Source organism: Nocardia pneumoniae NBRC 100136, from assembly GCF_000308755.1.
In the GTDB taxonomy this organism is placed as follows: domain Bacteria; phylum Actinomycetota; class Actinomycetes; order Mycobacteriales; family Mycobacteriaceae; genus Nocardia; species Nocardia pneumoniae.
Genome location: NZ_BAGF01000056.1, coordinates 1 through 57,014, shown reverse-complemented (window position 1 = coordinate 57,014; position 57,014 = coordinate 1). Strand labels below are relative to the sequence as shown.

Genomic DNA, 57,014 nt, shown 5'->3' with positions numbered 1-57,014 from the left:
GCGGCAACCTCGCCCGGACCGTCGCGGCATTCCCGGATCGGGAAGCGCTGGTGGACCTTCCGTCCGGACGCCGCTGGACCTACCGCGAACTCGGTGCCGCGGTCGACGCCCTGGCCTGCGGCCTCGCCGATCGCGGCATCGGCAAGGGGGACCGGGTCGGCATCTGGGCGCCGAACTGCGCGGAATGGTTTCTCGTCCAGTTCGCCACGGCGCGCATCGGCGCGATCCTGGTCAACATCAATCCGGCCTACCGCACCAGTGAACTGGAGTACGTGCTCCGTCAGGCGGGCGTGCGGATGCTGGTCGCGGCCGAGCGGTTCAAATCCTCCGACTACGTCGCTATGATCGAGCACGTCCGGCCGAACTGCGCGGCGCTGGAACAGGTTCTCGTACTGGGCACACCCGAGTGGGACGCGCTGTCGCGCACGGTGATCTACGCCGACCGGCTCACCGCGCTCGCCGCGCTGCTGTCGACCGACGATCCGATCAACATCCAGTACACCTCGGGCACAACGGGATTCCCGAAGGGTGCCACGCTCAGCCACCACAACATCCTGAACAACGGCTATTTCGTCGGCGAGCTGTGCGGCTACACCGAACAGGACCGCATCTGCGTCCCGGTGCCGTTCTATCACTGCTTCGGCATGGTGATGGGCAACCTCGCGAGCACGAGTCACGGTGCGGCCATCGTCATTCCGGCGCCCTCCTTCGATCCGAAGGCGACGCTGGCCGCGGTCGATGCCGAGCGCTGCACCTCGTTGTACGGCGTGCCGACGATGTTCATCGACATGCTGACCGAACTGGATTCGGCCACCCCGGATCTGTCCACCCTGCGCACCGGCATCATGGCCGGTTCGCCGTGCCCGGTCGAAGTGATGAAGCGGGTGATCGACCGGATGGGCATGCGCGAGGTGTGCATCTGCTACGGCATGACGGAGACCTCCCCGGTCTCGACCCAGACCCGCCGGGACGACAGCATCGACCGGCGCACCGCCACGGTCGGCCGGGTCGGCCCGCACCTGGAAGTCAAGATAGTCGACCCCGCAACCGGTCTCACGGTGCCGCGCGGCGAACCCGGCGAGCTGTGCACCCGTGGCTACTCGGTGATGCTCGGCTATTGGGACGACCCGGACAAAACCGCCGAGGCGATAGACGCCGCCCGCTGGATGCACACCGGCGACATCGGCGTGATGGACGACGACGGATACCTTTCCATCACCGGACGGATCAAGGACATGGTCATCCGCGGCGGCGAGAACATCTATCCCCGGGAGATCGAGGAATTCCTCTACACCCACCCCGACATTCTCGATGCCCAGGTGATCGGCGTGCCGGACCCGAAGTACGGCGAGGAGTTGATGGCGTGGGTCCGGATGCGCGAAGGCGCAACACCGTTGGACGCGTCGGCGCTGCGCGAGTTCTGCACCGGCAAGCTGGCGCACTTCAAGATCCCGCGCTATGTGCACGTCGTCGAGGAGTTCCCGATGACGGTCACCGGCAAGATCCGCAAGGCCGAAATGCGCGAAATCGCCAAGACACTCCTCGCGTCAACAGCGGAACAGAGGTCGGAGTAGATACGCGACAACTGATCTCGTATGTACATGGGTAACTCACCGGGTACCCCCAGAACCCGAGCGGGACCCAACGCAGGACCTGAACGCAAATCAGGTGTCACCTGACTAGTACGGCCTGAAGACCCGGAGAGGCGGGGGAGCGAGGCGGGGGAGCGAGGCGGGACAGCCTGAAGACTCGGAGAGGCGGAACAGCTAGTGTCTCGGGCGTGACTACAGCGCCCGAGACTTCCAGTGCAGAGTCCAACACCGTGGTCCCTCCCACGCCGCCGCCTTCCGTCGCCGCGGCCGGAGCCAGCGTGAACCGCCGCATCGCCGAGGAACTCGGGGTGCGCGAGACCCAGGTCCGCGCCGCCGTCGAGCTCCTCGACGCGGGCTCGACGGTGCCGTTCATCGCGCGCTACCGCAAGGAGGTCACCGGCGGTCTGGACGACGCCCAGCTGCGCCAGCTCGATGAGCGCCTGCACTACCTGCGCGAACTCGACGAGCGCCGGGCCGCGATCATCGAATCGATCCGCGGCCAGGGCAAACTCGACGACGCGCTGCACCAGCAGATCATGCTCGCCGAGACCAAGGCCCGGCTCGAGGACATCTACCTGCCGTACAAGCCGAAGCGGCGCACCAAGGCGCAGATCGCGCGCGAGGCGGGGCACGAGCCGGTGGCCGATGCGCTGATCAACGACCCGAACACCGATCCGGCGCAGTACAGCACCGAGCAGCTGGACGGAGCACGCGCCATCCTGGTCGAGCGCTTCGCCGAGGACGCCGACCTGGTCGGCGAGCTGCGCGAGCTGATGTGGAACCGCGGGCAGGTCACCTCGACCGTGCGTGCGGGCAAGGAGGAGTCGGGCGCGAAGTTCGCCGACTACTTCGATTTCAGCGAGCCGTTCGACAAGCTGCCCTCCCATCGCATCCTGGCGCTGTTGCGCGGCGAGAAGGAGGAGGTGCTCACCCTGCACCTGGAGCCGGACACCGAGGAGCCGGAGCCGGGCCAGCGCACCGTCTACGAGGGCCGCATCGCCGCCCGCTTCGGCATCGCCGACCGCGGCCGCCCCGCCGACTCCTGGCTGTTGGACACCGTGCGCTGGGCTTGGCGCACCAAACTGCAGGTGAGCCTGGGCATCGACACCAGGATGCGGCTGCGCCAGGCCGCCGAGAAGGACGCGGTCGACGTGTTCGCCGCGAATCTGCGCGATCTGCTGCTCGCCGCGCCCGCGGGCACCCGCACGACCATGGGCCTCGACCCCGGCTACCGCACCGGCGTGAAGGTCGCGGTGGTCGACGCCACCGGCAAGGTGGTCGCCACCGAGGTGATCTACCCGCACAAGCCGCAGGGCCAGACCGAGAAGTCGCTCGCGGTGCTGGGCGCGCTGGTGGCCAGGTTCGGCGTCGAGCTCATCGCGATCGGCAACGGCACCGCGTCACGGGAGACCGACGCCCTTGCCGCCGAACTGATCTCGCGCATCCCGGAGAACAAGCCGACCAAGATCGTGGTGTCCGAGGCGGGCGCTTCGGTGTACTCCGCCTCGGCCTATGCCTCCCAGGAGCTGCCCGATCTGGACGTCTCGCTGCGCGGCGCGGTGTCGATCGCGCGGCGGCTGCAGGACCCGCTGGCCGAGCTGGTGAAGATCGACCCGAAGTCCATCGGCGTCGGCCAGTACCAGCACGACGTGTCGGAATCGCTGCTGGCGCGCTCGCTGGGCGCGGTCGTCGAGGACGCGGTGAACGCGGTCGGCGTCGACGTGAACACGGCCTCGGTGCCGCTGCTGTCGCGGGTATCCGGCATCGCCGGGTCGGTCGCGGAAAGCATTGTCGCGCACCGGGACCAGAACGGCCCGTTCCGCAGCAGGACCGCGCTGCTCGACGTGCCGCGCCTTGGTCCGAAGGCGTTCGAGCAGTGCGCGGGCTTCCTGCGCATCCGCGGGGGCGACGACCCGTTGGACACCTCCGCGGTGCATCCGGAGGCGTACCCGGTGGTGCGGCGCATCCTCGAATCCACCGGCCGCGGCATCGCGGAGGTCATCGGCAACACCTCGGTGCTGCGCGCGCTGCGCGCCGATGACTTCACCGACGAGCGGTTCGGTGTCCCGACCGTCACCGACATCATCGCGGAGCTGGAGAAGCCGGGCCGCGACCCGCGTCCGGAGTTCAAGACCGCGGAGTTCGCCGCAGGCGTGGAGAAGGTCGCCGACCTGAAGCCGGGCATGGTGCTCGAGGGCGTGGTGACGAACGTGGCCGCGTTCGGCGCGTTCGTCGATGTGGGCGTGCATCAGGACGGGCTGGTGCACGTCTCGGCGATGTCGCACAACTTCGTCAAAGACCCGCGCGAGGTGGTCAAGTCCGGCGACGTGGTCAAGGTGAAGGTGCTCGAGGTGGACGTGGCGCGCCAGCGCATCGGTCTGTCCCTGCGTCTCGACGACGAGCCCGGCGTGCCAGGGAAGGGCGGCGACAAGCAGCGTGGCCAGGGCGGCCGATCAGGCGGCGAGCAGCGGCAGCGGCAGAATGGCCAGAACAGGCAGCAGGGCCAAGGCCGTAACCAGGGACAGGGGCGCGGAGGAAACCAGCGTCGCAACGCGCCCCCGCCGAGCGGTGCGATGGCGGACGCGTTGCGCAGGGCGGGCTTCGGCCAGTAGTCCGGTGCACGGGAGGGAGTAGACGGGCATGCGACGGTGGCTCCACGAGGACGTGATCGCCCAGGGGCGGCTGCCGTTGCTGTGCTTCCTCCTCGGGTTCATCGTCGGCTTCCTGTTCATCCGGCTCAGCGTCCGGCTGATCCGGGCGCGGGTGCGCTGGTGGCCCGGTAACCTGCGCGCCGGGGACACCCACATCCATCACATGGTGTTCGGGGTGATCCTGGTGCTCGTGTCCGGCATCGGCATGGTCACGCTGTACCAGGACGCGGACACGGCGACGGCCAGCGGGCTCGCCGCGGCCTTCGGCGTCGGCGCCGCGCTGGTCCTCGACGAGTTCGCGCTGATCTTCTACCTGCGCGACGTGTATTGGGAGGAGCAGGGGCGCACGTCGGTCGACGCGGTTTTCGTCGCGCTGGCCGTGACCGGGCTGCTGCTGCTCGGCTTCCACCCGCTGTGGTTGCTGGACATCAACGACTTCCGGCGCGATCCGAGCATCGAGGTGCGCGTCTTCGTCGTCGTGTTCGCGGCGGTGAACTTGGCGCTGGCCGCGATCGTCATCGCCAAAGGCAAGATCTGGACCGGGCTGTTCGGCATGTTCTTCCTGCCGCTGCTGGTCGTCGGCGCCCTGCGGCTCAGCCGTCCGGGCGCGCCGTGGGCGCGCTGGCGTTACGCCGATCGCAGGCGGCTGATGTACCGGGCCATCGTCCGCGAACGGCGATATCGCCGTCCGGTGATCCGGGCCAAGATCTTCGTCCAAGACCTGGTCGCGGGGAAACCGGACGTCGACCATGTCCGCACGGCGGCGGAGGCGGAACTCACCCGCACGGTGGTTCCCGCGCCACCGGCGCCGCACCGCCACCACTCGCTCTGGCATGCCGACCACAACGCGCTGAAGTCGCCCGGACCACCGCCCGCACAGGACGCGATCTCCGGCGAACACGATCACTGACCGCGCACCGGCCCCTACGTGCGGCCGCGCCACTAGAGTGAAGGGATAACCCAACGCGCTCGGCTCGGGCCGATTTCTTCCGCGCCGCGCTGGTCTGGCACAATGCTCAGGTTGCCCTGGGTGATTGTCGACCCGGCGCACCCCCTAATTCGGAGCATGAACCGGCCGAGCACACGCAGTGCCGCCAGGGTCCTCTGTTCGCGCGAAACCAGAAGGATGGAAATGAACACCCTTGACTTCGTCGACGAAAAGTCGCTGCGCAGCGACGTCCCCGAGTTCCGGCCGGGCGACACGCTCAACGTGCATGTGAAGGTCATCGAAGGCTCGAAGGAGCGCATCCAGGTCTTCAAGGGCGTCGTGATCCGCCGCCAGGGTGGTGGCATCCGCGAGACCTTCACGGTCCGCAAGGTGTCGTTCGGTGTCGGCGTGGAGCGCACCTTCCCGGTGCACAGCCCGAACATCGACCACATCGATGTCGTTACCCGCGGTGACGTCCGCCGCGCCAAGCTCTACTACCTGCGTGAGCTGCGCGGTAAGGCCGCCAAGATCAAGGAAAAGCGCTGAGTTAGCTTTTCGGCACAACGGATTTTGCTCAGCCCGGCATCGAACGTCCGTCTCGATGCCGGGCTAATCTGTTCGGCGTGGCAGACGAAAGTGGGTCGGTGTCGGTGTCCGAATCGGGCGACGAGGGTAAGCGGGGAGTTCGCGCCAGGCGCGGGCAGAAGAAGCAGCAGCGGCCGTTCTGGCAGGAATTGCCGATCCTCATCGTGATCGCCGCGGTGATCGCCGCGCTGATGGTCACCTTCGTCGGCAGGCCGTACGTGATCCCGTCGGAGTCGATGGAGACCACGCTGCACGGGTGCGCCGGATGCACCGGTGACCGCATCTACGTGCAGAAGCTCAGCTACTACTGGGGCGATCCGCAGCCGGGTGACGTGGTCGTGTTCGTCGGGCCGCCCTCGTGGAACACCCACTACAAGTCGATCCGGTCGGACAATCCGGCCATTCGTGGCGTGCAGAACTTCTTCTCCTTCTTCGGCCTGGTGCCGCCGGACGAGAACGACCTGGTGAAGCGGGTGATCGCGGTCGGTGGCCAGACCGTGCAGTGCTGCGACCCGCAGGGACGGGTCATCGTGGACGGCAAGCCGTTGGACGAGCCGTACGCGCGCTACCTCTCCCCGTACGTGCCCGGCCAGCCGTACGGCGCCGGCGGTGGCCGGGAATTCAAGCCCGTGAAGGTGCCCGAGGGACATCTGTGGGTGATGGGCGACAACCGCAACCAGTCCGCCGACTCCCGCGCGCACATCAACGATGACCTGGACGGCACCATTCCGGTGGAGAACGTCCGCGGCAAGGCGGTGTTCAAGATCTGGCCGCCCGGGCGGATCGGACCGGTGCGTTCGGAGAATCCCCAGACGAACTGATCGTCCGGCGCGCAGGATAATTGGATCGTGGGGCAGGGTCGAGTGCCAGTGGGTAACGGTTGGCCGCCGCGCGTGGTCATGCGCAGGGCCGGGGGATTGCGCACGCTGGAGGCCGCGTTGATCCGCAGTGGTCTCGGGCCGGTAGCCGGGGTGGACGAGGCAGGGCGCGGTCCGTGCGCGGGGCCGCTCGTGGTGGCCGCCTGCCTGCTCGCCCCGAAGGCCTATGACAAGCTGGCCGGTCTCGATGATTCCAAGAAGCTCACCGAGGCCACCCGCGAGGAGCTGTACCCGGTGATCACCCGCCTGGCGCTGGCCTACAAAGTGGTCGTCATCCCGGCCTGGGAGATCGACTCGATCGGCATCCACGTGGCGAATATCGAAGGAATGCGCCGCGCCGTCGCCGGGTTGGGCCGGGAGCCGGGCTATGTGCTCACCGACGGGTTCCGGGTGCCCGGCATCCCGGTGCCTTCACTGCCGGTGATCGGTGGCGACGGGTCGGCGGCCTGCATCGCGGCGGCCAGCATCCTGGCGAAGGTCACTCGGGACCGCATAATGGTCGAGCTGGACGAGCGATTCCCCGGCTACGGGTTCGCGGCACACAAGGGGTACAACACCCCCGAGCACACGGCGGCGCTGCACCGCCTCGGCCCGAGCAGCGAACACCGCCGCTCATGGCGCAATGTGCGCCTGGCCGCCGGGCTGCGGTCGGTCGCGGTCGACACCGAAGAGGCGGACGCCGTCCTGGCGGGCGAGCTCGACGAGACGCTGTCCGAGCAGTTTCAGAACGCGCGTACGGCTGGCCGAGTGGCTACCGACGCCGCGCATGCGCGATGATGTCATCACACGACGCGATGCGGCGAGAAGGAGGACGTCCCACCCGATGAGTGCCGAGGACCTCGAGAAGTACGAGACCGAGATGGAGCTCTCGCTGTATCGCGAGTACAAGGACATCGTCGGTCAGTTTTCGTACGTGGTGGAGACCGAGCGCCGCTTCTACCTGGCCAACTCCGTGGAGCTGCGGCCGCAGAACGCCGATGGCGAGGTGTACTTCGAAGTGCGGATGAGCGACGCGTGGGTGTGGGACATGTATCGCCCCGCCCGCTTCGTCAAGCACGTCCGGGTCATCACCTTCAAGGACGTCAACATCGAGGAGCTGGAGAAACCGGACCTGCGGCTGCCCGAGTGAGCGGCCGGATAGTTCTGCACAGCCGCGCGGTTATCAACAGGTTCTCCGAATGCCCAGGTCGGCGACGCTGACCTGATTCGGGCCGGGCGCACGCTGGCCGGGTGACAGATAGACAGGCGCTCGGCGCGCACGGGGAGCAATTGGCGGCGGCGTTTCTGCGCGCCGCGGGGATGGAGATCCTCGCCAGGAATTGGCGGTGCCGGTACGGCGAGCTGGATCTGATCGCCCGAGACGGAGAGGTGACCGCTTTCGTCGAGGTCAAGACCCGCTCGGGGCTCGGCTACGGCACCCCGGCCGAGTCGGTCACCTTCCTCAAGCAACAGCGAATCCGGCGCTTGGCCCTGCTGTGGCTGGCCGAGCAGGACGGGCCGTGGCGGCGCATTCGATTCGACGTCGTGTCGGTGCTGGTGGCACGCGGACGTCCACCGGTGATCGATCATCTCGAGGCGGTGTTCTGAATGGCGCTGGGCCGGGCGCATTCCATCGCGGTCACCGGCGTGGACGGGCTGCTCGTCGAGATCGAGGCCGATATCGGTCAGGGCCTGCCGTCGGTGCACCTGGTCGGCCTGCCCGACGCCGCGTTGCAGGAATCCCGCGACCGGGTGCGCTCCGCGGTGGCCAACTCAGGGGAGAAATGGCCGGACGGCCGGGTGGTCCTCGCGCTGTCTCCCGCGACGTTGCCCAAGCTCGGCAGCGTCTACGACTTGGCGCTGGCCGTCGCGGTGCTGGACGCGTCCGACGCGGTCCCCTCCGAGCGCCTCGCGAAGACGGTGCTGCTCGGTGAACTAGCGCTGGACGGGCGGGTGCGGCGGGTGCGCGGAGTGCTGCCCGCCGTGCTAGCGGCCCGCAACGCGGGCTGGTCGACCGTCGTGGTGCCCGCGGTGACCATGGCCGAGGCCGGACTCGTGGAGGGTATCCAGGTCTTCGGCGCCAGCAGCCTGCGCGGGGTGGTGGCCTGGCTGCGCGGGGAGGGCGCGCTCGCCGAACCGGATGGCGACCTGCCCGATGCGGTGCGCCAGGGCGGTGATCTCAGCGAGGTGGTGGGGCAGGACGAAGCGCGCTGGGCGCTGGAGGTGGCCGCGGCGGGCGGGCACCACCTGCTGCTCACCGGCCCGCCGGGAATCGGCAAAACGATGCTGGCGCAACGTCTTCCGGGCCTGCTGCCGCCGCTCACGGAGACCGAGGCGCTGGAGGTGACCGCGATCCATTCGATGGCGGGCACGCTCGCCGGCGACCACCCGCTGGTGACCGTGCCACCGTTCGTCGCCCCACACCATTCGACGTCGGTGACCGCGATGATCGGTGGCGGCTCGGGGATCGCGCGGCCCGGCGCGGTCAGCCGGGCCCACCGCGGTGTGCTGTTCCTCGACGAGTGCGCCGAACTCGGCACGAAGGTGCTCGAGGCGATGCGAACGCCCTTGGAGGAAGGAGAAGTACGCATCGCCCGGCGCGACGGTGTGGCACGGTATCCCGCCCGATTCCAGCTGGTGCTGGCGGCGAATCCGTGCCCGTGCGCCCCGGCGCGCGACGTCGACTGCATTTGCGCACCGCTGGCTCGCCGCCGCTATCTCGGGAAGCTGTCGGGGCCGCTGATGGACCGAATCGACATCTGGGTGCGGATGCACGGCCAGTCGGGCGCCGCCTTCAGTACCGATGCTGCCGAGAGCAGCGAGGTGGTTCGCGCTCGTGTCGCCGTCGCCCGGCGCGCGGCGGCCGAGCGCTGGCGCGAATACGGGTGGCTGACCAATGCGGAAGTCCCAGGTCACGTTCTGCGGCAGAAGTTCCGCCTCCCCCGGGAAGCCCTCGCGCCCGTCGAGGGTGCCATGCGTCTCGGCCGCATGTCCGCGCGCGGCGCGGACCGCGCCATCCGGATCGCATGGACCATCTGCGACCTGCGTGGGGGAGAAGTGCCCTCGGCGCAGGATGTGCTCGCCGCGCTGAACTTCCGCCAGCGAGGCGCGCAATGAGTGCGGCGCCGCCGCGGGACGGCGGCGCCGCCGAGGTGAGTGGCGTGCCCGCGGCCCCCTCGGGCCCGGCATCCGGCGATCCCGATGCGCGGCGTTCGGCCTGGGTGTACCTGTCGCGAGTGGTGCAGGGCCCGTGCGCGCCGCTGTCGGCGCTGATCGACGCGATCGGAGTGATGGAGGCGGCGCGTGCCGTGCGGGAGTGCGCGCTGCCCGAGCCGTTGCGCGGACCGACGGAGCAGCGGCGCGACATCGACATCGCGGCGCGGGATCTCGAGCTGATCGACCGGATCGGCGGACGAGTGGTGACGCCGGACGACCCGGAGTGGCCCGCCTGGCGCATGCTCGGTCTCACGCAGCTCGAACCGGGCCGCGACCGCGACGGGGCTGTACCGCTCGTCCTGTGGGCCCGCGGCCCCCGATCCCTGCTCGAGTCCAGCGAACGCGCCGTGGCGGTGGTCGGCGCGCGGTGCAGCACCGGCTACGGCAACCGGGTGACCAGCGAGATCGCGGGCGATCTCGCCGCGCAGGGATGGACCATCGTGTCCGGTGCCGCGTTCGGGATCGACAGCATGGCGCACCGCGCGGCATTGGCGGTGGACGGCTCGACCATCGCCGTGCTGGCCTGCGGCATCGACCGGCCGTATCCGGCCCAGCACGAGCGCCTGCTGGCCGATATCGCCGAATCGGGCCTGGTGGTCAGCGAATACCCGCCCGGAGTCACCGCGCACAAGCACCAATTCCTCGCCCGCAATCGCCTGATCGCCGCCCTCGCCGATGGCGTACTGGTCGTGGAGGCGGGGTTGCGCAGTGGTGCCCGCAACACCGTCAAGTGGGCTCGCCGCCTCGGCCGCCCCGCCTTGGCCGTACCCGGCCCGGTGACGTCGGCGGCTTCGGTCGGTTGTCATCGAATGATTCGGGACGGTGAAGCCCTCCTGGTCACCCGTGCCGAGGAAGTCGTCGACGAGGCGGGTCCGCTCCAGCTGTCCTTTCCGGGAGCGACAGCCGACACTCCGGAGGACCGTCTCACCGGGGACGAGGCCCTGGTCTTCGCGGCGCTGCCGAGGATCGGTTCCCGGTTGCCGCTCGAGCTGTCCCAGCAGTGCGGCCTGTCGCTTCCCGTGGTCCGCGCGATCCTCCCGGCCCTCGAATTGGCGGGTCTGGTGGCGGCCGACGACAGCGGTTGGCACCGAACGGCCCGCCGCAGATGAGCGGGCCGACTGCGGGATCCGAACCGGTCGCACGTCGGCACGCCCTCGCTGGCCCTGCCGGAGCACGAGCCGCGGCCCATCGTCCCGGTCGTTGCTGCACGATTCCGACGACGAGGTCGCGCGCAGTGCATGGCGTCCGCAATTGCCGCCGCTTTCGGTCATGGACCGGTGCGGCGGCGAGGCGAGAAGGGCCGAGCGACTGATGCGAGGAGGATGGGCGCAGTGCAGGCAATGACTCCATGGTGCGACGGGAATCGACGGGGCGCCGATGTGGTCATCGCGGCGTCGTGCGGAACTACGGGCTTGTGCACGGTGCGGCGGACTGTTGTCCCCCACGCAATGGTGGCGGAGCTGCGTGGTGAGGAGTGGCGGCGGTCGGTGCGGGATCAGGCGGACACGGTGCAGCCGTCCCGTGGTCGTGGGCGAAGTTCGTCAGGTGGGGGTGAAGGCGAGGAGTGCACCTGTGGGGTGGATATCGCCCATGCGGGGCCGTTCGGCGCGGGGACTTGCCAACCCGGGCCGGGGTCGCGACGGTGGGGGAATGGAGCAACTGCCCGAGGATCTGGAAGCGCTGTTGGCGGAGTACGGCAGGCATCTGCGGCTCGGACGGAATCGCTCGGAGCATACGGTGCGGGCGTATCTGGGGGATGCGCGTTCGCTGCTGGACCATCTGTATATGCGGTCGGCCGATTCGGCTATCCGTGAGCTGGATCTGCTGCTGTTGCGGTCGTGGTTGGCGCGGCAGGCGGCCGCGGGCGCCGCCCGGACGACATTGGCGCGGCGGGCGTCGTCGGCGCGTACCTTCACCGCGTGGCTCACCAGCACCGGGCGACTGTCCGTCGATCCGGGACTGCGGTTGGGGTCACCCAAGGCGCATCGCGTACTCCCGGCCGTCCTCGGACCGCAGCAGGCGATCGGCGCCATGGACGCGGCGCGATCGGGCGCCGCCCAGCGCGACCCGATGGCGTTGCGGGATCGGGCGATCGTGGAATTGCTCTACGCCACCGGCATCCGGGTGAGCGAGCTGTGCGGGCTGGACATCGAGGATGTCGATCGCGAACGGCGCGTGGTGCGCGTACTCGGCAAGGGCAACAAGGAGCGATCGGCGCCGTTCGGCGCGCCCGCCGACGAGGCCGTCGGCGATTGGCTGCGCTATGGACGCCCCGCCTTCGCCACCGCCGAGTCCGGGCGCGCGCTGCTGCTCGGCCGCCGCGGCAAGCGCCTCGATCAGCGCCAGGCCAGAAGCGTGGTGCACGAGGTGGTGTCGGCCATCCCCGGCGCCCCCGATATGGGTCCGCACGGTCTGCGGCACACCGCCGCGACCCATCTCCTCGAGGGTGGCGCCGACCTGCGTGTGGTCCAGGAACTGCTCGGCCACGCCAGCATGGCGACCACACAGCTCTACACCCACGTCTCCATCGACCGCCTGAGGAAGGCACACGACCAAGCCCACCCGCGCGCCTGAGATAGGCGATCGGCCAGCCGCGGTCTCACGGGCTGACGTAGTAGTGCATCCACGCTTCTTCCCCCTGCGCTGTGTGCCAGCCGCCGGTCGCGCTATGAACGCGTCGCCAACCGCTTCGCTCGTACATCGCGATCGCCGCCGCACTGCCGGATTCGACGGTGAGCGCAGCCCGCTGCCCCCAGCTCGCTGCGATTCGCACTGCCGCCGTCAGCAAATGGGAACCGACTCCCGCCCGTCGGGCGGACGGTACGACATACAGCCGGATCACCCACGCCACGGCGGGCGTGCCGAGCAATTCACGCACGGTCATCGGTGTGTCCCCGCCTGCCCCGAGACCGACGTGTCCAACCACTTTCCCGGCATGTTCGGCGACATGAGCCGCGATGAGCTTGGCTGGGGACAGCCAGCCCAGCGGATCGGCAGGCCAGATGTCCGGGTACCGGTCGACGTCGTGTACTTGCCGGAGAGCCGCGGCGCAGTCCCGCATATCGGCGTCGGTTCGTGGCCGGATGATCATGTTCATCTGACTATGCTGGCCCCGCCGATCCTGACTCTTCATCGGCTAGGGAAAATTCCGACCATCAGTCTGCTTTGGTGTCGCGGAGGCAGGGTCCAGTATCCGTTTCCCTACAAGATCGCGCCGAAGTAGTTGAATTCCGGTGTGATCGGTGTCAGAAGGGCGCACCCTGGAAGATGCGAATCAGTGCCCCGCACTCCATGACGTACTCCGAGTGGGAAACAGGCGATGTCTACGTCGAGCGGACCACAGGCCCTGCATCGCGGACTGTACTCACTGGCAGGCCAGCCCGCGCGGCCCCGGTCGGGCGCGGAGTCGACGCTATCCCAGCCGATGGGGCGGGGAACATGGCGTGAGATTCCCCTGAACGGTGACACGCCCAGCGTGACAATAGGTCGGTCGAACGCGGCCGACATCACCGTGACAGCCGACGCGACCGTTTCTCGTCTGCACGCCATCATCGAACGAGTCTGCGACTGCTGGGTCATCATCGATGACGGCCTGTCGAAGAACGGGACTTTCATCAATGGCGAGCGTGTCGGCGGACGCAGGAAACTCAGCTCCGGCGACCGGATTCGGGTGGGCCGGTCACTACTCGTTTTCCGGGACGGCACCTCCTCCGAAGAGGAGATGACGCTCGCGCTTTCCGCGCTGCCCACCCGGAATTCGCTGACCGATGCCCAATATCAGGTTCTGGAGGCGCTCTGCCGCCCGTACGACGCGCGGAACGCGTATTCGTACCCCGCATCGAACCGTCAGATCGCGCACGATTTGTGCCTGACCGTCTCCACGGTCAAGACGCACATGCGGGCACTGTTCGACAAATTCCGCATCCCGGCCTTGCCGCCGAATCAGAAGCGCTCGTTCTTGGTCGAACGCGCGATCGAAAGCGGCGTGATAGTCGAGCACGAGCGGTGATCATTCCGGCCGGACGAGCTCCGATGCGGTGCCCGGCTAGATCGGGTCGAACCCCGCTCCGGCGCCGCCGCGCGCGTTCGCGTCGTTCATGATAGCGGTGATGTTCGCGCCGACCTCCGGACCGAGGCACGGCACGCTCAAGTATCCGTTGACCATGCCGACGAGGGTCGTGCCCACCACGACCGGTGCGCCCGAATCACCCGGAACCACGCACATCTGGGTCCAGGTCAAGGAGCCGCCGCCGAACACGTCGCCGTAGGTCAGCCCGCAGGTCCGGCCGGTGCCCCGGCCTTCCTTACAGGCGATGTCCGGGAATTGCGCAGGTCCGCCGACCTCGGTGATCGTCGTGCTGCCCACATGGTTCACGGGCGTGACTTTGCCCGGATCGAACACGATCACGGCGTAGTCCAGCTCCTCGTTGGTGTAGGCGAAGGTGCCGAGGGCGCCGGCGTTACGGTTGGCTTCGGCCACGACCGCGGATTCGGCCGCACCGCAGTGCGCGGCGGTGAACCCGACCAGGCGGCCTCCGGCGTCGCGCCCGATCGTGGTGAGTGTGCAGATGTTCTGGTCCGCGACGATGATGCCGGAGCCGCCGCCCAGTACGGCCGGTCCCTGGGCGTGTGCGGTGACTGACGACGCCCCGAATAGCGCGGCGGCCGCGGCAAGTGCCGCGGCAGCGCCCACGAGTTTCCTGAACATTGTCATCCGATAATTGAACCGCATTTATCCGTGTGCCATGGATAAATGCTCATATACATCCCGGGCCGGGCACGCCGGGGGCCGGTATCGTGATCCGGCCCCGCGACGCGGAGCCCGGCTGGAGTTGTTTCGTCACCAGACGAGACGCCACACGGTTACGACGCGGTCTGCGTCGCGACACGTGACGATCTCGTCCTCAGTGCCGTCTGTCGAGTGCGATTAAACGGCGCACACGAACACGGCGACCGCGTTGATGACCGGCGGAAGGAGCAGCAATGGGGCACAGAAAATGCCCAGAGGCCAGATCAGACCCAACGTAGCGGGCTCGACCTGGGCCGGAACCGCGGAATTATCCGCCACGGGCACAGGGGATACGTCCGGGGCCGCGGAAGCAAATCCGGAACCGAGGGCGATGACCGGTGCGACCGCTACTGCCGCTGCCGTTGCGCGCATTTTGTTCGTGATCATGATGTCTCCTGCGACTGATTGATTCACAAGCCCTCGTCTACTGAAGGCCGGCAGAATGCGTACACACCACCAACTCTGCTCGGAGGGCGCGCAGGAGACCATCAGCCCCCGGGTCGGAATAATTCATCCCGGGTGAAGCCAGGACGCGGCCCCGGCGCTACGGATCACCCGTTCGTCGCGGCGGCGGGTTCGGGCTGCGCGGCCGATTCCGCACGTCGGGCCCGTAGCAGGGCCGCGCCGAGCGCGGCGGCGGCGATGCTGAATCCAGCGCTGATCCACGCGCCGGTCGACATGGCGGCGGTGAAGGCGTCCTTGGCGGGCTCGATGTAGCCGAGCTGGAATGCCGCGCCGATGGATTCGCGCGCCGCGTCAGGGGCGTCCGCGGGCATGTTCGAGGTGAACACTCCGGCCAGCACGCTGCCCAGGATCGCGATGCTGATCGCCATACCGACCTGCTGCAACGTGTCGTTCATCGCGGAGCCGACACCGGCGTGTTCGAGGGGGATGGCGCTCATGATGGCCGCGTACGCGGCCGGTCCCGCCAAACCGCCGCCGATGCCCATCACCAGCATGCTGGCCAGGACCCCCGGGTAGCCGCTCGCCACGGCCAGGATGCCGAACGCCGCGCCCATGACGAGCAGGCCGGAGACGATGAGCGTCTTGTTGCTCAGAGTCTTTCCGAGGGTCGCGCCGAGTCCGTTGCAGACGGCCGCGGCCACGGCGTAGGGCAGCAGCGCCAGACCGGCCTTCATGGGCCCGTAGCCGAGCACGAATTGCAGGTATTGGGTCAGCATCAGCATGACCGCACCCATGCCGAAGACCATCAGGAGCAGAGTGAAGCAGGTGCCGGTGAAGTCCCGGCTGCGGAACATCGCCAATGGCAGCATCGGATGCGCCGACCGGCTCTCCCACCCGACGAACGCGAGGGCCGTCACGGCGGCCAGCACGATCATGCCGATGTTCCACTCCCGCTCGATGATCACGTAGACCGTCGCGCCGAGCGCCACGACGGACAACAGCACGCCGACGAGATCGACGGGTCGCTGCTCGCCGGTGGTCTCCGGCATCAGCGCCAAAGCCGCCACGATCGCCAGGACCGCCACCGGGATGTTGAGCAGGAACACCGACCCCCACCAATAGTGCTCGAGCAGAAAGCCGCCCAGCGTCGGTCCGGCGACGATGCCGACCATCGAGACCGTCGACCACGCCGCCATCGCCGTGCGGCGTTCGTCCTCAGCGAAGGTGGTCATCAGGATCGACAGGGTCGAGGGCATCAGCAGCGAGCCGCCGACGCCCATCGCGGCGCGGGCGGCGACGACCTGCCACGGCTCGGTGGCCAGCACGGCGGCCAGCGACGCCACGCCGAAGAGGGCCAGCCCGGTGACCAGTGCGCGCCGCCTGCCGAATCGGTCGGACAGGCTTCCGGCGGTGAGCAGTAACCCGGCGAAGACCAGCACGTAGGCGTCCAGGATCCACTGCACGTCCGACGGTGTGGCGTCCAGCTCTCGAATCAGGGACGGGATGGCGAGATTGAGCACGGTGCTGTCGAGCATCAGCACCAGCAGGGACAGGCACAGGACTCCGAGGACCCACCAACGACGCGGGTCTCGTACAACGTTCGATTCCACTCGCACAGCGTACGAGAAAAATCGAACACTGTGCGAGTGAATATAGGATCAAGGGGTGACCAAGCAGTTCACGTCGGTATGGACGAGGCAGCCGCGCCAGCCCAAGTCGTCCGGGCTGCACCGCGACCAGATCATCAGCGCGGCCGTCGAGATCCTCGACGCCGAGGGGCTGGAGTCGCTGAGCATGCGCAAGCTCGGCGCGAAACTCGGCGCGGGCGCGACCAGCCTGTACTGGCATGTCGCGAACAAGGAGGAGTTGCTCGAGCTGGTGCTCGACCAGTTCTGGGGCATGGTGCAGACCCCGGAACCCGAGCAGGCGTCCTGGCGTGAGCTGCTGACCACCTTCGCCTACAGCTTGCGTGCGACGATCCGGGCGCATCCGTGGATGACGTCGCTGGTCGGGCAGCTGCCCAGCATCGGTCCGAACTCGCTACGGCTGAGTGATCGCCTGCGGCGCGCGTTCGTCCAGGCGGGTTTCCGTGGCGTGGACATCTACCTCGCCAGCGGAACCGTGATGTGTTTCGTCCTCGGCCAGGTGATTCCGGAGATCGCCTGGGAGAAGGCCTCGGGCGGGGCCGAGATCGACACCGACGGCATACTGCGTGTGATGGACGAGCTCGCCGGTGACTATCCCGACATGCTCGCCGATTACCGGTCTACCGTGCCGAGTGATCCCGAGGTCGGGCGCGCGATGGCCTTCGATTTCGGCCTGCTCTGCGTGCTCGACGGCCTGGAGGCCCGTCTGCGCGGTACGCCGGGGTCTCCGTAGTCTGGGGCCCTGGCATCGCGCCGCCGGGAAAATTGCAACAAGTTCGACTCTGATAATGGCCGTATGAGAAAAATATTGTGCGGATGATCTGATACATGTTCCATACATTGATCGGATGGAATCCGTCCGCACGACCACGCGGCGCACGGCTGCGCCGACGCGCAGAAAGGCGTTGACGTGAGCACGCACACGGTTCTCGGCCGCGAAGTACGAATGCCGGTGCGCATCCGGCTCGCACACGCTTTCATGGCGACCTATCCGGTGCCCGCCGCGGCGGCGCAACAGCTCATCGACTATTCCGGGCTGCGCATCCTGCGGCTGCCCGGCGGGCGGGCGATGTGCACGTTGGTGTTCGTCGACTACGTCGACGGCGATCTCGGCCCCTACAACGAATTCGGCGTCTCGTTCATGGTGCGCCACCACACCTCGCGTGCGGCATCGGGATTCGGGGACCTGAAAGACCTGGCGACCGGGCGGGCCGGAGTGCTGATCCATCGGCTGCCCGTCGACGGCGATTTCACGCTGGCCGCGGGCCGGGGCATCTGGGGATTCCCGAAGGAACTCGCCGAGTTCGTCGTCGACCACGAGGGTCGCACGCGCAGCGGTGCGCTGCACCAGAACGGACAGCTGATCGCGGATCTCACCGTCCGCCCCGGGCTCAGGACGCCGGGCGGCCGCGCGACTGCATCCTCCTTCGACGCCTACTCGCACATCGACGGGGTCACTCGCTGCACGCGGTGGCGGATGCGGCCCGCCGGTATGCGAGCACGTTTCGGTGGGGCGGAATTGACCCTGGGCGAGCATCCGATCGCGGAAGAGTTGCGGTCGATCGGTTTGCCGCGGCGTGCGCTGATGTCCTCTGCCGTCTCGCGGCTGGCCATGACGTTCGAGGACGCGGTCGAGATCTGACGTATCTCGCAGATAACCAGCGGGTCACGGGCGTGCGAGGAGCGTGGACGGCCCCGAGCGTCCGGCTTAGTCTGGCGTAGCGGATCGTTTGCCAACGCTACGAGCGATGGAGTGATGCCCGTGATCGCCGCCGAGCAGCGCAGTGTTGTCGATCAACCCTGCGCACCGGGCCGGTCGCGCGTGGCGGGGCGGCGAGCGCGCAGGAGTGGTCCGGGCGCGTCGCCGGAGGGCCGCGCTCGTCCGCGGCTCGAACTACCGTTGGGTGACGTGACGCATCCCGCGAACCGAGCCGAGGCGGCGTGACGCTGCCGAATCCCGATGCCGAATCGGAAGAGGGCGAAGAGGAACTCGACTACCGCTTCACGCTCGCGAACGAACGCACCTTCCTGGCCTGGATGCGGACCTCGCTGGGATTGCTGGCCGGTGGTGTCGCGGTGCACACGCTGGTGCAGCCGTTCCGGATGGCCGGGCTCCGGCGCGCGATCGCGTTGAGCTGCCTGGTTTTGGCGGCGGTGGTCGCGGTCGGCGCGTACGCGCACTGGCGGCGCGTCGGCGTGGCCATGCGACAGGGCGGGCCGTTGCCGGACACGGTGCTGGTGCCGATCCTGTCGGCGGGCATCGCGATCGTGTCCGTGCTCGCGGGCTTGGCGGTGCTGCTGCGATGAACGCGCCGCATCTGGCCGCCGAACGTACCGCACTGGCGTGGCGGCGCACCGCGGTGGCGTCGATGGTGGTCGGCACGCTGTTCCTGCACTACGCCCTCGACAGCGGATGGCGTGCGGCCGCGATCGCGCCGATCGCCGCCGCGCTGGCGATGGTGGCGCTCGCAGTGGCCTGCTACCTGCGTAATCGCGGCTTGCGTCAAGGCCGGTACGCACACGGCGACAGCAGTGTCGCCGCGTCGGCGGTGGCGGTCGCCGTCGTCGCGGTCGCGGCAGCCGGGTTTCTCGATTCATGGCCGTGAAAGGCAGGGGCACAGCATGGTTGGTCGACACGTGAGGAGGACGACAATGAGCACAGCGAGTGAGCCCAGCGGCTTCATCGTCGCGGAGCACCAACGTGCCGCCGCCGCGCTGCTCGCGGAGGACACCGCCGACACCGCCGACGCGGAACGCGGATTCATCGCCGCGCTCGAACCCGGCGTGGTCACCTCCGAAGACGGAACCGTCGTGTGGGACAACGACTCCTACGCCTTCCTGCGCGACCCCTGCCCGGCGTCGGTTCATCCCAGCCTCTGGCGACAGTCCCGGCTGGTACTGAAGCAGGGCTTGTTCGAGGTCACGGAGGGCATCTACCAGATCCGCGGCCTGGACATCTCCAATATGACACTGGTCGAAGGCGACACCGGCGTGCTGGTGATCGATCCGCTGATCTCCGTGGAGACCGCGGCGGCGGGTCTCGCGCTCTACCGAGCACACCGTGGCGACCGTCCGGTGACGGGTCTGATCTACACCCATTCGCACGCCGACCATTTCGGCGGCGCATGGGGTGTCACGACCGCCGACGAGGTCGCCGCGGGCCGCTGTCCGGTGCTGGCGCCCGCGGGATTCCTGGAACACGCGGTGGCCGAGAACATCTACGCGGGCACGGCGATGGCGCGTCGTGCGGGGTACATGTACGGCGCTGTGCTGCCGCGCGGCCCGCTCGGCGCGGTGGGGTCGGGGCTCGGCCAGACCACCTCCGTCGGCACCGTCACGTTGATCACTCCGACGGTCGACATCACCACGACCGGACAGGCGGAGACGGTCGACGGGATACGGATGGTCTTCCAGCTCACGCCCGGCACCGAAGCGCCCGCGGAGATGAACTTGTACTTCCCCGACCGTCGCGCACTCTGCATGGCGGAGAACGCGACACACACCATGCACAACGTGCTCACCCTGCGCGGCGCGCTGGTGCGCGACGCCCATATCTGGGCGAAGTACCTGACCGAGGCGATCAATCTCTTCGCCCGCGAGTCCGACGTCGTCTTCGCGTCGCATCACTGGCCGACCTGGGGCACGTCGCGGCTCGTCGAGTTTCTCTCGCTGCAACGCGATCTGTACGGCTACCTGCACGACCAGACCGTGCGACTGCTGAACCAGGGGTACGTCGGCGCGGAGATCGCCGAGATGCTCACGCTGCCACCGGCCGTCGAACAGGCGTGGCACGCGCGCGGGTACTACGGCTCGGTCAGTCACAACGTCAAGGCCATCTACCAGCGCTATATGGGCTGGTTCGACGGCAATCCCGCCCATCTGTGGGAGCATCCACCGGTCGAATCCGCGCGGCGGCACGTCGAATTCATGGGCGGCGCGGACGAAGTGCTGCGCAAGGCGCGGGTCTCCTACGACGCAGGGGACTACCGATGGGTGGCGCAGGTGCTCAACTACGTCATCTTCGCCGAGCCGGACAACGACGCCGCCAAGGAACTGCAGGCCAGCACCTTCGAGCAACTCGGCTACGGCGCGGAGAACGCGACCTGGCGCAACTTCTATCTCAGCGGAGCCTACGAGCTGCGCTACGGCTCGTTCGGCACGCCGACCAAGGCCGAATCGCCGACCGTGGCCGCCGCGCTGACCGTCGACCAGATCTTCGACGCCTTGGCGTTGCGGGTCGACGGCCCCAAGGCGTGGGACCATCGGCTGGTGACGGATTGGATCCTCACCGACGAGGACCGCACCCATCGACTCGAACTGCGCAACGGGCGCCTGACCCACTTCGATGTCGCCCCCGGCATGACCCTTCCGGAACCCGACGCCACGTTCACCCTGACCAAGGCCACGCTGATCCGAGTGCTGTTGGCGGGCGAGGACTTCGGCGTCGCCGCGGCCGCGGGCGACATCGTCATCGAGGGGGATGTCACCAAACTCGCCGAACTGGTCAACATCTTCGACGCGCCGGATCCCGATTTCGCCATCGTCACGCCGTGATCGCCGGGGAGATGTAGGCGCGTGCCTCTTGTCGTCGCCAGCTACCGGCGGCCACATGTCCATGCCGACACGGCGAACTCGGTCAGCGCCGCGGCGGCGACCAGCGTCGAGCGCTGTGATCGGGACCGAGTCCATGTGCCGACGTTCGTCGCGGCCGCCCGCCGAGAGGGGTCCGCGAGCGCTTCGGGCGGAAATCCGCCCGCGCACATACTGCGCGGTGGGCTCTGCGCCCGCCAGGAGGCTGGTTCGGCAACGTCGCCCGACGGCGGCCGACGCATCGCTCGGCCGCATCCGAGGCCGCTGCCGACCACGCTCAGACGGAGGTCGGCAGCGCCGCGATATATCTGCCCGCGACGAAGCGCTGAATGAGCCGCACCACCGGTCCGCCGAGTCGCGTGAACCAGGCAGCCGGACGGGAAAAGGCGATGACCAGCCCGTACACGGTTTCGTCGCCCTGGTCGTATTCGACCGCGAACAGTTCCTCGCCCGCCGCCGGATGCCCCGGCAATGTTCCATAGGCGAAACCTCGCCGGTCGGGTTCATCGAGCACGTACACCACGCGGCAGGGCGCGGTGATCCCCAGCGGACCGACTCCCAGCCGCACGGTGACAGCGCTGCCCGGCTCGGCCGTCGGGGTGTCGGCGTATCGGAAGATGCCGGTGCCCTTCTGTACCCGATAGGCCAGGATCTCCGCGCCCGCGTGCTCGAACAACGCGCGGCCCCGGCCGATCGGACGCCGCAGCGTGAGCCGGTGATACCCCTCCGGCAGCACACCTCTGGTCGCACCGACCTCGCGATACGTGAACGGTGGCCGGTCGAGCCCATCCTCCATGCGTCGATCTTCGCCTCCCGGCGCGCGGCCCTGCCACTTCGAACCTCGTCCCGGCGATTCGCGGCTCCGCTGAAGCGGCGGCGCAGCCCGGGGCGACCGTCCGTGGACAACGCCGCCGACGCCGCTCGCGGGCGCACCGGTTTCAGCCGCACGGGAGTCAGACGGAGGAGCCCGAGCGGATCCAGGTATTCGCGTTCGCGACGTCCACTGCCCTCGGCACGCGCTCCCCAGTGCAGGCACGGCGTCGCGCAGCCCGGGTGGCCGGACTCCAGCGTGCCGATTCGGGTGCCGCGCGCGACTCGCCTGCCCACCGTGACCTCGGCGCGGACCGGCTCATAGGTCGTGCGAAGGCCGCCGGGGTGATCGATCGACACGACCGGCTTGTCGGCCACCGTTCCCGCGAACACGACTATCCCTTCTCCCGCGGCCAGCACGGGCTGCCCTTCGGCTCCGGCCAGGTCGACCCCGCGATGCCCCGGCAGCCAGTTGTGCGCGGGCTTGTCGAAGCGCCGCACCACCGCGGGCCGCGGTTGCAGCGGCCAGCCGAACCGGCCCTCGGGTGCCGCGGTGGCCGTCGGCTCCATCGAGAGGACCGCGACGACGCCGAGTCCCAGTACCCACGCGAGCGGGTGACGTACCCGCGTGCCGGTCGACGGAGTCATGGGAACCGGGTCGAGACCGCCGAGGGAGCCGTCCCGGCTGTGCATGCGGATTCCACCTGCTCACAGGAGGGGAATTCGGACGATGTGGAGCCGCGGCCAGGACGGTCGTCCTCGGCGCCCGGGTCGGACTGCCGGAACCGGAACGGTGCGCGGCGCAGCAATCCGGGAAGGGAGGGGAGGCAGACGGAACCCGCGCATGCCCCGAGCGCGGGTTCCGCGACGTGTGAATGGGCCGCGGCCGGTGGCGCGGAGACGACGCCGAGGACGAACAACAGCGGGATGAGCAACGTCGTCGTCGTGGAGATCGGTTTCATGCCTCCACTCTCCGGCGGCGCGGACGCCCAGAGCGGGGCGAACCGAGGAATGTGGACAACCTCCTCGCCTGTGAAAAATCTGCGTTTCACCTGGTCGCAGGCTTCGGATCCGGCCGATTTAGGTCTGGCCGCCCCCAGGCCGTAAACTGGTCGAGCGGTCTGTGCGTGCACGGACCGACTTCGCGCGCCACCCGTGCTTGTTCGTAACGGCGCTGTTCGATCGAGCTCAACAGCTTTGGGTTCGCGGCAGCGTGTTCGGAACAAGGAATCGCCGGCTGGTCCCACCCTCGCGGTCGGGTCCGACGATTCGGCGGCGCCAGGGCAGCGGATCGCCGATTCGCTGCGTCAACCGGCCAAACGAAAGAGAGATACGAGAGCCATGGCTGTCGTAACCATGAAGCAGCTGCTCGACAGCGGCGCACACTTCGGGCACCAGACGCGGCGCTGGAACCCGAAGATGAAGCGGTTCATCTTCACCGACCGCAACGGCATCTACATCATCGACCTGCAGCAGACGCTGACCTACATCGACAAGGCCTACGAGTTCGTCAAGGAGACCGTCGCCCACGGTGGCACCGTCCTCTTCGTCGGCACCAAGAAGCAGGCCCAGGAGTCGATCGCGGCCGAGGCGACTCGCGTCGGGATGCCCTACGTCAACCAGCGCTGGCTGGGCGGCATGCTCACCAACTTCTCCACCGTGCACAAGCGTCTGCAGCGCCTCAAGGAGCTCGAGGCCATGGAGCAGACCGGTGGCTTCGAGGGTCGCACCAAGAAGGAAATCCTCATGCTGACGCGTGAGATGAACAAGCTGGAGCGCACCCTCGGCGGTATTCGCGACATGCAGAAGGTGCCCTCGGCCATCTGGGTCGTCGACACCAACAAGGAGCACATCGCCGTCGGCGAGGCGCGCAAGCTGAACATCCCGGTCATCGCGATCCTGGACACCAACTGCGACCCCGACCTGGTCGACTACCCGATCCCGGGCAACGACGACGCGATCCGTTCCGCGGCCCTGCTGACCAAGGTCGTCGCCTCCGCGGTGGCCGAGGGCGTGCAGGCGCGCGCCGGTCTGTCCACGGGCGACGAGAAGCCCGAGGCGGGCGCTGGCGAGCCGCTGGCCGAGTGGGAGCAGGAGCTGCTCGCGCAGGCCGCACCCGGCGCTGAGGCCGCCGAGACCTCGGCCGAGGCCTGAGACTCGTAACCAGCTGTTTCGGCGGCGATCACGAGCGAGTGCCATCGTGATCGCCGCTGCCAGAAACTCACACTTCCCAAAGGAGGCTCGCCGAGAATGGCGAACTACACCGCTGCCGATGTGAAGCGGCTCCGGGAGCTGACCGGCTCCGGCATGATGGACTGCAAGAACGCGCTGGCCGAGACCGACGGCGACTTCGACAAGGCCGTCGAGCTGCTGCGCATCAAGGGCGCCAAGGACGTCGGCAAGCGTGCCGAGCGGACCACCGCCGAAGGCCTCGTCGCCGCCAAGGACGGCGTCATGGTCGAGATCAACTCCGAGACCGACTTCGTCGCGAAGAACGCGGAGTTCCAGCAGCTGGCCGAGCAGATCGTCGCCGCGGCGGCGGCCGCCAAGCCCGCCGACCTGGAGACGCTGAAGGCCCTCGACCTGGGCGGCAAGACCGTCGACGAGGCCGTGCAGGCGCTCGCCGCGAAGATCGGCGAGAAGCTCGAGCTGCGCCGGGTGGTCTCGCTGAACGGCCCGGTGGCCACCTACCTGCACAAGCGTGCCTCGGACCTGCCGCCCGCCGTCGGCGTGATGGTCGAGTACACCGGTGCGGGCGACGCCGCGGCCGAGGCCGCTCGCGCCGCCGCCATGCAGGTCGCCGCGCTCAAGGCCAAGTACGTGACCCGCGACGAGGTTCCGGCCGAGATCGTGGAGAACGAGCGCCGCATCGCCGAGCAGACCGCTCGCGAAGAGGGCAAGCCCGAGGCCGCGCTGCCGAAGATCACCGAGGGCCGCGTGAACGGCTTCTTCAAGGACGTCGTGCTGCTGGAGCAGCCGTCGGTCACCGATGCCAAGAAGACCGTCAAGGCGCTGCTGGACGAGGCCGGTGTCACCGTCACCCGCTTCGCCCGCTTCGAGGTCGGCGCGAACTGATCGCCGCACCCCCAGCGTGCAGGCCCCCCGCCGACCGAGTGAACGCCGGTTGACGGGGGGCCTTCTGCTGCCGCTCGAACCGAATAAGGCAGGATAGGTGCCGCTCCGATTTGTTCCACGTCACAGGCGCCTGCCGTGAGCACCAATCGCCGGAAGAACGACAATCCACCGCCGAAGGAGACTGGAGACCCATGACGGACCCGGGGACCGACCGCCCAGGATATCGCCGGGTGCTGCTCAAGCTGGGCGGTGAGATGTTCGGCGGAGGCAAGGTCGGGTTGGACCCGGATGTGGTGCAGACCGTCGCCGAGCAGATCGCCGAGGTGGTCGCGACGGGGGTCCAGGTTGCCGTGGTGATCGGCGGCGGGAACTTCTTCCGCGGCGCCGAGCTCGAGGAGCGCGGCATGGAGCGGGCCCGCTCCGACTACATGGGCATGCTCGGCACGGTCATGAACAGCCTTGCGCTGCAAGACTTTCTGCAGCAGCAGGGCGTGGACACCCGGGTGCAGACCGCGATCACCATGGGGCAGGTCGCCGAACCCTATCTCCCGCTGCGCGCCAAGCGGCACCTGGAGAAGGGCCGGGTGGTCATCTTCGGTGCAGGCATGGGCATGCCGTACTTCTCCACCGACACCACCGCCGCGCAGCGTGCCTTGGAGATCGGCGCGGACGTGGTCCTGATGGCCAAGGCGGTCGACGGCGTGTTCACCGCCGACCCGCGCGTCGACGAGACCGCGACCATGTACTCCGAGATCACCCACAAGGAGGTCATCGAGCGCGACCTCAAGGTCGCCGACGCGACCGCCTTCAGCCTGTGCATGGACAACCAGATGCCGATTCTGGTGTTCAATTTGTTGACCAAGGGCAATATCGCCCGCGCGGTCGCCGGTGAGAAGATCGGCACATTGGTTCGGTCCTGATACCCCGCGGACCGCGGATCATGACATGACGACGCTGTGGAGGAAACGGTCGTGATTGAAGAAGCGCTCTTCGACGCCGAGGAGAAGATGGAGAAGGCCGTCTCGGTGGCGAAGGACGATCTCGGAACCATTCGCACCGGTCGGGCGAATCCGGGCATGTTCTCCCGGGTCGTCGTGGACTACTACGGTGCGCCGACCCCGATCACCCAGATGTCCAGCATCACGGTGCCGGAGCCGCGCATGGTCGTGATCAAACCCTATGAGGCCAACCAGCTCGGGGCGATCGAAACCGCGATCCGGAACTCGGATCTCGGGGTCAACCCGACCAACAACGGCGACATCATCCGGATCTCGGTGCCGCAGCTGACCGAGGAGCGCCGCCGCGAACTGGCCAAGCAGGCCAAGGGCAAGGGGGAGGACGCCAAGGTCGCCATCCGCAATGTCCGCCGCAAGGCCATGGACGAGCTGGCGCGCATCCAGAAAGATGGCGAGGCGGGCGAGGACGAGGTCGGCCGCGCCGAGAAGGAACTCGACAAGACCACCGCCAAGTATGTCGGACAGGTCGATGAACTGGTGAAGCACAAGGAAGCCGAACTGCTCGAGGTCTGACGCCGACCGGCGGCAGCAACAACCGGCGCACAGTCCGGTTCGCAAGCGATACCGAAGGCACGGGGAATGCCGCCAGGGGAACCGGCGGCATGAGCGGCAGGCCCGGAGGCGGTAGCTTGCGTAACCGCGAAGGGTGCCGGAACGCCGCCGGTGCGACACAGCGGAGGGCCCGCCAGGGCGGGGGATGAACGGAACGACGAGTGAGCGACGGGACAATCGTGGCCGAGAACGCCGCCGCGACCGGTGCGGCCGAGGAGCCGCCGGTGAACGGTAGAGCCGATGCGAGGCAAGTGCACGCGAACGATGCCGGCACGGCCGAACCTCTAGCCACGTCCGAGGGCGATGCGGGGGCCGCCCATCCCGACCCGGCATCGAGCGGTTCCCGGGCGGGCCGCAACCTGCCGGCCGCGCTGAGCGTCGGCTTCGGGCTCGGCTTGTCGCTGATCGGGATCCTGCTGTTCGTGCCGAAGGTGTTCATCGGCGTCGCGGCGGCCGGAGTGGGCGTGGCCACCTGGGAGGTCGCCAAGCGCCTGCGGGAAGCGGACGTGCTGGTTCCCCGGGTTCCGCTGATCCTCGGCGGTCAGGCGGTGTTCTGGCTCGGCTGGCCGTACGGCGCGAGCGGTGTCACCGGCGCGTTCGCCGCCACCACGCTGGTCTGCATGGCGTGGCGGTTGTTCGACCACGGTCTGCGCACCGCGCCGCGAAACTTCTTGCGGGACACCGCCATCACGGTCTTCACGCTGGCGTGGATTCCGCTGCTCGCCTCGTTCGCGACCCTGCTGCTGCTCGAGCCGGACGGCAACCTGCGGGTGCTGACCTTCATGATCCTGGTGGTCTGCTCCGATGTCGGCGGCTACGTGGCGGGCGTGCTGTTCGGCAAGCACCCGATGGTGCCCTCGATCAGCCCGAAGAAGTCGTGGGAAGGGTTCTGCGGTTCGCTGGTGTTCAGCGTGATCGGCGGCCTGCTGACGGTGACGCTGTTGCTCGAGGCCAACTCGATGATCGGCGTCGTCCTGGGCGTCGGCTTGGTGCTGGTGGCCACCTGCGGTGATCTGATCGAATCCCAGATCAAGCGCGAACTGGGCATCAAGGACATGGGTACGCTGCTGCCGGGCCACGGCGGCATCATGGACCGCCTCGACTCCATGCTGCCTTCGGCGTTCGTTTCCTGGCTGGTGCTGTCCACCCTGATCTGAGCGGTCAGCGTTGCTTGGCTCGGCGGCGCAACTGCAGAATGCGCACTCCGCCGACCGACGCCATGACCAGCGCGCCGCCGATCACCGACAACAGCACTGTGATGCCGAGCGGGAGCGTGAAGTCCCAGAACAGCAGGTGCACCTGCACCTCATCGAGGTTCTGCACGATGAAGATCAGCAAGACGACCAGGATGAGGACGCCGACGACCAGCCCCGTCCAGGCGTAGCCGGTCCGCGAGGACAACGATTTCTCGGCCGGGGGCACGGGGCCGCGGCCCGGCTGTGTGGTGCGTGGGTGCGCTAGGTCCGGGTCCGGTTCCGGCGTGTGGTCAGGGTGGGTGGACATACCTCGATCATGGCGGACCGCTATCACCGGCGCTGGGATTTGCTCGCAACCAACCGGGCATGTCGGGGCGACGTGGGCCAGCTTCGCGTGGATGGGACAATGGAGCAACTATGACGGTCTCCCTGCCCCTCGTTTTCGATGCACCGCGCCGCGGCATGCCGCCGCGCCATCTCGCCGACCTCGACGCCGAGGGCAGGCGCGCGGCCGTCGAGGAACTGGGTCTGCCGAAGTTCCGCGCCGACCAGATCGCCCGGCAGTACTACGCGCGATTGCAGGCGGATCCGGCCGGAATGACCGACCTGCCCGCCGCCGTGCGGGAGAAGATCGGCGAGGCGCTGTTCCCGCCGCTGCTCACCGAGGTACGGCACGTGGTCTGCGACGAGGGCACCACCCGCAAGACCCTGTGGCGCGCGGGCGATGGCACCCTGCTGGAAAGCGTGCTCATGCGCTACCCGGACCGCAACACGCTGTGCATCTCCAGCCAGGCGGGCTGCGGTATGGCCTGCCCGTTCTGCGCCACCGGCCAGGGCGGCCTGAACCGCAACCTGTCCACCGCCGAGATCATCGACCAGGTGCGCGCCGCGGCCGCCGCTCTGCGCGACGGCGAGGTGGCGGGCGGCCCCGGCCGTCTGTCGAACATCGTGTTCATGGGCATGGGGGAGCCGCTGGCCAACTACAAGCGCGTGGTCGCCGCCGTCCGCCGGATCACTTCGCCTGCGCCGGACGGTTTGGGCATCTCCCAGCGCAACGTGGTCGTCTCCACGGTCGGCCTGGCCCCCGCCATCCGCAAACTCGCCGACGAGGGTATGTCGGTGACCCTGGCCGTCTCGCTGCACACTCCCGACGACGAGCTGCGCGACACGCTGGTTCCGGTCAACAACCGCTGGCCGGTATCCGAAGTCCTCGATGCCGCACGGTATTACGCCGACAAGACCGGGCGTCGCGTCTCGGTCGAGTACGCCCTGATCCGTGACATCAACGATCACCCGTGGCGTGCGGACATGCTCGGGGAGAAGCTGCACAAGGCCCTCGGCTCCCGCGTGCACGTCAACCTCATCCCGCTCAACCCCACCCCGGGCAGCAAGTGGGACGCCAGCCCCAAGCCTGTCGAGCGCGAATTCGTCCGTCGCGTGGAGGCCAAGGGCGTCCCGTGCACCGTCCGCGACACCCGCGGTCAGGAGATCGCCGCCGCCTGCGGGCAGCTCGCCGCCGAAGCCTGACCCGGCACCAGCGGCGAGACCCGCTGCTTCACCGCGAGATGAGCGAATCGAGGGCTTCTCGGGCGCGGGGGGCGTGCAGGGGTGAGAAGTAGGGGTTCGTCCGCAGTGCGCCGGTCAGCGCGGCGGCGGCCTCATCGGTGCGGCCGAGCGCCGCGAGGATCATGCCACGATGGTAGGCGAGGGCCGCGCTGCGCCAGCCCAGGGCGGTGGCGCGGTCGGCGTAGACGATCGCCTCGTCGTCGCGGCCTGCCTTGTGCAGCGCCCAGGCCAGGCCGTCGGCGGTGAGAATGCTCTGGCGGCGGTCGAACTCCAGCCGTGCCAATCGCACCGCCTCCACGGGATCGCCGTGTTCCGCGGCGAGCAGGGCGGCGTCCAGGTACTCGGTGGCGCCCTGCCGCTCGAGCCGCCGGAACTGGTCGGAGACCTCGCGATACTCGGCGGCCGCCGCATCGGGTCGGCCCGCCGAGTCGAGCAGCTCGCCGAACTCGATCAGATACTCCGGCAGCGGTGCCCGGGCGGTCAATGCCGTGTATTGCGCGATCGACGCTTCGACATCGCCGCGAGCGGCGAGCACCTTGGCGGTTCCCTGCAACAGTGCGGCGTTGTCCGGGTTCGCCAGAAGACCCGCCCGATATTCGTTTTCGGCCTCGTCGAGGTTGCCGGTGTTGAAGGCGAGTTCGCCGAGGTGGTAGCGGCAGAAGGCGATCTGGTCGGAGGTGGTGGCGGCGGCGAGCGCCATCCGCAGGGCCTGCCGGGCGTCGTCGGTACGGCCGTGCAGTTCGAGGTCGTACGCGGCGCGAGTGAACGACGGAACACCGGGGCGCAGGTCGAGCATCTGTTGGACCGCCGCGGTGGCGGCGTCGGTCTCGCCGAGTTGGGTCAACGCGTCGATCAGGATGCCGTAGACGTCGGCACTGTTCGGCCGCAGCGTCAGGGCTTGTTCGGCGTGGCGGCGAGCGGCGGTGAAGTCGTGCCGGGCGTTGGCGAGCGCGCCGAGGCCGATCAGCGCTTCGGCGTTCTCGTCGGGCTTCAGCTCCAGCGATCGATCCAGCGCCCGCTGCGCCTGACCGTAGTTCTCCGGATTCCCGGTGATACGGGCCAATTCGACGTAGGCGGCGCCGAGCGCGGCCCAGCCGGTCGCGTTGCCCGGCACTCGGTCCAGCTGTTGTCGCATCTGCGTGATCTGCGCGGCCAACGGGTCGGCGGGGATCGGATCGGCGGTCGATGATCTGTCGGGCAGTAATGCGGTTGTGCTCACAATGGCAGCGAGCAGCCCGATCAGGAGGAGTACGAACACAGGCTTGCGGAGCGCACGGGAAAGCAATTCGGACATGTCGGGACCTCGGATGGTGGAACGAACTCGGTGATTGCCGGGTGGCGGGACCAGATCTGCGCCGGTCCCGCCACCCGGGCCGGGATATCAGGCGCTCGGCGGCTCGAGCATCGACCGGTTCGCCCGGCGGCGCATGAGCAGGAAGCCGCCGCCCGCGACCACCGCGGCGGCACTGGCGCCCCCCGCGACGATCGGCATCCACGGCATACCGTCGTCGCCCTGCGGCGCTGCGGCGGGTCCGGTCGCGCCCGTCGACTGCCCGGGCGCGGTCGTGCCCTGCGCAGGCAGCGCGACATAGGGGAAAGCGCTGGAAAACGCCGCGTCGTTGGCGTCGACCTTGTCTCCGGTGGCGAGCGCGTCGACCAGCTTGCCGGTCTGTGCCGCGCCCTCCACAGCTTGCAGCGCGATATCCACCACATCGTCGGACAGACGTCGGCCGTTGGGGAATCCCTGGAGGTCACCGGCGAGTACGCCGAGCCGGTTGGGCTGCGCGGTCAGCGGCACCGACATGTTCAGCCGCAGCATCTCCGACGGCCGGAATGCCGAGGCATGGGCATCGGCGTTGAGAATCTGCGAGTTCAGGTCCGCCTGAATGGGTGGCGCGCCGCCATCCAGTGTCGGCGCCTTCTTCGCGATCCCGGTCAGGAAGATCTCCACCAGGTCGTTGCGCGGTGTGGCCGGTGCGGGCACCTGGTAGATCGACTCGATCAGCTGCGCCAGCTCTGGCTTGGTGACCCGCTCGACCACCTGGGGAATCCCGGCGTCACCGACTGGTTCGAGTCCGTTGAACGCGTCTTTCAAACCGACCGGGACGACCACCTCGTTCACCAGCGGATTGCCCAGCCGCGACACCTGCACCGATGCGCCGACCGGCGTGGCGGCGCCAGGGCTGAGCTGAAGCGTGCGGCGCTCGGTGTCGCTCCATACCCCGATCACCGGGTTGCGGGCCGGGTCGTTCTTCAGTGCGAGTTCGCGCATGGGCACCTGCAGCACAATGGTGTTGACGTTCTTCCCGGCGAGCGTGTCGGTGCCGACCTCGGACAGGTCGCCGCCGTAGAGCAGGTCGAACACCCGCAGGTCGAGGAAGAACGGGTCCTCCGCGGCACCGGCGTACACGGCGCCGCCGCCCGGCAGATTCTCGGTCGCCTGCTTGCGCAGCTCACCGTAGTCGGGCATCGAGGCAGGGCCGGTGTAGGACGGAGCCGCCCGGCCCTGTGCGATCGGCCGCCAGTCGTTCGCGCCGTGGCTGACCGACACCGTGTAGTTCTGGCGGAACAGCAGATTCTCGTCGTTCAGTCCGGTGACCGGCCCGTTGTTGTAGAGGAAAGTGCCCGCGCCGCGTCGATCGTCGGTCGTGAAGGTGACGCGATAGCTGATGTCGGGCTTCGCGTTGCCGTCGTTGTCGATGTTGATGTCGTAGTTGGCCTCGGTGGCCCACGGATAGAAGTTCGGGCCGCCGTTGGGCTCCTGCAGCCCGAACCAGTTGGCGACGATCGTCACCGTGTCGGGCTTGTCCGGGCTGACGAACGCGTAGACATCGGTGTTGTCCACCGCCGGATCACCGGCGATCAACGGGGCCTCGCGATGGCTGGAAGCACCGGCGGTGGGCAGCGCGAGACCGCCTACGGTGCCGCTGAGCACGGTGACGCCGACAGCCAGGAGGGCACCGGCGACGCGGTGTCCACGCCGAGGTGATCGGGACATGAGACTCCCCTTCGATAGATGCGAATGATGTTGCAGCCAATGGTCGGCGCGCGACCTGCCCGGCCACATCGGTCGATCGACCTATCCATCCGGCGAGTTCCGAATGACGCGCTGCCTGGGGCGAACTACCGTGGGAGGGTGTCGATCCCGCCCGCCGCCATCCGGGTCACCGAGGTTCTCGCCGCGCTGTCGCTCACGACCGATCTCGCGACCGGGGCGCCGTTCGAGAAGGGTTTGGCGACCTGCCTGGTGGCCACCGCCCTCGCGGAACGGATCGGTCTGGACGAGTCGGACCGGCGGACCGTCTTTCACGCGGCTCTGCTCGGCGCGGTCGGCTGCACCAGCCGCGCCTCGGAAAACGCGGCGGCGTTCGCCGACGACGTCGCCTTCCAGCGGGCCTACCACGTGCTGGATCCGGGTGATACGCCGATCTTCGCGGCGCAGCTGGCGCAGTTCGGCTCGTGGGCGCCCGACAGCCGGACACTGCTGCGGGACCGGTTCGTCACGACCGCCCCGGAGCAAGCGGCCGCAGCGGTCCGGTCGGTGTGCGAAGTCAGCCGTGCTCTTGGCCCCCGGCTCGGGCTGCCGGAGGCGGCGGTGGTGGCGCTCACCGAGGTGAAGGAGCGTTGGGACGGCCTCGGCGCACCGCAGCGGCTCGAGGGCGAGGAGATTTCGCTGACCGGGCGGATCGTGCACGTCGCCGAGCAGGCGGTGCTCGCCGCGGCCGAACGGGGACGGCACGGCGCGGCGGCCGAGCTGCGGCGACGGGCCGGCGGGCATCTCGACCCCGAACTGGTGGCCCTGTTCGCCGCCGACGCGGACGCCGTGTGGCACTGCCTCGATGTACCGGACGTGCTCACTGCCGTGGTCCACGGGGAACCCGGCGTGCCGCTGCGCATCAAGCCCGGCGAGCGGCTCCAGCTGTGTCTGGCCATGGCGATCGTGGTGGACCTGAAAGGCCGCTGGCTGCTGGGGCATTCGGGACATGTCGCCGATCTCGCTGGCGGGGCCGCGGAACTGTGCGGGATGGATCCCGGCGATCGCGACGCGCTGCGCGCGGCGGCATTACTGCACGATATCGGGCGCGTGGGGGTTTCCAGCGCGATCTGGGATCGGCCCGGCCCACTCGGCCCCGGCGACTGGGAACGTGTCCGGCTGCACACCTACTGGACCGAGCGGGTGCTGCGACGCTGCCCCGGCCTGGCCGACCTGGCGGACATCGCCGCCGGTCATCACGAACGCCTCGACGGCAGCGGCTATCACCGGGGCGTCCGAGGGCGTGACCTCTCCAAGCCAGCGCGGATTCTCGCCGCGGCCGATGTCTTCGCGGCGCTCACCGAGCCGCGGCCGTATCGCCCCGCCTTCTCCCCCGACGACGCTGCCCGGGAACTTCTGGACGCCGCCTCGGCGGGAAACCTCGACCGGGACGCGTGCGCGGCCGTGGTGGAGGCGGCGGGACTGCGCAAGCCGCGCACCGACCTGCCCTGCGGTCTCACCGAACGCGAGCTCGACGTGCTGCGTCTGGCCGCGCGCGGACTGTCGAACCGGCAGATCGCCGCCCAGTTGGTGCTGTCCGAGCGCACCGTCGGCCATCATCTCGCACACATCTACGACAAGACCGGCCGCCGCACCCGCGCCGGAGCCGCGGTCTTCGCGATGGAACACGGGCTGCTGCCCGAATAAGTTACCGTCTTGCCGGTGCCGGGTTCGTCCGCGAGCAGAAAACGAAGCCGTGGCTGCGGCAGCATCGCCCCGTGTCAGGAGATCGCCGCCGCCTGCGGGCAGCTCGCCGCCGAAGCCTGACCCGGCACCGGCGCGGCCGGGACCGGGATGTTCACCCGGTGTGGTTGCGCAGCACGGTTCCGGCCGATTCCGCGGCCAAGTCCTCGGCGTACCGCGGAATGGGGGTGCCGGACCGCAGGTGCCGACGCACGGCCGAGTACGGCAGGTCCAGCACCACCATCGTGACGAGCTCCCGGCCTCGGCTGTCGTCGAGGCCGAGGCGCCGCGTGAGATCGCGCACGCCGTGCATGGCGCGGCGATTCGCGCGCCGCAACCGCTGTTGCTGCTCTTGCGGCCAGTGGGATTCCTCGAAGTCGGCGGAGCCGTACAACAGGATGGCGGCATCGAGCGGGTTCTCGCGGCACCATGCGACGATGTGCCGGGCGCCCGCCTCAGCGGCCGCATGCGCGTCGGCGGCGTCGATGGCGACGAGGAATCCTTCGTGAAAGCGATCGAGCGCGCGCAGCCACAGCGCCGCCAGCAGGGCCGGTCGATTCGGGAAGCGATGGTAGACCGAGCCGCTCGGCGCCCCGGCGAGACGTGCCACCGCCGTCATCGTGACATTGCCCGGCCCGGACGCGGCGGCCAGTTCGGCGGCAGCGTCGAGCAGGCCGTCCACGTCATGCCTCGGCGGTCTACCCATGCGAGTCCGTCCGGAGGACGGTGTTTCTCCGCTGTGACCGCAGGATGCGCAGCCGCCCCAGCAGACCGGCCGCGGCGAGTACGGAGACGAGCCCGAGCGCCCAGGGATCGGAGTCGTTCCCGCCCAGATCACGGTCGAGGGCGTGGTTGATCGCATGGAAGGTGTTGGCGAACAAGAATCCGGCCAGTGCGACCGCGAGGGCATCGCGCCACCACAGTGCGCACAGCATCATCAACCCGATACCGAGCTGGAAGACACCGGCATCGTGCAGGAAGTGCACGTGGTTCGGCCAGTTCGCCCATCGGGCGAATCCGGCGGGATCCGCCCGCATCCACGCCCCGAAGCCGACCATCGTGGACGCGCTCACGATGGTGACCGCCATGACGAAATTCCCTGCGCCTCTGCGGCTTTGCCCACCTGTCGCGGCCATGCGGCAGCACCTCCCGGATTTTAGAGAACAACCTCTAGAACCACATTAGAGCATTCCTTCTAGAACGCTGGAAGGCCGCAGGACATGATTCGAATCACCGCTCGCTCGGTGGTCGCCGTGCGACTGGCTGGCCAGATGTGAATCCTTTCGGGATTTCGCGCCTCTGATAGTCGTGTCGGCAGTCGGCTGGCACGGGATAGGAGGTCGTCGTGATCATTGCCGCCGTTGTCGTGGGTGTTGTACTGGTGTGCGCGTGCAGTATCGCCGTGTTGCGCAGGAAGGGACGGACCCGTGGTTGAGACGATCTGGCCGGACGCGGAGTTGGTCGCTTCGGCGCGCGACGGTGACATCGGGTCGATCGCCGCGCTGGTGTCCGGATCGCATCCGCACGTGCGCCGATTCGCCTACTCGCTGTGTGCCACACCGGAGGACGCCGAGGACGCCGCGCAGGAGGCGTTGATCGTCCTGTATCGCAAGATCGGCACCTTACGCGCCTCGGGCGCGCTGGTCTCGTGGATGTTCCGCATCGTCCGCAACGAATGCCTGCGGCAGCTGCGGCTGCGCACTCGGCAGATCGAGTCCCCGCCGGACTGCGCCGTGTCCTCCGCCGAGGAGCAAGCCATCCGCGCCTGGGAGACCGAGCGGGTGGCCGCTGCCATCGCGGCGCTGCCCGACGACCAGCGGCGGGTGCTGATCATGCGTGACGTTCAGGGCTACAGCGGACCGATGGTGGCCGATTTGCTCGGCCTGAGTACCGCGGCCATGAAGTCGCGGCTGCACCGGGCCAGGGCCGCGGTCCAGCACAGCCTGCGGGACGTGTCCGAGCCGGGCGAGGAGCCGTCGTGACCGAGCGTGGCTTCGCCAGTGCGTCCCTGCCGCGCCACCTGTTGCGCGGGCTGGCCGGATTCGGCGCGGTGGTAGCGGCGTTCGCGCTGTATCCGCTGGTCGGGTTCGTGAGTTTGCTGCTGGTGCCGGTCGGAATGGTCGCGCTGCGCGGCTGCCCGACCTGCTGGGCCATCGGACTGGTCCAGACCATCTCGCGTGGCCGTCTGCGCCGGTCCTGCGTCGACGGACACTGCACGCTGGTCGACAGCGGAAACCGGCCGCACTAGTCGGCTCGGCGGACGCTCCGGGCGGCCGACCCGGTGGCGCGGGCGTTCCCGGTCGACGGTGGCCTACGCTTCCAGGAGTGAGCGGGTTGGAGTCGATCGACGTGGTGCGCCTGCGCTGGTTCGTCGCGGTCGCGGAGGAGTTGCATTTCGCGCGTGCGGCGAAGGCGCTGCACATCTCGCGCCAGAAGCTCAGCCACTGCGTCATCGACTTGGAGAACGAGCTGGGGACAAAGCTTTTCGTGCCCGGCGCGCAGCCGACGCAGTTGACCGATGACGGGCGCGAATTGCTGGAGCGGGCGCGGGAGATCATCGCGCGTGCGGAGTCGGCGGCCGATGAGCAGCCGCGGTCGCCCGCGGTGCTCCGCGTGGGCTTCGTGCCCGGTGTCACCGTCTCCAAGTGGACGAGAATCTGGGGCGAGCGTTTCCCTGAGATGCCGCTCGAGGTCATCCCGCTGGCGCAGGCCGACCAAGAGTCGGCATTGCGCGAGGGACGGGTCGACATGTGCTTCGTCCGGTTGCCGATCGACCGCGAGGGCATGAGCCTCATTCCGCTCTACCGGGAGGTCCCGGTCGCGGTGGTGCAGAAGGACCATCCGATCTCGGTGTTCGACGAGGTGCGCAGAGCGGACCTGGCCGATGAGCACCTTCAGGACACCTCGGATATCGACACGGTCGGCGCAGCGCTGGAACTGGTCGCCGCGGCGGGTGGTGCGGCCATCGTGCCGCACTCGCTCGCTCGTCTGCACCATCGCCGCGACCTCGTCTACCGCACGCTGGTCGATGTAGCGGAGACCGAGATCGCTCTGGCCTGGCCCGCCGACCGCACCACGGAGTTGGTCGAGGATTTCATCGGCGTGGTGCGCGGCCGGTCCGAGCGCAGCTCGCGCGCTCCGGCCCGCGCGACGAACGCGCAGCCGCGGAAAAAGTCTCCGGCCGAACGCACGGGCGGGCGTCCGAATCCGGCGAAGAAGAAGCCCACCCGGCGACGCGGCCGGTAGCCGTACCGCCTCGGCCGCTGGTCGCTCGGAATACGACACGGGGTCGGCGACCCAGCCTTACCGCTGCCCGAGATGCCCGCCCGCCTCTCGGACTCCTGGCGAAGTGACGCGCGAGTCCGCTGGCGCGCGAGGAAACGCTCCGAACCGCGGCGCGGACCAGAAGGGTCCGCGCCGCCTGTCGATCAACCCTTGCAGACCCGGTTGAGCTCGTTGGTCGCGCCGTCCATGCTCGAGACGTTGTCGTCGGTGAGGGCGCGCGCGTACGCGGTGATGGCGTCCTTCTCCGCGCCTTCGGCATTGATGGCCGAGAGCTTGGCGGCGAGGGACTGCTGCACGGTCGGGTCCAGGTTGCCGCCGGACTCGTCGATGGCGGCGTTGATGGCGTCGATGGCCGCCCCGCAGGCCGGTGACTGGGCGTGGGCGGGCGCCGCGGGCAGCAGGAGCAGGGAGCCGATGGCGCTTGCCGACAGCAGTGCGACGGAACAGGTCTTGATCATTGCGTCCTAAGGATCGTGGGTACCGAAACCGGGGTCAGCGGCCCGGTCGGGACGCGGACCCCGGACGCACACGGTACCGGACACGGCCGTCGGTATCGGACGAATGAAATTGCGACAGAAGACTATTCGTACCCCGAAACTAGCGCGGCTTGCGCCGCAACCAGGAGTCGCGGATCAGGATGCCGACGATCGCGGCGGAGAAGCCGATGAGGAAGATGTTCTCGATCCGGCCGCTGTGGTTGCCGACCAGCATGGCCAGCAGGATCAGCGCGACGATCCAGCCCGCGATCCGGAAGGTACGACGCGACTCGCCGCTCCAACCCCAGGCAGCGGAGGGAACTTCGGCAGGATCCACGCGAGTGACGATGCCGCGCTCGGTGTCGGCGTGTTCGAGTTCCGTGGCGGCCACGATCGCTCCTTAGCTGTTTCCTGTACCGGGAATCGGTACGCACTCGATGAGCTACTGCCGCATATCGTGACATACGACGGTGCGTCGTTGTAAGTCACCCCGCGCCGGTCGAACGGGTTCTCAGCGGTAGGACAGAATGAGGTCGTGTCCGACATCGTCAGAGTCCTGCTGCTGGGCAGCACCGGATCCATCGGTACCCAAGCGCTCGAGGTGATCGCCGCCAATCCCGACCGCTTCGAGGTGGTCGGGCTCGCGGCGCGCGGCGGCAACACCGAGTTGCTCGCCGCCCAGATGGCCGCCACCGGCACGCGCAACGTCGCCGTCGCCGATCCGTCCGCCGCGCGGCAGCTGGACCTGCCGCTGGGCGGTCCGGGCGCGGTGACCGAGCTGGTGCGCCACACCGAGGCGGACGTCGTGCTCAACGCCCTGGTCGGCTCGCTGGGGCTGGAGCCGACCCTCGCCACCTTGCAATCGGGCACCCGTCTGGCCCTGGCGAACAAGGAATCCCTGGTCGCGGGCGGTTCCCTGGTCACGCGCGCCGCCGCCCCCGGCCAGATCGTCCCGGTCGACTCGGAGCATTCCGCGCTGGCGCAGTGCCTGCGCGGGGGTCGCGCCGACGAGGTCGATCGGCTGGTGCTGACCGCGTCCGGCGGCCCGTTCCGGGGCTGGACGGCGGAAATGCTCGAATCGGTCGATCCCGCCGAGGCCAAGGCGCATCCCACCTGGTCGATGGGCCTGATGAACACGCTGAACTCGGCCTCGCTGGTGAACAAGGGGCTGGAGCTGATCGAGACGCACCTGCTGTTCGGGATCCCCTACGACCGCATCGACGTCACCGTGCACCCGCAATCGATCGTGCACTCGATGGTCACCTTCACCGACGGCTCCACGCTGGCCCAGGCCAGCCCACCGGATATGAAGCTCCCCATCGCGCTGGCCCTCGGGTGGCCGGACCGAGTGCCCGGCGCCGCCGCGGCGTGCGATTTCAGCACCGCGTCCACCTGGACGTTCGAGCCGGTCGACAACGAGGTCTTCCCGGCCGTCGAGCTGGCCCGCGCGGCCGGGCAGGCGGGCGGCAGCGTCACCGCGGTCTACAACGCCGCGAACGAGGTGGCGGTGCAAGCCTTCCTCGACGGCGCCATCCGCTTCCCGGATATCGTGCGGACGGTCGCCGCCGCGGTGGAAGCGGCCGAGCAGTGGCGCACCGAGCCGGACTCGCTCGACGAGGTCCTCGCCGCCGACTCCTGGGCCAGGGAATTCGCCGCCGCCCGGGTCCGCGGCTGACCGGGCGGCCGGATCGGACGCGCGCCGCGACCGCGTCCTGGCACACTGAAGACACCGGGTCGGCCGTTGTCCGGTTAGGGTGATCAGAGTGCTCGCGGCCAGGAGCGGACGCGTGCGTGCGGGATATTCGAGCTGCGCAAACGCAGGAGGGCTGTAGAGCAAATGGTGTTCGCGTTGGGATTCGTGCTGTTCGCGCTCGGCATCACGCTGTCGATCGCGCTGCACGAATGTGGGCACATGTGGACCGCCCAGGCGACCGGAATGAAGGTCCGGCGGTATTTCATCGGCTTCGGCCCGCGCATCTTCTCGTTCCGCCGCGGCGAGACCGAATACGGCCTGAAGGCGCTCCCGCTCGGCGGCTTCTGCGACATCGCGGGCATGACGGCGCTGGACGAGCTGCGCCCGGAGGAACTCGACCGCGCCATGTACCGCCAGGCCACCTGGAAGCGGCTGCTGGTCATGTCCGGCGGCATCGCGATGAACTTCGTGCTCGGTTTCCTCCTGATCGTGGTGCTCGCCGTCGGCTGGGGCCTGCCGAACCTGACCGAGCCGCCCGCCACCGCGCTCGGCCCGATGAGCTGCGTGCCGCAGCAGAACCCGGACGGTTCGACCGAGCCGTGCACCGGAACCGGCCCCGCGCAGCGCGCCGGATTGCGACGTGGCGACATCGTCAAGGAAGTGAACGGCGTCAAGGTGGACACCTGGCGGGAATTCCAGGCCGAGACCCAGAAGCAGACTGGCCCGTTCAGCTACCTCGTCGAGCGTGACGGCCAGACCCTCACGATTCCGGTCACCCCGGAGCGGGTCATGCGCTACCCCGAGGACGGAGGCGCGGGACGCGAGGTCGGCGCCGTCGGCGTGGCGCCGGATCGCTACGAACCTGTGCAGTACAACGTGCTGGCCGCGATTCCCGCCGCGGGCGCGTTCACCGGGGACATGTTCGTGCGCACCGTGGACTCGCTGACCCAGATGCCCGCCAAGGTCTCCTCGCTGTGGGTGGCGGTCACCGGCGGTGAGCGTGATCCGGAGACCCCGGTCAGCGTGTACGGCGCCAGCAAGATCGGCGGCGAGACCGCCGAACGCGGCTTGTGGAACATTTTCATCCTGGTGCTGGCCAGCCTGAACTTCTTCCTCGGCGTCTTCAACCTGCTGCCGCTGCTGCCGCTGGACGGCGGCCATATCGCGGTGGTGATCTACGAGAAGATCCGCAACACCATCCGCGGCTGGAAGGGCCTGGCGCCCGGTGCGCCGGTGAACTACATGAAGCTGCTGCCGGTGACCTACGTGTTCGTCGTGATCGGCGGCGCGTACATGCTGCTCACCCTGGCCGCCGACATCGTCAATCCGATCAGGCTGTTCTGACCGGGGGCGACGGCCGGGCGACGCGGTTGACGACGTAGTCTGTCGGGTCGGCCGGGGAAGCGTTGTCGCTGCTGTCACAGGGTGGCTGTGGTGCGCCAAGGCTAGACTCGGCACCGAACGGGCCGGACACGACGAAAGTAGGCAGCCGAAGGTGACCAGCACAATCGGATTGGGGATGCCGACCGCTCCCGCGGCCGTGCTCGCTCCCCGGCGCAAAACCCGCCAGCTGATGGTGGGCAATGTCGGGGTGGGCAGTGATCACCCGATCTCGGTGCAGTCCATGACCACGACCAAGACGCACGATGTGAACGCCACCTTGCAGCAGATCGCGGAGCTGACCGCGTCGGGCTGCGACATCGTGCGGGTGGCCTGCCCGCGTCAGGAGGACGCGGACGCACTGGCCACGATCGCGCGGAAATCCCAGATTCCGGTGATCGCCGACATCCATTTCCAGCCGCGCTACATCTTCGCCGCGATCGACGCCGGGTGCGCCGCGGTCCGGGTCAACCCCGGCAACATCAAGGAGTTCGACGGCCGGGTCAAGGAGGTCGCCAAGGCCGCGGGCGCCGCGGGAATTCCGATCCGCATCGGCGTGAACGCCGGTTCGCTGGACAAGCGGATGATGGAGAAGTACGGCAAGGCCACGCCGGAGGCGCTGGTGGAGTCGGCGCTGTGGGAGGCGAGCCTGTTCGAGGAGCACGGGTTCGGCGACATCAAGATCTCGGTCAAGCACAACGATCCGGTGATCATGGTGGAGGCCTACCGCCAGCTGGCCGCGCAGTGCGACTACCCGCTGCACCTGGGTGTCACCGAGGCCGGTCCGGCGTTCCAGGGCACGATCAAGTCCGCGGTCGCGTTCGGCGCGCTGCTCAGCGAGGGCATCGGCGACACCATCCGGGTGTCGCTGTCGGCGCCGCCCGCCGAGGAGGTCAAGGTCGGCGGGCAGATCCTGCAGTCGCTGAACCTGCGCCCGCGCAAGCTGGAGATCGTGTCGTGCCCGTCCTGCGGGCGCGCGCAGGTCGATGTGTACACCCTGGCCAACGAGGTGACCGCGGGCCTGGAGGGCATGGAGGTGCCGCTGCGCGTGGCCGTCATGGGCTGCGTCGTGAACGGGCCCGGCGAGGCACGCGAAGCCGACCTGGGTGTGGCCTCCGGCAACGGCAAGGGCCAGATCTTCGTCAAGGGCGAGGTCATCAAGACCGTCCCGGAGGCGCAGATCGTCGAAACGCTCATCGAAGAGGCGATGCGCATCGCCGAGGAGATGGGCGAGAGCGCGGGAACCGGCGAACCGGTCGTCACGGTCAGCTGAGCGAAACGCGCCCACCTGGGCTTTCGGCATAGCCATACCGTATGGCGCCGGTTCGTGGCAGGCTGTCACCGTGCGGAGTCTGCTGGAGCCGGCGCGACGGGCCAAACACGCCCCTGCGCGGCAGCTCGCGAATCGGGACCTGGCGCACGTCCTGCGGGTACTGGACGCCGATCCGGTGGCCTCCTGCATGGTCGCCGCCCGACTACAGGAGTTCGGTCTGGACACCCGGTGTGGCCAGGGCGAGCTGTGGACCCGGAGTGGTCCGGCGGAGTCGCTGTGCTTCTCGGGTGCGAACCTGGTGCCGCTACTGGGTGACCGAGACGCGCTGCGCGCGTTCGCCGACCGGGCGGTCCGCTGGCCGCGTATCTGCTCCTCGGTGGTGGGCCGCAGGGAGCTGGCGTTGCCGCTGTGGGAGATGCTGGCCGTGCACTGGGGCCCCGAACGGGAACTGCGCGGCGAACAACCACTGCTCGCGCTCTCCCAGCCGCCGCTGGCCACACCCGACCCGGCGGTTCGCCGGGTCCGTCCGGCCGAGCTCGAGCGCTACCTCTCGGCCGCGATCGCGATGTTCATCGAGGAGGTCGGTGTCGATCCCCGCGCGGGCGACGGCGGGCGCGGCTACCGCCGCCGCATCCAGAGCCTCATCGAATCCGGTCGCGCCTGGGCCCGTTTCGAGGACGGGGAAGTCGTCTTCAAGGCCGAGGTGGGCTCGCTGTCCCGGCGCACCGGCCAGATCCAAGGGGTCTGGGTGCATCCGGAGCATCGGGGGAAGGGCCGCGGCACCGCGGGCACCGCGGCGATCGCGAGCGCGGTGGTCGCCTCCGGCCGCATCGCCAGCCTGTATGTGAACGACTACAACCGGATCGCTCGCCGCGCCTACAGCCGGGTCGGGTTCCGGCAGATCGCGACCTTCGCCACCGTCCTCGTCGACTGACCGCGCATCCGTGGTGAATTCCGGAGTGCCGCAGGCGTTTGCCTGCCGATGGCCACTACCATCGGTGCCGATGCCGACTCGGATGCTGCTTTCGCTCGCCCTCGCGGTGACCGCGGTGGCCGCCGCGGGGTGCGCGAGCCAGGCGCAGGGTCCGGTGCCCGCCGCGGACGCGTTCGTCAAGGCATTCGCCGACCATCGCGTGGCCGCCGCCGCCGAACTCACCAATCTGCCCGAGAAGGCAACCGACGCATTGCGTTCGGCCTGGGACCAGTTGCAGGCCGAACAGCTCACCGCACGCACCGGCGCGGCACGGGTCACCGGCGACACCGCGACCGTCGACTACACCTACGAGTGGCGGTTGCCCAAGAAGCGGACGTGGAGCTACTCGGGCCAGTTGCAGATGGGCCGCAGCAACGGGCGCTGGATGGTCCGCTGGACCTCCGCCAACATCCATCCCCGGCTCGGCGACACCCAGACCATGGCGTTGCGATCCAATCCGCCGCCACGGGCGCGGGTCAACGAGCAGTCCGGCAGTGACGTGCTGGTGCCGGGCAAGGTGTCGCGGGTCGCGTTCGCCGCGGCGCAAGCGCCCGATGCCGCGGCGGTGGCCACGACCCTGGCCGCGGCACTGAACCGCTTCGACAAATCGCTGACTCCACAGTCGATCCTCGACGCGGCGAAGGCCGCTACCGGCGCCTACACCGTGGCGCTGCTCAACGAGAACGAATCCGGCCAAGTGACCACCGATCTCATCGGCCTGCCCGGTGTCACGCTGACCCAGCAGTGGGACCTGGTCGCCACCGACCGCGATTTCGCGCCGGATCTGCTCGCCCAGATTCGCAAGACCGTGATCGCGGAGGTGGACGGCAAGGCGGGCTGGAGCGTGGTCACCATGAACGCCAACGGCGCCGACACCGACGTGCTCATCGAAGTGCCGTCCCAACCCGCGCCGTCGTTCTCGCTCAGCGTCGACCGCACTGTGCAGAACGCCGCGCAGCACGCCGTGGACGCGCGCACCGAGCAGACCATGATGGTGGTGCTGCGTCCGTCCACCGGCGCGATCCTGGCGGTGGCGCAGAACAAGGCCGCCGACCGGGACGGTCCGATCGCGACGACCGGCCAGTACCCGCCCGGTTCGGTGTTCAAGACGGTCACCGCGGCCGCGGCGATGTCGAACGGCCTCGCGACCCCCGACACGGTGCTGCCGTGCCCTAGCCGCATCATCATCGGCGAACGCACCATCCCCAACTACAACCTGTTCACGGTCGGCAACGTGCCGATGACCACGGCGTACGAGCGATCCTGTAACACGTCGTTCGCCAAACTCGCCAGTGAGCTGCCCGGCCCCGCGCTGCACGACGCCGCCGCGAAACTGGGCGTGGGGCCGGGCTATTCGGTGGTCGGGCTGCCGACGGCATCCGGGTCGGTGCCGCCAGCAGGCGATCTGGTCCAGCGCACCGAGGACGGCCTCGGCCAGGGCAAAGTCGTGGTCAGTCCATTCGGGATGGCGCTCATGGCGGCCACCATCGCGCGCGGCTCCGCGCCCGTGCCGTATCTGATCGCGGGACGGCCCACCCGGATCGACGGCGACCGCCCCGCGCTCGCCCCTGACGTGATCGAAGGGCTACGCCTGATGATGCGCAAAGTGGTCACCGGCGGCACCGCCGAGCGGATCGCCGATCAGGGCGAGGTGTACGGCAAGACGGGTGAGGCCGAAGTCGAGGGCGGTTCACACTCCTGGTTCGTCGGGTTCCGCGGTGACATCGCGTTCGCCACGCTGCTGGTCAGAGGTGGTAGTTCCGACAATGCCGTCGCCGTGACGCGAGATATGTTCGCGGCATTGCCCGCCGGGTACTGAAGCGTTTGCGTTCCCACACCGGAACAACCCAGCACAGACGCTCACGGCGCCGTGGGCGGTCCAGCGAGAACCGCGCCACGGCAACCATAGTCGACCGATACTTCACGGGGGTGCCCTTCGTCGTGCCTATGCGATCAGCAGATGCTCCAAACTGGTCGTCCGGTCGGAGTACTCGTCGACGCCGATGACCGCGACGAACTCGCGATCAGCGGCACGCTGCTGAAGCGGACTCCATGATGTGGCGAGATACCAACCGGCTCCGGCGGTGCCATGCGGACCCAGACCCCCGCAATAGATCCAATATCGGTCCGGGTGCGCCTCCGGGCTCGGCCGCACCCGCGCGATGACGCCGATGTTGCGGTCGTCGTTCGAGTCGTATTCGCTGCCGTCGCTCAACCGCAGATGCACCGAACGAGAGCCGTCCGCGCCCGCGGTGTTCCGGATGGTGAACAGCGGACGCTCGACGGTCTCGAGATACAGATGGGTACAGTCGTTGCCGCTCAGCCCGAAACTGATGTAGGGCCGGTCGGAGCGGGCGACGATGTCGCGGTCGCTGCGGACATCGGCTCGAATGCTGGTGTGGCGTTGGAGCAAGGAGAACACATACAGCAGTCCGCGGACATCGTTCTCCGTCACGACGGACGGGACGTCGGCACCGGTCGGCTTCCCGAAGGGACGGGAGATGCCCGCCGCCTCCAGTGCGTCCACCGATGGCCTGGTCAGCTCGAGTCTCGGGTACACCAGAGTGGTTCCCCTGGTGGTCATCTCGGCCCCGAGAAACGCCTCGAGCAAGATGTCGGTCCCAGCCTCCTGCGCTCGTGGGTCGACCGGTGTGGAATTGGCCATCTGAAACAATCCTTCAACCGTCCAGCCCGGGAACATTCGCTCCAGCACCCGGCAGTGATAGTCGCGCGGAAGCCCGACCATACGACCCGACAACCACTGGTAGTACTGCGCCTTCGCCGGCCCATGCCCCGGCGGAATGGGTGGGTCGAGCTGCGCCGCGCACCGGTCGTACGCGACCAGGAAATCCGGATGACTTTTGAGATGCCGCTCCGCCAGCAGCATCTTGAGTACGGTCGCCAACGAAAACCCCCTTACCCCTGCAGCCCCCGTCCACGGTGACGAAGGCTCTGTTGTATTCGCTCAACCGCAACGAAACTGGGCCGTCGGCACTAGCCTGCCGACGGCCCAGCCGGATCAGCCGTTAAACATAGATGAAGCTGAGTCCATTACTCGTTCCTCCAGAGGTCGTGACGGTGAGTTGCACGGTTCCCGTCCCGGCGGGTGAGACGGCCGTGATCTGGGTGGCCGAGTCGATGGTGAACGAGGCCGCCGGTGTGGCGCCGAAGTTCACCGCGGTGGCTCCCGTCAGGTCCGTGCCGGTGATCACGACTGTCGTGCCACCTGCTTGCGGGCCGGTGTTGGGTACCGCCAGGGTGAGCGCGGGCGCCGCGATGTAGGTGTACGCGACGCCGTTGCTGGTTCCTCCCGCTGTCGTAGTGGTGATCTGCACGGTTCCCGTCCCCGCCGGAGCGACGGCCGTGATCTGGGTGGCCGAGTCGACGGTGAACGACGTCGCCGGTGTGGCACCGAAGTTCACCGCGGTAGCTCCGGTCAGATCCGTTCCGGTGATGACCACTGGGGTGCCGCCGGCGGCGGGTCCGGTGTTGGGTACCGCCAGCGTGAGGGCGGGCGCCGCGACGTAGGTGTAGGCGACGCCGTTGCTGGTTCCACCGGCGGTGGTCACCGTAGCCTGAACGGTCCCGGTCCCTGCTGGTGCGACGGCCGTGACCTGGGTGGCGGAGTCGACGGTGAACGAGGTGGCCGGTGTGGCACCGAAGTTCACCGCGGTGACGCCCGTCAACGCCGTGCCGGTGAGCACGACCGTCGTGCCACCCGATACCGGACCGACATTCGGTACCGCTGCGGTGAGGGTGGGCACGTCGACGAAGGTGTAGATGACGCCGTTGGTGGTTCCACCCGGGGTGGTTGCGGTGATCGCCACCGTTCCGGTCCCCGCCGGTGCGACCGCGGTGATCTGGGTGGCGGAGTCGACGGTGAACGAGGTTGCGGGTGTGGCACCGAAGTTCACCGCTGTGGTTCCGGTCAGATTCGTGCCGGTGAGCACGACCGTCGTGCCACCCGATACCGAGCCGAGACTCGGTACCGCCGTGGTGAGGGTGGGCGCGGCGAAGTAGGTGAACGCGACGCCGTTGCTGGTTCCACCCGCTGTCGTGGCGGTGACCTGAACGGTTCCGGTCCCGGCCGGGGAGACGGCGGTGATCTGGGTGTCCGAGTTGACGATGAACGAGGTCGCCGGTGTGGCACCGAAGTTCACCGCGGAGGTCGTGGACAGCCCTGTTCCGGTGAGGACCACGATCGTCCCGCCAGCTACCGGACCCACGTTGGGAACATCCGTGGTGAGGGTCGGTATCGGAACGTAGGTGAAGGCCAGGCCATTGCTGGTTCCGCCCGCGGTGGTGGCGGTGACTTGCACGGTTCCCGTCCCCGCCGGGGCGACGGCGGTGATCTGGGTGGCGGAGTCGACGGTGAACGACGCTGCTGGTGTGGCGCCGAAGTTCACCGCGGTGGTTCCGGTCAGACCGGTGCCGGTGAGCACGACCGTGGTACCGCCCGCGGCTGGGCCCACGTTCGGTACCAGCGCGGTGAGTGCGGGTACCGGGATGTAGGTGTAGGCGACGCCGCTGCTGGTCCCGCCGGGGGTGGTGACGGTCAGTTGCACCGTTCCTGTTCCCGCGGGGGCGATGGCGGTGATCTGCGTGGCGGAGTCGACGGTGAACGAGGTCGCCGGTGTGGCACCGAAGTTGACCGCGGTCGCTCCGGTCAGACCCGTTCCGGTGATGATCACCGTGGTGCCGCCGGTTGCCGGACCCGTATTCGGCACCACCGTGGTGACGGCGGGTACCGGAATGTAGGTGAAGGTCAGGCCGTTGCTGGTTCCGCCTGCGGTGGTGGCGGTGACCTGCACCGTCCCGGTTCCGGCCGGGGACACGGCGGTGATCTGGGTGGCGGAGTCGATGGTGAACGACGCTGCCGGTGTCGCTCCGAAGTTCACCGCTGTGGTTCCGGTCAGATTCGTGCCGGTGAGCACGACCGTTGTTCCACCTGCTTGGACACCGGCGCTCGGCACCAGCGTGGTCAGGGTGGGCACCGCCACGTAGGTGAACGCCACGCCGTTGGTGGTTCCGCCGGGTGTGGTGGCGGTGACCTGCACGGTCCCGGTCCCCGCGGGAGCCACGGCGGTGATCTGCGTGTCGGAGTTCACGGTGAACGAGGTCGCCGGGGTCGCACCGAAGTTCACCGCGCTGGTACCGGTCAGCCCGGTTCCGGTAAGGACTACCGTTGTTCCGCCGGTCACCGGTCCGAGGTTCGGTACAGCTGTCGTCAGGGTGGGTACCGCGACGTAGGTGTAGGCGAGACCGTTGGTGGTTCCGCCCGCTGTCGTGGCGGTGACTTGCACGGTTCCCGTCCCGGCAGGGGCGACAGCGGTGATCTGGGTGGCGGAGTTCACGACGAACGACGCTGCCGGTGTGGCACCGAAGTTCACCGCGGTCGCTCCCGTCAGTCCCGTTCCCGTGAGCACCACTGTGGTGCCGCCGGTCACCGGACCGACGTTCGGAATCAGGGTCGTCAGGGTGGGTACCGCGACGTAGGTGTAGGCGACGCCGTTGCTGGTTCCGCCTGGGCCGGTGGCGGTGATCTGCACCGTCCCCGCCACACCCGCCGGAGCGACCGCGGTGATCTGGGTCGCGGAGTTGACCGTGAACGAGGTCGCTGGTGTGGCACCGAAGTTGACGGCCGTGGTGCCGGTGAGGTTGGTGCCGGTGAGCACGACGGTGGTGCCGCCGGTGACCGGACCCAGGTTCGGCACCGCTGTCGTCAGGGTGGGTGCTGCGACGTAGGTGAGAGGCACACCGTTGGTGGTTCCACCGGCGGTGGTAACGGTGACCTGCACGGTACCCGTCCCGGCCGGGACAACGGCCGTGATCTGGGTGTCGGAGTTCACGACGAACGACGTCGCCGGTGTGGCACCGAAATTCACCGCGGTCGCGGTGGACAGGCCGGTGCCGGTGAGCACGACCGTCGTGCCGCCGGTCGTCGGGGCGGTGTTGGGGGAGACGCTGGTCAGGCTGGGAACCCCGGCATAGGTGTAGGAGACACCGTTGCTGGTTCCACCCGACCCGGTCACCGTGACCTGCACCGTCCCGGACCCGGGTGGCGCGATAGCGGTGATCTGCGTCGGGGAATTGACGGTGAAAATAGTTGCGTTGTTACCGAACCGCACCGTCAATGGGCCGGTGAACCCGCTGCCGGTGATCACGACACTATTGCCGCCCGCGGCCGGTCCCGCGGTGGGGGAGATCGAGGTGATGGTCGGCACCACGACATAGACGAAGGTGACCGGGTTGCTGGTTCCGCCCGGTCCGGTGACGGTGATCGACACGATCCCACTCCCGGCAGGGGAGACCGCGGTGATCTGGGTGTCGGAGTTGACCGTGAACGACGTCGCCGGTGTGGCACCGAAATTCACCGCCGTGACACCGGTCAAGCCCGATCCGGTCAGCGTGACCGTCGTGCCGCCCGCGGTGGAGCCTTGGCTGGGGTTGACGCTGCTCAGCGACGGAACAGCGAGATAGGTGTACGAGACACCGTTACTGGTCCCCTCCGAAGTGGTCACGGTGACCTGCACCGTACCCGGCGAACCAGCCGGGGCGATCGCCGTGATCTGAGTGGGGGAGTCCATCGTGAAAGTGGTGGCGGTAGTGCCGAATCTGACGGTCGTGGGACCGGTGAACCCGGTGCCGGTAATCGTCACACTGTTACCGCCCGTGGTGGGCCCTGATGTGGGGGAGATGGAAGTGATGGTAGGCATGGCGCTGCCTCCTCGTTGCCGTGGTGATCGTTCTTCTGCACCGGGGGGTGCCCGACTCGCTCAATGGCCCGGCTACTTTCCATTAACACTCCTGAACCAGCACTCCGGCAATGAGTATCGAATCCGTTTTGGTCCGTTTTCGGATTGGTCGCGTGTCGCCCGTGACCAGCGCGTCTGGTGTTGCCGCAGTGGCATTTTCGCGGAGCTCCCGGTCGCTCGACTGGCATGCGACCGCCGGGTTCGGTCGCTGAAACCGTGAACTGCCGCGAGCGTTCGGCAAATTTGCCGAAACCGCCCCGGCAGTGACTTACCCAGGTGTACTGTCATCGAGTCAGAGGAACAGTTCAGGCGGGTCCTCGAATTCGAGGCCCGCCTTCCGTGCCCGGTTTACCATCTTCCGATCCCATTCCCGGTGCACCCGTAGCGCCATACGAAACTCGCCCATCTGCTCGGACATCTGTTGCGTCTGCGAAATGGCAAGGTCGCTCAGCACTTTCGCGGCATCGGCCTTCGTCTTGGTCATGGTGGCGTCGACATCGCCGCGCTTGAACCATGCCGTCACGATTGCCGACAGCACCGAGGAGCTGGCGATCAGCACTAGCGCCGCGAACACCGGCGACTGCTGGACCATAGTCATGGCTCCTCCTTCATCTTCACCGCGTGCAGGGCCTGCACGTCCCGCAACACCTGTCGGCGCTTCCACAGGAACGCGAGACCCAGCGCGATAGGCAGCGGCCCGCCGAGAATCGTGGCGGGACTGAGAGTTCGATACTGGAACTGAAGCACCAGTAGCTGGCCGCCGAATGCCATCAGCGACCAGCCGACCGCACCCAGTCCGATTTGCTCGACCAGGTATCCCCACACGCGCCGGGCGAACACGCCGACCAGCGTCGCGAGGCAGCCGATCAGCATGAGGCTCAGCCACAGCACCCGGAATCCCGGTGGCATGCTCGCCGTGGCGGAACCCGGTGGCGGACCGTAGGACGCCTGCAACAGCGCCGACGCCCCGAAGACGGCGCACAGGACCACTTCGAAGGGATCGTGACGTGTCGTCGCCTTCGGGGATTTCATGCGGGTTCACCACTGTCCGGCGGCGCTGGGCTCACCCGCTGGCGTGCCGACTCGACGGCCGGAAGTCCCAGTGCCGCCGCGACAACGGCGAGGATGAATCCGGACGCATCGGCCGAGACGATGCCCTTGGTGACCCCGTACCCGATGATTGCTACAAGTAGCGGGTACAGCAGGGCGCGAACGGGCTCGCTGCGCAGGATGTCGAGTACTTTGTTCATCGGTTTTCCCTTTCTCTTTTGTGTGGGTTGTGTGGAAGCTCCCCGGTGGTCGGGTTGGTGTCCGGTTGCCCGAGTCCGTTTTGCCGGAGTGGTCTGTATGTCAGCGGGTTTCGTCGAAAGTTGACCATCCGAGGCCAGCTCTCATATCGCCGTGATTCAGCGGTTCGTGGATCACCGCGTATACAACTGCGCTCCCCGCCTCCGCGCCGCGACAGCGCGTTCGGCTGGAAGTCCTTGCACCTCGCCCCGGCGCTCGCGGCTGGGGGGCGTTGAGCTCGATAAGGTCGGATCGTCGACGAACAGCTGAACTAGTCGAACCCGTCTGTGGGATAGAAGGATTCGCGACGCTGCACGTCCGCGTGCACCGGGGGACAGCGGTCGGCTACGGTGCGGCCGGTCGCGGTGACACGGGGACCCCTCGAGTGCTGCCCCGAGGAGGGGGAGAGGAAAGTAGGCATACGCTGCCTCCTCGTTTGCTGATTCCTCTACACCGGGGGGTGCCCGACTCTGGTAGTGGCCCGGTTATATACCTCCATTAACACCCCGGGACCTGCAGTTACGCAACGCGTCCCATGATCCGTTTTTGTCCGGTTTCCGGATTGTTGCCAGGTGTTGACGGTGCTGTGCCATCTCGGACCGGAAAGCCCATCGGGCGTTGCTGGAGCGGTCTTCTCGTGAATGCGGTTGAGCGCCTGCACCTTGCGGCAAGGGGATGGAAGGTCGCTCGAGCCGCCCCACGGTGCCTCACCCATGCGAAAAGCCGCATCGGCAGAGCGGAGCGAACACCGCGTCATGGTGAACGAACGACCGCCGACACCACCTCGAAGCCGAACCACCGCCGCGATCGGCACCGAGAACTCCTCTGCGACATCTTCGCTCGCGGCCCAACGAGGACCCGGGTTCTCCTGAAGCCGCGCTCAGCGTCAGCTGCCCATCGATGAGTCATCAGGAGCGGTTCCTCCTGGGGCCACCGGCCCCTCGCGGCGCGGCTCGGCGGCGATCCAGCGGCCGGTCGACGGCAAGGCGGCAAGAACGAGAATGGGCAGCACCGGGGTCGCCATCGTCAGCAAGATCGGATCTTCCGTGCGTATGACGGAGGCAAGGACGTAGAACAGCCCCAGCCCGGAATCGATGATCACCAACACCCGACCAGCTGTGGTGCGACAGAACAGCAGGATCGCGCCGAGTGACCAGAGGACCGCCCCGGCCCCCACCAAACCGATCGACCGGATCATTCCACCCGACAGGTACTCCCGGTTGTCGGATACGTACATGACCGCGGAAATGGTTCCGAGTAAACAGATCAGCCCGATGCCCAGCGAGAGCGAAGCCGCGCCGATTGTGGTGGCTCCACTCGGTGCTGGTTCTCGGCGACCCAACCCTGCCGGTGACAGCTCGCTGCCAACGCCACCATGTGGATACCCCATTGACATCCCCCTTCTCCGATCTGGAACCTTACTTCACCACAACCGGTTCGGCTGCTCGTCCGCAGTCTTCCGCTGGCATGTGTGGTGACGCGGCGTTGCGCTCTGTGCCGGGCTGGGTTGAACGATGCGGCTCTCAGGCAGATTCACGCCTGGCGTGCACCCCGGCCGGACTTCCCGATGACGTGCGATAGCGGACGTGTCGCTGACGCTGGCCGGTACGGGCCAACCGCGAGGTCATGAGACCGGAACGCTTATACAGATCTGCGCGGGAGTTGTACCAGTAGCCCTGTGCGGGTAGTAGTCGGAGGGTGAATGGTCAGCCCAAACTGCTCCCGGCCGGTCCGGGCCCAGTTTTCGACGTCAGGGTCATCTTGGATGGCACTGTCGACATGCGCACCTATCAACGCAAGTATCTCGTCATCTATTCGCAGCCGCAGCGGAGTATTGGCTTGGGGGACGTGATGGGTCCTCTGCGGCAGGCCGACTATCAGGGCACCTTGTCGGCTCTGACAGCGTGCATCGAATATTTGGACCAGCATTTCGGCTGGGAACTGGTTACTGTCTTCACTCGCCAGGTCGAGGTGTTGTTCATCCACCACGCGATGCTTCGCCGCCGCCATCCACATCAGCAGGCCTGACAGTCGGCTATTCCGAAGGAGCCTTCGGGATCTCGGGCGAAGGGCTGCGACGCGCTCGCCTGACCCGGGTGCTGGTCGATCTGATGCGTGGCGTTGGGCCATGTTGTGTTGAAGCTGGATTCGCCGATTGCGGCGGACCGGGGCAGGTCCACGCGCGCCGAGCCTTGGGCTCAAACGCGAGCACACCACGTGAAGTGGGCGGTGAGATCGGTGGGGTGGGTGAGATAGCAATGGGTCCGGCGCTGGTCCAGCGGCCGGATCCACTCCTTCCTGCTTTTGGCGGGGCAGGTCGTCACCCCTTCAAGGCGCGGATCATATTGACGAGCACTTGCGCGCCGTCTCGGGTGCCCTGGTCATCGCCATTCTTGAACTCTAACTCGCCATCCCAGCCGCCAATGCTGGCCGTCAGTTTGTAGCGTGGGCGCGTGGTGGCAGGATCCAGGGGTTCCGATATGGGTTCCACCGTTTCCGTAACGGTGACGCCGTCAACTGTCAGGGCGCGGACCAGGGAATTCTTGGTGGTCGGCGGCGTCGCGTCCAGGTCCGCCCGAAACAGAGAAGCGTACCCGACGAACTCGCCGTCCGGTGTGTCGTAGAAACATCCGTTGCCGCCCCCGATTTTCTCGGTCATTGGCCTGGTAGCGCCCAGGCTGACTTCCAATTCTCGGGTGTTATAGCGGGCGGAGAAGAACTGTTTAGGAAAATCGCACAATTCCTGCAGCGAATGGTCGCTCGACTTTGATGTGTGTTGTTCGGTATCGGGGTTCGGGGAGAGGCTGCAACCCGACATAAGTAGCGTGATTGCCGCAATTGGCGTGATTACCCGCAGTTTCACGTCGCTACCCATTCCGTTCCGGGAGCGCGCGTGTCGAAGCTCTTGGAAGCGCTTTCCGGCCAGTGGTTGCCGAGAAATCCCTTCGGATTTTCTGTGGAGTCGGTTATTTTCTTGATATTCTGCTTTTGGATACTGAGTGCCTTGACGAGTTTGTCTCCATACGCTATCGTTTTCGGGATGATATCGGCAAGCGCGTCGATCGCGTCGGAAATGCCCCAGGGGGTTTCGAAGAATGAACCGATCTTGGTTACGGCCGCAGTGAATCTGGCTAGAAATCCGATGATATCCTGAAGGATGCCGGAGTAGAAGTCCCAAGCGGAATCCGATATCGCGGCGAGGCAGTCGCTCAGTTTATCGCAAGTTGCTTTGGCCGAATCCATGGCGGTGTCCTGTAGCGTGCGTGCCGCCCCGTATCGATTGGCTGCACCACCTTGCCAGTAGCCGAGCACGTTGCCCTTGACTACTTCGTTGTTCTGCGCTTCGCCGATCTTGGATTTCAGCTTCAGCCATTCCTCGCTGGTCTGTAGGAAGGCGATAGGCGCACGTAGACCTTCGATGGCATCGTGCAGCTTATCCAGTAGATCTCGGAGCTTGTCCTTGATTTCTTCCTTATGATCTTGCATGTAGCCACTGAAGTTGTCCTGGGTGATCGCGTCATACGCGGCTCCGACAGCTGCGCCGATCGGCCCTCCGAACGCCTGTCCCTCATATATTGCCATCGCCGCTGCTGCTTCATTGAACGCAACCTCCACTTTGGCGGGCTGGCTTCGTATTTCCGCTACCTTGTCCGCGAACTGATCGAGAACGTTGTTTATTTCATCGAGACTTTTGGTGGCGCCCACAACTATCCTTCGTCCAGTTTGATCAGCACGTTCGCGAAGTTTTGATCCTGTTGCAGATATACGTTGGCAACGTGCTCGAGGACGTCTCCAATCGCCTCCGTTTCATCGCGTCCCTCGCTCAGCCTGTCGTACATATACTGTGCGGCTGCAACCTGAGCATTCCAGGCTTCCTGAAACAGCGCCCAGACGACATCTTTGTTGCTGTGTCGAATGCTATCTGCCTTGTGTGCGGCCTCGCCCAAGCTGTCCGACGCGCGATGCCAGGCCCTCGCGGCGGAAACCAGCTGGTTCATGTCCGCCGAAAAATTGGTCACTATTGATTCCTCATCAGATAGTTCTTGTATTCGCCGAGTTCGAACTCGAGCTCATCGTCGGAGCGGTGCGCCCATGAACCGCCTTCGTGGAAGCGTGGACGCTGTTGACGGATCTGATTCGCGCAGTCGATGATGTCGTGGGCGATGTCCGACGGGTTCGCCGTTGCCGCCCACCTCGGATCGATGCGGATGCTGCTGATGCGAGAGAGGCTTGCGGCGACGGTGACGGAACGTGATCCGAAGTCGGTCCAGGGGCCTTCGCCAATGAACTCGTCACGTCCGCTGAGCGCTCGTTCGACTTCCTCGAATTCGGTGAGTGACTGCGTGTCGAGGAGTGTGATCATTTGGGCACGGTGGGAAGGGGATGCGCTCAGTGCGGCGAATTTTCCCTGCGCGATGATCGGCGCGTCATGATGCCAGAGTGCCAGGTAGTACCCGGTCATCGCCGCCGCGGAGAAATCTGGTGGGCCCAAGCGGTTGTGGAGATTGCGGACCACATCGACCTGGACAGGAAGACGACCTTCGTCGAGGTTCATCGTGAACAGTCCCACACCGACAAGACGAGTCCACTCTGTCATGCAATTCCTTTGTCACCAGCCAGAACGAAACGCTGCGCGTCTTCCATTGCCATTACTGCGCACCTTCTCCTCGATCGTCAATGTTGACCTGTGGCAGCTGCCTTACTGATTGGACGTCGCCTGGCCGGATTCGGTTCCGTCGGGTTGTTACCAGGTTTCGGGGCGGGTGGATTGGAGGTGGTGGAGGGCTTGGTCGATCCAGGTTGTGAAGTGGGTGGTGAGGTCGGTGGGGGTGGTGGGGCGGACGGTGATGTGGTGGGTGCGGTGTTCGGTGTAACGGCCGTCGTTGGAGATGTCGTGCCACTGGAGGACTTTGGCGGGGGTGGCGTGGGTGTGCAGGGGGGCGGTGAGGAGGACGGCGGTGCCGCCGCCGTCGACTGGGCGGCCGAGGAGGCGCAGGTATTGCTCGCGCGGGGTGTTGCGGGCGTTGTCCTGGAGGTAGGTGTCGCGGCGCGGGGTCAGGTCGTCGGGGTGGAAGGTGGCGGGCCGTTCGGCGCCGGGTTTGCAGGCGGGGATCGCGTTCACCAGGCGAGTGGGGAGTTGGTCGACGGGGAACATCCGCACGCGAATGGGGCTGTGCTCGTGCCGGTTGCCTGCCTGGCTGAGGACGACGGCGTGGTAGTCGGTGCGGGCGCCGAGGATCCGGTACTCGCGTAGGTCGTCGCGGCCGGTGCTGTTCTTGTGCTTGCACGTGCCGCCGAGGATTTCGATGCGGAGCACGGACGTGCCCAGGGTGTGCAGGGCGGCGTTGATCTCGTCGAGCTCGTCGGCGGAGTAGCGCTCGCGGATGGCGGCGCGGTGGGTATCGAACTCGTCGCGGAAGGCGAAGCGGCTGGTGTAGCGCAATGGGCTGGGAATGCGGTCGTGGGCGTCGCCGTACCAGAGAGCGGCGAAATCGTCCGGTTCCCAAGTCCATTCAGCCATGTGATGGTCCAATCTGGTCGCGCCGAGGCGACCCGCTGTCCTGCACGCCCGCGACTCCCGCATGCGGGCGTGTGCCGAGTCGAAAGGTTGGATGCGGTCACCCCGGACTGCTGGCACCCGATGTCGATCACGTGCACCCCGGTGCCCGAGGCGATCCGACGCCAGGCCGCCAAACCGTCC

At 67.7% G+C, this 57,014-nt stretch carries 56 protein-coding genes and 1 pseudogene (1 of these 57 running past the window's edge); 33 read left to right on the top strand and 24 right to left on the bottom strand.

Annotation, left to right across the window (positions count from 1 at the left end):
* The 11 genes from ON34_RS17880 to ON34_RS17830 all read left to right on the top strand — a co-directional run.
* Positions 1-1,574, top strand: the 3' portion of a protein-coding gene (locus ON34_RS17880; protein WP_040780672.1) for an AMP-binding protein. 76 nt of this gene lie to the left of the window's left edge; the window shows 1,574 of its 1,650 coding nt (coding positions 77-1,650); its start codon lies beyond the left edge, outside the window; the stop codon is at positions 1,572-1,574.
* Between the two features lie 248 nt (positions 1,575-1,822).
* A complete protein-coding gene (locus tag ON34_RS17875; RefSeq protein ID WP_051022802.1) occupies positions 1,823-4,204 on the top strand; it encodes a Tex family protein in 2,382 nt (793 codons plus the stop codon).
* Between the two features lie 28 nt (positions 4,205-4,232).
* Positions 4,233-5,153, top strand: coding sequence for a hypothetical protein (locus tag ON34_RS17870; RefSeq protein WP_245548086.1), 921 nt, complete (start codon positions 4,233-4,235; stop codon positions 5,151-5,153).
* Between the two features lie 222 nt (positions 5,154-5,375).
* Complete coding sequence (gene rplS, locus ON34_RS17865; RefSeq protein ID WP_040780792.1) at positions 5,376-5,717, top strand: 50S ribosomal protein L19; 342 nt, start codon at positions 5,376-5,378, stop codon at positions 5,715-5,717.
* A gap of 77 nt (positions 5,718-5,794) precedes the next feature.
* Positions 5,795-6,577 (top strand): signal peptidase I, encoded by a 783-nt coding sequence (gene lepB / locus ON34_RS17860; protein WP_373291940.1) that lies wholly within the window; start codon positions 5,795-5,797, stop codon positions 6,575-6,577.
* Positions 6,578-6,625: 48 nt separating this feature from the next.
* Positions 6,626-7,411: a ribonuclease HII gene (locus ON34_RS17855; RefSeq protein WP_085997091.1), complete on the top strand. Its 786-nt coding sequence runs from the start codon at positions 6,626-6,628 to the stop codon at positions 7,409-7,411.
* A 46-nt stretch (positions 7,412-7,457) separates the two neighbouring features.
* On the top strand, positions 7,458-7,763 hold the full coding sequence (locus tag ON34_RS17850) for a DUF2469 domain-containing protein (RefSeq protein WP_011210678.1): 306 nt from the start codon (positions 7,458-7,460) through the stop codon (positions 7,761-7,763).
* Positions 7,764-7,864: 101 nt separating this feature from the next.
* Complete coding sequence (locus ON34_RS17845; RefSeq protein WP_040780667.1) at positions 7,865-8,221, top strand: YraN family protein; 357 nt, start codon at positions 7,865-7,867, stop codon at positions 8,219-8,221.
* Entirely contained in the window at positions 8,222-9,730 is a 1,509-nt protein-coding gene (locus tag ON34_RS17840; protein WP_040780665.1) for a YifB family Mg chelatase-like AAA ATPase, read from the top strand.
* Positions 9,727-10,938 carry a DNA-processing protein DprA gene (dprA, locus tag ON34_RS17835; RefSeq protein ID WP_083889524.1) on the top strand — a complete coding sequence of 404 codons (1,212 nt, stop codon included), beginning with the start codon at positions 9,727-9,729 and terminating at the stop codon, positions 10,936-10,938. Before ON34_RS17840 ends, dprA begins: the two co-directional genes overlap by 4 nt.
* Before the next feature lie 541 nt (positions 10,939-11,479).
* Positions 11,480-12,403, top strand: a complete 924-nt coding sequence (locus ON34_RS17830) for a tyrosine recombinase XerC (protein WP_040780663.1) — start codon at positions 11,480-11,482, stop codon at positions 12,401-12,403.
* Positions 12,404-12,428: 25 nt separating this feature from the next.
* Here ON34_RS17830 and ON34_RS17825 read toward each other — a convergent pair whose 3' ends face one another.
* Positions 12,429-12,926 (bottom strand): GNAT family N-acetyltransferase, encoded by a 498-nt coding sequence (locus ON34_RS17825; RefSeq protein ID WP_051022801.1) that lies wholly within the window; start codon positions 12,924-12,926, stop codon positions 12,429-12,431.
* Between the two features lie 327 nt (positions 12,927-13,253).
* On the opposite strand from ON34_RS17825, the gene ON34_RS17820 reads away from it, so the two are divergent.
* Entirely contained in the window at positions 13,254-13,838 is a 585-nt protein-coding gene (locus ON34_RS17820; RefSeq protein ID WP_051022800.1) for an FHA domain-containing protein, read from the top strand.
* A gap of 36 nt (positions 13,839-13,874) precedes the next feature.
* Here ON34_RS17820 and ON34_RS17815 read toward each other — a convergent pair whose 3' ends face one another.
* Together ON34_RS17815 and ON34_RS17810 are read right to left on the bottom strand one after the other, a co-directional pair.
* Positions 13,875-14,537 (bottom strand): chymotrypsin family serine protease, encoded by a 663-nt coding sequence (locus tag ON34_RS17815; protein ID WP_040780661.1) that lies wholly within the window; start codon positions 14,535-14,537, stop codon positions 13,875-13,877.
* A gap of 632 nt (positions 14,538-15,169) precedes the next feature.
* Positions 15,170-16,633, bottom strand: coding sequence for an MFS transporter (locus tag ON34_RS17810; RefSeq protein ID WP_040780660.1), 1,464 nt, complete (start codon positions 16,631-16,633; stop codon positions 15,170-15,172).
* Positions 16,634-16,688: 55 nt separating this feature from the next.
* Here ON34_RS17810 and ON34_RS17805 point away from each other — a divergent pair, with 55 nt between their 5' ends.
* From ON34_RS17805 to ON34_RS17785, 5 genes are all read left to right on the top strand, one after another.
* Positions 16,689-17,402: a TetR/AcrR family transcriptional regulator gene (locus tag ON34_RS17805; RefSeq protein ID WP_040780658.1), complete on the top strand. Its 714-nt coding sequence runs from the start codon at positions 16,689-16,691 to the stop codon at positions 17,400-17,402.
* Positions 17,403-17,579: 177 nt separating this feature from the next.
* Complete coding sequence (locus ON34_RS17800) at positions 17,580-18,311, top strand: acetoacetate decarboxylase family protein (RefSeq protein ID WP_040780657.1); 732 nt, start codon at positions 17,580-17,582, stop codon at positions 18,309-18,311.
* A 299-nt stretch (positions 18,312-18,610) separates the two neighbouring features.
* Positions 18,611-18,976 carry a YidH family protein gene (locus tag ON34_RS17795; RefSeq protein WP_040780655.1) on the top strand — a complete coding sequence of 122 codons (366 nt, stop codon included), beginning with the start codon at positions 18,611-18,613 and terminating at the stop codon, positions 18,974-18,976.
* Positions 18,973-19,275 carry a DUF202 domain-containing protein gene (locus tag ON34_RS17790; protein ID WP_051022799.1) on the top strand — a complete coding sequence of 101 codons (303 nt, stop codon included), beginning with the start codon at positions 18,973-18,975 and terminating at the stop codon, positions 19,273-19,275. Before ON34_RS17795 ends, ON34_RS17790 begins: the two co-directional genes overlap by 4 nt.
* A gap of 46 nt (positions 19,276-19,321) precedes the next feature.
* The gene (locus tag ON34_RS17785; protein WP_040780654.1) at positions 19,322-21,223 is read left to right on the top strand and encodes an alkyl/aryl-sulfatase; all 1,902 of its coding nucleotides are present in this window, start codon (positions 19,322-19,324) and stop codon (positions 21,221-21,223) included.
* A gap of 313 nt (positions 21,224-21,536) precedes the next feature.
* Here ON34_RS17785 and ON34_RS17780 read toward each other — a convergent pair whose 3' ends face one another.
* From ON34_RS17780 to ON34_RS17775, 3 genes and pseudogenes are all read right to left on the bottom strand, one after another.
* Positions 21,537-22,055, bottom strand: a complete 519-nt coding sequence (locus tag ON34_RS17780) for a DUF1990 domain-containing protein (RefSeq protein ID WP_040780653.1) — start codon at positions 22,053-22,055, stop codon at positions 21,537-21,539.
* 134 nt (positions 22,056-22,189) lie between these two features.
* Positions 22,190-22,639, bottom strand: a pseudogene (locus ON34_RS34705) (M23 family metallopeptidase); the annotation flags it as partial.
* Between the two features lie 74 nt (positions 22,640-22,713).
* Positions 22,714-23,031 carry a hypothetical protein gene (locus tag ON34_RS17775; RefSeq protein ID WP_040780652.1) on the bottom strand — a complete coding sequence of 106 codons (318 nt, stop codon included), beginning with the start codon at positions 23,029-23,031 and terminating at the stop codon, positions 22,714-22,716.
* 379 nt (positions 23,032-23,410) lie between these two features.
* Here ON34_RS17775 and rpsB point away from each other — a divergent pair, with 379 nt between their 5' ends.
* The 5 genes from rpsB (at position 23,411) to ON34_RS17750 (ending at position 27,869) form a co-directional block, all read left to right on the top strand.
* Entirely contained in the window at positions 23,411-24,223 is an 813-nt protein-coding gene (gene rpsB / locus ON34_RS17770; RefSeq protein ID WP_040780651.1) for a 30S ribosomal protein S2, read from the top strand.
* A gap of 96 nt (positions 24,224-24,319) precedes the next feature.
* Entirely contained in the window at positions 24,320-25,144 is an 825-nt protein-coding gene (gene tsf, locus ON34_RS17765) for a translation elongation factor Ts (protein ID WP_040780649.1), read from the top strand.
* 191 nt (positions 25,145-25,335) lie between these two features.
* Complete coding sequence (pyrH, locus tag ON34_RS17760; protein ID WP_040780648.1) at positions 25,336-26,064, top strand: UMP kinase; 729 nt, start codon at positions 25,336-25,338, stop codon at positions 26,062-26,064.
* A gap of 51 nt (positions 26,065-26,115) precedes the next feature.
* A complete protein-coding gene (gene frr / locus ON34_RS17755) occupies positions 26,116-26,673 on the top strand; it encodes a ribosome recycling factor (protein WP_040780781.1) in 558 nt (185 codons plus the stop codon).
* A 290-nt stretch (positions 26,674-26,963) separates the two neighbouring features.
* On the top strand, positions 26,964-27,869 hold the full coding sequence (locus tag ON34_RS17750) for a phosphatidate cytidylyltransferase (RefSeq protein WP_040780779.1): 906 nt from the start codon (positions 26,964-26,966) through the stop codon (positions 27,867-27,869).
* 4 nt (positions 27,870-27,873) lie between these two features.
* On the opposite strand, the gene ON34_RS17745 is transcribed toward ON34_RS17750, so the two are convergent.
* Positions 27,874-28,215 carry a LapA family protein gene (locus tag ON34_RS17745; protein ID WP_040780647.1) on the bottom strand — a complete coding sequence of 114 codons (342 nt, stop codon included), beginning with the start codon at positions 28,213-28,215 and terminating at the stop codon, positions 27,874-27,876.
* A 110-nt stretch (positions 28,216-28,325) separates the two neighbouring features.
* Between ON34_RS17745 and rlmN the strand changes: the two genes are divergently transcribed.
* Positions 28,326-29,435 (top strand): dual-specificity RNA methyltransferase RlmN, encoded by a 1,110-nt coding sequence (rlmN, locus tag ON34_RS17740; protein WP_040780646.1) that lies wholly within the window; start codon positions 28,326-28,328, stop codon positions 29,433-29,435.
* A gap of 28 nt (positions 29,436-29,463) precedes the next feature.
* Here rlmN and ON34_RS17735 read toward each other — a convergent pair whose 3' ends face one another.
* Both ON34_RS17735 and ON34_RS17730 read right to left on the bottom strand, forming a co-directional pair.
* A complete protein-coding gene (locus ON34_RS17735; protein WP_040780645.1) occupies positions 29,464-30,768 on the bottom strand; it encodes a tetratricopeptide repeat protein in 1,305 nt (434 codons plus the stop codon).
* An 87-nt stretch (positions 30,769-30,855) separates the two neighbouring features.
* Positions 30,856-32,472, bottom strand: a complete 1,617-nt coding sequence (locus ON34_RS17730) for a DUF4331 domain-containing protein (protein WP_040780644.1) — start codon at positions 32,470-32,472, stop codon at positions 30,856-30,858.
* 138 nt (positions 32,473-32,610) lie between these two features.
* Between ON34_RS17730 and ON34_RS17725 the strand changes: the two genes are divergently transcribed.
* Entirely contained in the window at positions 32,611-34,155 is a 1,545-nt protein-coding gene (locus ON34_RS17725; protein WP_040780643.1) for an HD domain-containing phosphohydrolase, read from the top strand.
* Between the two features lie 151 nt (positions 34,156-34,306).
* On the opposite strand, the gene ON34_RS17720 is transcribed toward ON34_RS17725, so the two are convergent.
* Positions 34,307-34,897, bottom strand: a complete 591-nt coding sequence (locus ON34_RS17720; RefSeq protein ID WP_040780642.1) for a TetR/AcrR family transcriptional regulator — start codon at positions 34,895-34,897, stop codon at positions 34,307-34,309.
* Positions 34,890-35,279: a hypothetical protein gene (locus tag ON34_RS17715; RefSeq protein ID WP_083889522.1), complete on the bottom strand. Its 390-nt coding sequence runs from the start codon at positions 35,277-35,279 to the stop codon at positions 34,890-34,892. The genes ON34_RS17720 and ON34_RS17715 overlap by 8 nt, the downstream gene beginning before the upstream one ends.
* A gap of 339 nt (positions 35,280-35,618) precedes the next feature.
* Between ON34_RS17715 and ON34_RS17710 the strand changes: the two genes are divergently transcribed.
* From ON34_RS17710 to ON34_RS17700, 3 genes are all read left to right on the top strand, one after another.
* On the top strand, positions 35,619-36,173 hold the full coding sequence (locus tag ON34_RS17710) for an RNA polymerase sigma factor (RefSeq protein WP_040780640.1): 555 nt from the start codon (positions 35,619-35,621) through the stop codon (positions 36,171-36,173).
* Positions 36,170-36,439, top strand: a complete 270-nt coding sequence (locus ON34_RS17705) for a hypothetical protein (protein WP_040780639.1) — start codon at positions 36,170-36,172, stop codon at positions 36,437-36,439. The genes ON34_RS17710 and ON34_RS17705 overlap by 4 nt, the downstream gene beginning before the upstream one ends.
* Positions 36,440-36,516: 77 nt before the next feature.
* The gene (locus ON34_RS17700) at positions 36,517-37,437 is read left to right on the top strand and encodes a LysR family transcriptional regulator (RefSeq protein WP_040780638.1); all 921 of its coding nucleotides are present in this window, start codon (positions 36,517-36,519) and stop codon (positions 37,435-37,437) included.
* 182 nt (positions 37,438-37,619) lie between these two features.
* On the opposite strand, the gene ON34_RS17695 is transcribed toward ON34_RS17700, so the two are convergent.
* Together ON34_RS17695 and ON34_RS17690 are read right to left on the bottom strand one after the other, a co-directional pair.
* Entirely contained in the window at positions 37,620-37,934 is a 315-nt protein-coding gene (locus tag ON34_RS17695) for a hypothetical protein (protein ID WP_040780637.1), read from the bottom strand.
* Positions 37,935-38,073: 139 nt separating this feature from the next.
* Positions 38,074-38,343 carry a DUF2631 domain-containing protein gene (locus ON34_RS17690; protein ID WP_040780636.1) on the bottom strand — a complete coding sequence of 90 codons (270 nt, stop codon included), beginning with the start codon at positions 38,341-38,343 and terminating at the stop codon, positions 38,074-38,076.
* Between the two features lie 144 nt (positions 38,344-38,487).
* On the opposite strand from ON34_RS17690, the gene dxr reads away from it, so the two are divergent.
* The 5 genes from dxr (at position 38,488) to ON34_RS17665 (ending at position 45,090) form a co-directional block, all read left to right on the top strand.
* Positions 38,488-39,627: a 1-deoxy-D-xylulose-5-phosphate reductoisomerase gene (gene dxr / locus ON34_RS17685; RefSeq protein ID WP_040780635.1), complete on the top strand. Its 1,140-nt coding sequence runs from the start codon at positions 38,488-38,490 to the stop codon at positions 39,625-39,627.
* Between the two features lie 162 nt (positions 39,628-39,789).
* Positions 39,790-40,989, top strand: coding sequence for a M50 family metallopeptidase (locus ON34_RS17680; RefSeq protein WP_040780634.1), 1,200 nt, complete (start codon positions 39,790-39,792; stop codon positions 40,987-40,989).
* Positions 40,990-41,140: 151 nt separating this feature from the next.
* Entirely contained in the window at positions 41,141-42,298 is a 1,158-nt protein-coding gene (gene ispG, locus ON34_RS17675) for a flavodoxin-dependent (E)-4-hydroxy-3-methylbut-2-enyl-diphosphate synthase (protein WP_040780633.1), read from the top strand.
* Between the two features lie 70 nt (positions 42,299-42,368).
* Positions 42,369-43,232 carry a GNAT family N-acetyltransferase gene (locus ON34_RS17670; protein WP_083889521.1) on the top strand — a complete coding sequence of 288 codons (864 nt, stop codon included), beginning with the start codon at positions 42,369-42,371 and terminating at the stop codon, positions 43,230-43,232.
* Between the two features lie 70 nt (positions 43,233-43,302).
* Complete coding sequence (locus ON34_RS17665) at positions 43,303-45,090, top strand: penicillin-binding transpeptidase domain-containing protein (protein ID WP_051022798.1); 1,788 nt, start codon at positions 43,303-43,305, stop codon at positions 45,088-45,090.
* Between the two features lie 126 nt (positions 45,091-45,216).
* Here the strand turns inward: ON34_RS17665 and ON34_RS17660 are convergent, their stop codons facing one another.
* The 6 genes from ON34_RS17660 to ON34_RS17635 form a co-directional block, all read right to left on the bottom strand.
* Entirely contained in the window at positions 45,217-46,176 is a 960-nt protein-coding gene (locus tag ON34_RS17660) for a hypothetical protein (protein ID WP_157172327.1), read from the bottom strand.
* Between the two features lie 121 nt (positions 46,177-46,297).
* Positions 46,298-49,987, bottom strand: a complete 3,690-nt coding sequence (locus ON34_RS34700) for a beta strand repeat-containing protein (RefSeq protein WP_083889520.1) — start codon at positions 49,985-49,987, stop codon at positions 46,298-46,300.
* Between the two features lie 331 nt (positions 49,988-50,318).
* Positions 50,319-50,624, bottom strand: a complete 306-nt coding sequence (locus tag ON34_RS17650) for a hypothetical protein (protein ID WP_157172326.1) — start codon at positions 50,622-50,624, stop codon at positions 50,319-50,321.
* Positions 50,621-51,058: a hypothetical protein gene (locus ON34_RS17645; protein ID WP_157172325.1), complete on the bottom strand. Its 438-nt coding sequence runs from the start codon at positions 51,056-51,058 to the stop codon at positions 50,621-50,623. The genes ON34_RS17650 and ON34_RS17645 overlap by 4 nt, the downstream gene beginning before the upstream one ends.
* The gene (locus ON34_RS17640; RefSeq protein WP_040780629.1) at positions 51,055-51,276 is read right to left on the bottom strand and encodes a hypothetical protein; all 222 of its coding nucleotides are present in this window, start codon (positions 51,274-51,276) and stop codon (positions 51,055-51,057) included. The genes ON34_RS17645 and ON34_RS17640 overlap by 4 nt, the downstream gene beginning before the upstream one ends.
* Before the next feature lie 923 nt (positions 51,277-52,199).
* Positions 52,200-52,550 (bottom strand): hypothetical protein, encoded by a 351-nt coding sequence (locus ON34_RS17635; RefSeq protein WP_040780628.1) that lies wholly within the window; start codon positions 52,548-52,550, stop codon positions 52,200-52,202.
* A gap of 461 nt (positions 52,551-53,011) precedes the next feature.
* Here ON34_RS17635 and ON34_RS17630 point away from each other — a divergent pair, with 461 nt between their 5' ends.
* Positions 53,012-53,341 carry a hypothetical protein gene (locus ON34_RS17630; protein ID WP_040780627.1) on the top strand — a complete coding sequence of 110 codons (330 nt, stop codon included), beginning with the start codon at positions 53,012-53,014 and terminating at the stop codon, positions 53,339-53,341.
* 292 nt (positions 53,342-53,633) lie between these two features.
* Here ON34_RS17630 and ON34_RS17625 read toward each other — a convergent pair whose 3' ends face one another.
* The 5 genes from ON34_RS17625 to ON34_RS17605 all read right to left on the bottom strand — a co-directional run bounded on the left by ON34_RS17625 (position 53,634) and on the right by ON34_RS17605 (position 56,834).
* Complete coding sequence (locus ON34_RS17625) at positions 53,634-54,176, bottom strand: hypothetical protein (RefSeq protein WP_157172324.1); 543 nt, start codon at positions 54,174-54,176, stop codon at positions 53,634-53,636.
* A complete protein-coding gene (locus ON34_RS17620; RefSeq protein ID WP_040780624.1) occupies positions 54,173-55,018 on the bottom strand; it encodes a hypothetical protein in 846 nt (281 codons plus the stop codon). The genes ON34_RS17625 and ON34_RS17620 overlap by 4 nt, the downstream gene beginning before the upstream one ends.
* Positions 55,019-55,020: 2 nt before the next feature.
* Positions 55,021-55,332: a hypothetical protein gene (locus tag ON34_RS17615; RefSeq protein ID WP_040780622.1), complete on the bottom strand. Its 312-nt coding sequence runs from the start codon at positions 55,330-55,332 to the stop codon at positions 55,021-55,023.
* The gene (locus tag ON34_RS17610) at positions 55,332-55,910 is read right to left on the bottom strand and encodes a hypothetical protein (RefSeq protein WP_157172323.1); all 579 of its coding nucleotides are present in this window, start codon (positions 55,908-55,910) and stop codon (positions 55,332-55,334) included. Before ON34_RS17610 ends, ON34_RS17615 begins: the two co-directional genes overlap by 1 nt.
* Before the next feature lie 147 nt (positions 55,911-56,057).
* A complete protein-coding gene (locus ON34_RS17605; RefSeq protein ID WP_040780617.1) occupies positions 56,058-56,834 on the bottom strand; it encodes an ESX secretion-associated protein EspG in 777 nt (258 codons plus the stop codon).
* Between the last annotated feature and the right edge of the window lie 180 nt (positions 56,835-57,014).

Coding starts and splice junctions, on each gene's coding strand:
- ON34_RS17870 (WP_245548086.1), top strand. CDS start 4,233: ATGCGACGGTGGCTCCACGAGGACGTGATCGCCCAGGGGCGGCTGCCG.
- rplS (WP_040780792.1), top strand. CDS start 5,376: ATGAACACCCTTGACTTCGTCGACGAAAAGTCGCTGCGCAGCGACGTC.
- ON34_RS17850 (WP_011210678.1), top strand. CDS start 7,458: ATGAGTGCCGAGGACCTCGAGAAGTACGAGACCGAGATGGAGCTCTCG.
- ON34_RS17840 (WP_040780665.1), top strand. CDS start 8,222: ATGGCGCTGGGCCGGGCGCATTCCATCGCGGTCACCGGCGTGGACGGG.
- dprA (WP_083889524.1), top strand. CDS start 9,727: ATGAGTGCGGCGCCGCCGCGGGACGGCGGCGCCGCCGAGGTGAGTGGC.
- ON34_RS17830 (WP_040780663.1), top strand. CDS start 11,480: ATGGAGCAACTGCCCGAGGATCTGGAAGCGCTGTTGGCGGAGTACGGC.
- ON34_RS17825 (WP_051022801.1), bottom strand. CDS start 12,926: ATGAACATGATCATCCGGCCACGAACCGACGCCGATATGCGGGACTGC.
- ON34_RS17820 (WP_051022800.1), top strand. CDS start 13,254: ATGGGGCGGGGAACATGGCGTGAGATTCCCCTGAACGGTGACACGCCC.
- ON34_RS17815 (WP_040780661.1), bottom strand. CDS start 14,537: ATGTTCAGGAAACTCGTGGGCGCTGCCGCGGCACTTGCCGCGGCCGCC.
- ON34_RS17790 (WP_051022799.1), top strand. CDS start 18,973: ATGAACGCGCCGCATCTGGCCGCCGAACGTACCGCACTGGCGTGGCGG.
- ON34_RS17785 (WP_040780654.1), top strand. CDS start 19,322: ATGAGCACAGCGAGTGAGCCCAGCGGCTTCATCGTCGCGGAGCACCAA.
- ON34_RS17780 (WP_040780653.1), bottom strand. CDS start 22,055: ATGGAGGATGGGCTCGACCGGCCACCGTTCACGTATCGCGAGGTCGGT.
- ON34_RS17775 (WP_040780652.1), bottom strand. CDS start 23,031: ATGAAACCGATCTCCACGACGACGACGTTGCTCATCCCGCTGTTGTTC.
- rpsB (WP_040780651.1), top strand. CDS start 23,411: ATGGCTGTCGTAACCATGAAGCAGCTGCTCGACAGCGGCGCACACTTC.
- tsf (WP_040780649.1), top strand. CDS start 24,320: ATGGCGAACTACACCGCTGCCGATGTGAAGCGGCTCCGGGAGCTGACC.
- pyrH (WP_040780648.1), top strand. CDS start 25,336: ATGACGGACCCGGGGACCGACCGCCCAGGATATCGCCGGGTGCTGCTC.
- ON34_RS17745 (WP_040780647.1), bottom strand. CDS start 28,215: ATGTCCACCCACCCTGACCACACGCCGGAACCGGACCCGGACCTAGCG.
- rlmN (WP_040780646.1), top strand. CDS start 28,326: ATGACGGTCTCCCTGCCCCTCGTTTTCGATGCACCGCGCCGCGGCATG.
- ON34_RS17735 (WP_040780645.1), bottom strand. CDS start 30,768: ATGTCCGAATTGCTTTCCCGTGCGCTCCGCAAGCCTGTGTTCGTACTC.
- ON34_RS17730 (WP_040780644.1), bottom strand. CDS start 32,472: ATGTCCCGATCACCTCGGCGTGGACACCGCGTCGCCGGTGCCCTCCTG.
- ON34_RS17720 (WP_040780642.1), bottom strand. CDS start 34,897: ATGGGTAGACCGCCGAGGCATGACGTGGACGGCCTGCTCGACGCTGCC.
- ON34_RS17715 (WP_083889522.1), bottom strand. CDS start 35,279: ATGGCGGTCACCATCGTGAGCGCGTCCACGATGGTCGGCTTCGGGGCG.
- ON34_RS17695 (WP_040780637.1), bottom strand. CDS start 37,934: ATGATCAAGACCTGTTCCGTCGCACTGCTGTCGGCAAGCGCCATCGGC.
- ON34_RS17680 (WP_040780634.1), top strand. CDS start 39,790: ATGGTGTTCGCGTTGGGATTCGTGCTGTTCGCGCTCGGCATCACGCTG.
- ON34_RS17665 (WP_051022798.1), top strand. CDS start 43,303: ATGCCGACTCGGATGCTGCTTTCGCTCGCCCTCGCGGTGACCGCGGTG.
- ON34_RS34700 (WP_083889520.1), bottom strand. CDS start 49,987: ATGCCTACCATCACTTCCATCTCCCCCACATCAGGGCCCACCACGGGC.
- ON34_RS17650 (WP_157172326.1), bottom strand. CDS start 50,624: ATGACTATGGTCCAGCAGTCGCCGGTGTTCGCGGCGCTAGTGCTGATC.
- ON34_RS17645 (WP_157172325.1), bottom strand. CDS start 51,058: ATGAAATCCCCGAAGGCGACGACACGTCACGATCCCTTCGAAGTGGTC.
- ON34_RS17640 (WP_040780629.1), bottom strand. CDS start 51,276: ATGAACAAAGTACTCGACATCCTGCGCAGCGAGCCCGTTCGCGCCCTG.
- ON34_RS17635 (WP_040780628.1), bottom strand. CDS start 52,550: ATGTACGTATCCGACAACCGGGAGTACCTGTCGGGTGGAATGATCCGG.
- ON34_RS17610 (WP_157172323.1), bottom strand. CDS start 55,910: ATGACAGAGTGGACTCGTCTTGTCGGTGTGGGACTGTTCACGATGAAC.
- ON34_RS17605 (WP_040780617.1), bottom strand. CDS start 56,834: ATGGCTGAATGGACTTGGGAACCGGACGATTTCGCCGCTCTCTGGTAC.